General features: G+C 63.8%; 50 protein-coding genes and 1 other RNA gene (2 of these 51 running past the window's edge). 34 read left to right on the plus strand and 17 right to left on the minus strand.

The window, feature by feature from the left end; genetic code table 11:
* The 3 genes from C7I85_RS00490 to C7I85_RS00500 form a co-directional block, all read right to left on the minus strand.
* A protein-coding gene (locus tag C7I85_RS00490; RefSeq protein ID WP_106722000.1) for a DMT family transporter crosses the window boundary here: on the minus strand, positions 1–502 show its 5' portion. The gene continues 458 nt to the left of window position 1, outside the view; only the first 502 of its 960 coding nucleotides appear in the window; the start codon lies at positions 500–502; the stop codon falls past the left edge of the window.
* A 70-nt stretch (positions 503–572) separates the two neighbouring features.
* On the minus strand, positions 573–1,466 hold the full coding sequence (locus tag C7I85_RS00495) for a LysR family transcriptional regulator (protein ID WP_106722001.1): 894 nt from the start codon (positions 1,464–1,466) through the stop codon (positions 573–575).
* Positions 1,467–1,509: 43 nt separating this feature from the next.
* Positions 1,510–2,484: a YeiH family protein gene (locus C7I85_RS00500; protein ID WP_181257065.1), complete on the minus strand. Its 975-nt coding sequence runs from the start codon at positions 2,482–2,484 to the stop codon at positions 1,510–1,512.
* 284 nt (positions 2,485–2,768) lie between these two features.
* On the opposite strand from C7I85_RS00500, the gene C7I85_RS00505 reads away from it, so the two are divergent.
* Both C7I85_RS00505 and C7I85_RS00510 read left to right on the plus strand, forming a co-directional pair.
* Positions 2,769–3,989, plus strand: coding sequence for an alanine racemase (locus C7I85_RS00505; protein WP_106722002.1), 1,221 nt, complete (start codon positions 2,769–2,771; stop codon positions 3,987–3,989).
* Positions 3,990–4,069: 80 nt separating this feature from the next.
* Entirely contained in the window at positions 4,070–4,681 is a 612-nt protein-coding gene (locus C7I85_RS00510) for a winged helix DNA-binding protein (RefSeq protein ID WP_106722003.1), read from the plus strand.
* A 40-nt stretch (positions 4,682–4,721) separates the two neighbouring features.
* Here the strand turns inward: C7I85_RS00510 and C7I85_RS00515 are convergent, their stop codons facing one another.
* The 4 genes from C7I85_RS00515 to C7I85_RS00530 form a co-directional block, all read right to left on the minus strand.
* The gene (locus C7I85_RS00515) at positions 4,722–5,399 is read right to left on the minus strand and encodes a nitroreductase family protein (RefSeq protein WP_106722004.1); all 678 of its coding nucleotides are present in this window, start codon (positions 5,397–5,399) and stop codon (positions 4,722–4,724) included.
* Positions 5,400–5,467: 68 nt separating this feature from the next.
* Positions 5,468–6,787, minus strand: a complete 1,320-nt coding sequence (locus C7I85_RS00520) for a glucoamylase family protein (protein WP_106722005.1) — start codon at positions 6,785–6,787, stop codon at positions 5,468–5,470.
* A 104-nt stretch (positions 6,788–6,891) separates the two neighbouring features.
* The gene (locus C7I85_RS00525) at positions 6,892–8,070 is read right to left on the minus strand and encodes a lytic murein transglycosylase (protein ID WP_106722006.1); all 1,179 of its coding nucleotides are present in this window, start codon (positions 8,068–8,070) and stop codon (positions 6,892–6,894) included.
* Between the two features lie 275 nt (positions 8,071–8,345).
* Positions 8,346–9,161, minus strand: coding sequence for a glycoside hydrolase family 25 protein (locus C7I85_RS00530; protein WP_106722007.1), 816 nt, complete (start codon positions 9,159–9,161; stop codon positions 8,346–8,348).
* 224 nt (positions 9,162–9,385) lie between these two features.
* On the opposite strand from C7I85_RS00530, the gene C7I85_RS00535 reads away from it, so the two are divergent.
* Positions 9,386–10,774, plus strand: a complete 1,389-nt coding sequence (locus C7I85_RS00535; RefSeq protein WP_106722008.1) for a serine hydrolase domain-containing protein — start codon at positions 9,386–9,388, stop codon at positions 10,772–10,774.
* Positions 10,775–10,778: 4 nt separating this feature from the next.
* Here the strand turns inward: C7I85_RS00535 and C7I85_RS00540 are convergent, their stop codons facing one another.
* Genes C7I85_RS00540 through C7I85_RS00550 form a run of 3 tightly spaced genes read right to left on the minus strand, consistent with a single transcriptional unit; the run spans position 10,779 to position 16,415 of the window.
* Positions 10,779–11,426, minus strand: a complete 648-nt coding sequence (locus C7I85_RS00540) for a class I SAM-dependent methyltransferase (protein ID WP_106722009.1) — start codon at positions 11,424–11,426, stop codon at positions 10,779–10,781.
* Positions 11,427–11,436: 10 nt separating this feature from the next.
* On the minus strand, positions 11,437–12,729 hold the full coding sequence (locus C7I85_RS00545; protein ID WP_106722010.1) for a DUF3419 family protein: 1,293 nt from the start codon (positions 12,727–12,729) through the stop codon (positions 11,437–11,439).
* A gap of 50 nt (positions 12,730–12,779) precedes the next feature.
* Entirely contained in the window at positions 12,780–16,415 is a 3,636-nt protein-coding gene (locus C7I85_RS00550; RefSeq protein WP_106722560.1) for a hydantoinase B/oxoprolinase family protein, read from the minus strand.
* A 223-nt stretch (positions 16,416–16,638) separates the two neighbouring features.
* Between C7I85_RS00550 and C7I85_RS00555 the strand changes: the two genes are divergently transcribed.
* From C7I85_RS00555 to rnpB, 5 genes are all read left to right on the plus strand, one after another.
* Positions 16,639–16,842: a hypothetical protein gene (locus tag C7I85_RS00555; RefSeq protein WP_106722011.1), complete on the plus strand. Its 204-nt coding sequence runs from the start codon at positions 16,639–16,641 to the stop codon at positions 16,840–16,842.
* A 166-nt stretch (positions 16,843–17,008) separates the two neighbouring features.
* Positions 17,009–17,728, plus strand: coding sequence for a J domain-containing protein (locus C7I85_RS00560; protein WP_106722012.1), 720 nt, complete (start codon positions 17,009–17,011; stop codon positions 17,726–17,728).
* Positions 17,725–18,489, plus strand: a complete 765-nt coding sequence (locus C7I85_RS00565; protein ID WP_106722013.1) for an N-acetylmuramoyl-L-alanine amidase — start codon at positions 17,725–17,727, stop codon at positions 18,487–18,489. The genes C7I85_RS00560 and C7I85_RS00565 overlap by 4 nt, the downstream gene beginning before the upstream one ends.
* Before the next feature lie 186 nt (positions 18,490–18,675).
* The gene (locus C7I85_RS00570) at positions 18,676–19,434 is read left to right on the plus strand and encodes a lytic transglycosylase domain-containing protein (RefSeq protein WP_106722014.1); all 759 of its coding nucleotides are present in this window, start codon (positions 18,676–18,678) and stop codon (positions 19,432–19,434) included.
* An 88-nt stretch (positions 19,435–19,522) separates the two neighbouring features.
* An RNA gene (gene rnpB / locus C7I85_RS00575) (RNase P RNA component class A) lies at positions 19,523–19,920 on the plus strand.
* A gap of 148 nt (positions 19,921–20,068) precedes the next feature.
* Here the strand turns inward: rnpB and C7I85_RS00580 are convergent.
* Positions 20,069–21,184: a cystathionine gamma-lyase gene (locus C7I85_RS00580; RefSeq protein ID WP_106722015.1), complete on the minus strand. Its 1,116-nt coding sequence runs from the start codon at positions 21,182–21,184 to the stop codon at positions 20,069–20,071.
* Positions 21,185–21,585: 401 nt separating this feature from the next.
* Between C7I85_RS00580 and mraZ the strand changes: the two genes are divergently transcribed.
* The 22 genes from mraZ to C7I85_RS00690 all read left to right on the plus strand — a co-directional run bounded on the left by mraZ (position 21,586) and on the right by C7I85_RS00690 (position 47,943).
* On the plus strand, positions 21,586–22,050 hold the full coding sequence (mraZ, locus tag C7I85_RS00585; protein WP_106722016.1) for a division/cell wall cluster transcriptional repressor MraZ: 465 nt from the start codon (positions 21,586–21,588) through the stop codon (positions 22,048–22,050).
* Positions 22,047–23,063, plus strand: coding sequence for a 16S rRNA (cytosine(1402)-N(4))-methyltransferase RsmH (gene rsmH, locus C7I85_RS00590; protein ID WP_181257041.1), 1,017 nt, complete (start codon positions 22,047–22,049; stop codon positions 23,061–23,063). The genes mraZ and rsmH overlap by 4 nt, the downstream gene beginning before the upstream one ends.
* A 4-nt stretch (positions 23,064–23,067) precedes the next feature.
* Complete coding sequence (ftsL, locus tag C7I85_RS00595; protein WP_106722018.1) at positions 23,068–23,445, plus strand: cell division protein FtsL; 378 nt, start codon at positions 23,068–23,070, stop codon at positions 23,443–23,445.
* Positions 23,442–25,157, plus strand: a complete 1,716-nt coding sequence (locus C7I85_RS00600; protein ID WP_106722019.1) for a peptidoglycan D,D-transpeptidase FtsI family protein — start codon at positions 23,442–23,444, stop codon at positions 25,155–25,157. The genes ftsL and C7I85_RS00600 overlap by 4 nt, the downstream gene beginning before the upstream one ends.
* Before the next feature lie 54 nt (positions 25,158–25,211).
* Positions 25,212–26,666 carry a UDP-N-acetylmuramoyl-L-alanyl-D-glutamate--2,6-diaminopimelate ligase gene (locus tag C7I85_RS00605; RefSeq protein WP_106722020.1) on the plus strand — a complete coding sequence of 485 codons (1,455 nt, stop codon included), beginning with the start codon at positions 25,212–25,214 and terminating at the stop codon, positions 26,664–26,666.
* Positions 26,663–28,096, plus strand: a complete 1,434-nt coding sequence (locus C7I85_RS00610; RefSeq protein WP_106722021.1) for a UDP-N-acetylmuramoylalanyl-D-glutamyl-2,6-diaminopimelate--D-alanyl-D-alanine ligase — start codon at positions 26,663–26,665, stop codon at positions 28,094–28,096. Before C7I85_RS00605 ends, C7I85_RS00610 begins: the two co-directional genes overlap by 4 nt.
* Before the next feature lie 23 nt (positions 28,097–28,119).
* Positions 28,120–29,202 (plus strand): phospho-N-acetylmuramoyl-pentapeptide-transferase, encoded by a 1,083-nt coding sequence (gene mraY / locus C7I85_RS00615; RefSeq protein WP_106722022.1) that lies wholly within the window; start codon positions 28,120–28,122, stop codon positions 29,200–29,202.
* Between the two features lie 6 nt (positions 29,203–29,208).
* Positions 29,209–30,609, plus strand: a complete 1,401-nt coding sequence (murD, locus tag C7I85_RS00620) for a UDP-N-acetylmuramoyl-L-alanine--D-glutamate ligase (RefSeq protein ID WP_106722023.1) — start codon at positions 29,209–29,211, stop codon at positions 30,607–30,609.
* Positions 30,609–31,760 carry a putative lipid II flippase FtsW gene (ftsW, locus tag C7I85_RS00625; protein ID WP_106722024.1) on the plus strand — a complete coding sequence of 384 codons (1,152 nt, stop codon included), beginning with the start codon at positions 30,609–30,611 and terminating at the stop codon, positions 31,758–31,760. Before murD ends, ftsW begins: the two co-directional genes overlap by 1 nt.
* Position 31,761: 1 nt before the next feature.
* Positions 31,762–32,889, plus strand: coding sequence for an undecaprenyldiphospho-muramoylpentapeptide beta-N-acetylglucosaminyltransferase (gene murG, locus C7I85_RS00630; RefSeq protein WP_106722025.1), 1,128 nt, complete (start codon positions 31,762–31,764; stop codon positions 32,887–32,889).
* Positions 32,886–34,292 (plus strand): UDP-N-acetylmuramate--L-alanine ligase, encoded by a 1,407-nt coding sequence (gene murC / locus C7I85_RS00635; protein ID WP_106722026.1) that lies wholly within the window; start codon positions 32,886–32,888, stop codon positions 34,290–34,292. The genes murG and murC overlap by 4 nt, the downstream gene beginning before the upstream one ends.
* Positions 34,289–35,254 carry a UDP-N-acetylmuramate dehydrogenase gene (gene murB / locus C7I85_RS00640; RefSeq protein ID WP_106722027.1) on the plus strand — a complete coding sequence of 322 codons (966 nt, stop codon included), beginning with the start codon at positions 34,289–34,291 and terminating at the stop codon, positions 35,252–35,254. Before murC ends, murB begins: the two co-directional genes overlap by 4 nt.
* 323 nt (positions 35,255–35,577) lie before the next feature.
* Positions 35,578–36,504, plus strand: coding sequence for a D-alanine--D-alanine ligase (locus C7I85_RS00645; RefSeq protein ID WP_106722028.1), 927 nt, complete (start codon positions 35,578–35,580; stop codon positions 36,502–36,504).
* A complete protein-coding gene (locus C7I85_RS00650; RefSeq protein ID WP_428832795.1) occupies positions 36,492–37,430 on the plus strand; it encodes a cell division protein FtsQ/DivIB in 939 nt (312 codons plus the stop codon). Before C7I85_RS00645 ends, C7I85_RS00650 begins: the two co-directional genes overlap by 13 nt.
* Positions 37,427–38,737, plus strand: a complete 1,311-nt coding sequence (gene ftsA / locus C7I85_RS00655) for a cell division protein FtsA (RefSeq protein ID WP_106722030.1) — start codon at positions 37,427–37,429, stop codon at positions 38,735–38,737. Before C7I85_RS00650 ends, ftsA begins: the two co-directional genes overlap by 4 nt.
* A gap of 76 nt (positions 38,738–38,813) precedes the next feature.
* Positions 38,814–40,523 (plus strand): cell division protein FtsZ, encoded by a 1,710-nt coding sequence (gene ftsZ / locus C7I85_RS00660; RefSeq protein WP_106722031.1) that lies wholly within the window; start codon positions 38,814–38,816, stop codon positions 40,521–40,523.
* Positions 40,524–40,804: 281 nt separating this feature from the next.
* Complete coding sequence (lpxC, locus tag C7I85_RS00665) at positions 40,805–41,749, plus strand: UDP-3-O-acyl-N-acetylglucosamine deacetylase (protein ID WP_106722032.1); 945 nt, start codon at positions 40,805–40,807, stop codon at positions 41,747–41,749.
* 196 nt (positions 41,750–41,945) lie between these two features.
* Positions 41,946–42,812 (plus strand): outer membrane protein assembly factor BamD, encoded by an 867-nt coding sequence (locus C7I85_RS00670; RefSeq protein WP_106722033.1) that lies wholly within the window; start codon positions 41,946–41,948, stop codon positions 42,810–42,812.
* Positions 42,813–42,827: 15 nt separating this feature from the next.
* Positions 42,828–44,504, plus strand: a complete 1,677-nt coding sequence (gene recN / locus C7I85_RS00675) for a DNA repair protein RecN (RefSeq protein ID WP_106722034.1) — start codon at positions 42,828–42,830, stop codon at positions 44,502–44,504.
* A 124-nt stretch (positions 44,505–44,628) separates the two neighbouring features.
* Entirely contained in the window at positions 44,629–46,782 is a 2,154-nt protein-coding gene (ligA, locus tag C7I85_RS00680; protein ID WP_106722035.1) for an NAD-dependent DNA ligase LigA, read from the plus strand.
* A gap of 115 nt (positions 46,783–46,897) precedes the next feature.
* On the plus strand, positions 46,898–47,650 hold the full coding sequence (locus C7I85_RS00685; RefSeq protein ID WP_106722036.1) for an AzlC family ABC transporter permease: 753 nt from the start codon (positions 46,898–46,900) through the stop codon (positions 47,648–47,650).
* Complete coding sequence (locus C7I85_RS00690) at positions 47,647–47,943, plus strand: AzlD family protein (protein ID WP_106722037.1); 297 nt, start codon at positions 47,647–47,649, stop codon at positions 47,941–47,943. The genes C7I85_RS00685 and C7I85_RS00690 overlap by 4 nt, the downstream gene beginning before the upstream one ends.
* A 6-nt stretch (positions 47,944–47,949) precedes the next feature.
* On the opposite strand, the gene C7I85_RS00695 is transcribed toward C7I85_RS00690, so the two are convergent.
* From C7I85_RS00695 to C7I85_RS00705, 3 genes are all read right to left on the minus strand, one after another.
* Positions 47,950–49,779, minus strand: coding sequence for an aminopeptidase P family protein (locus C7I85_RS00695; protein ID WP_106722038.1), 1,830 nt, complete (start codon positions 49,777–49,779; stop codon positions 47,950–47,952).
* Positions 49,780–49,905: 126 nt separating this feature from the next.
* Positions 49,906–50,778: a 50S ribosomal protein L11 methyltransferase gene (locus C7I85_RS00700; protein WP_106722039.1), complete on the minus strand. Its 873-nt coding sequence runs from the start codon at positions 50,776–50,778 to the stop codon at positions 49,906–49,908.
* Between the two features lie 45 nt (positions 50,779–50,823).
* Positions 50,824–51,402 carry an SCO family protein gene (locus tag C7I85_RS00705; protein WP_106722040.1) on the minus strand — a complete coding sequence of 193 codons (579 nt, stop codon included), beginning with the start codon at positions 51,400–51,402 and terminating at the stop codon, positions 50,824–50,826.
* Between the two features lie 179 nt (positions 51,403–51,581).
* On the opposite strand from C7I85_RS00705, the gene C7I85_RS00710 reads away from it, so the two are divergent.
* From C7I85_RS00710 to C7I85_RS00720, 3 genes are all read left to right on the plus strand, one after another.
* The gene (locus tag C7I85_RS00710; RefSeq protein ID WP_106722041.1) at positions 51,582–52,061 is read left to right on the plus strand and encodes a CreA family protein; all 480 of its coding nucleotides are present in this window, start codon (positions 51,582–51,584) and stop codon (positions 52,059–52,061) included.
* 49 nt (positions 52,062–52,110) lie between these two features.
* Positions 52,111–52,746 carry a DapH/DapD/GlmU-related protein gene (locus C7I85_RS00715; protein WP_106722042.1) on the plus strand — a complete coding sequence of 212 codons (636 nt, stop codon included), beginning with the start codon at positions 52,111–52,113 and terminating at the stop codon, positions 52,744–52,746.
* Positions 52,747–53,079: 333 nt separating this feature from the next.
* Positions 53,080–53,361 carry a hypothetical protein gene (locus C7I85_RS00720; RefSeq protein ID WP_106722043.1) on the plus strand — a complete coding sequence of 94 codons (282 nt, stop codon included), beginning with the start codon at positions 53,080–53,082 and terminating at the stop codon, positions 53,359–53,361.
* Positions 53,362–53,416: 55 nt separating this feature from the next.
* On the opposite strand, the gene C7I85_RS00725 is transcribed toward C7I85_RS00720, so the two are convergent.
* Positions 53,417–53,824: a YciI family protein gene (locus C7I85_RS00725; RefSeq protein ID WP_106722044.1), complete on the minus strand. Its 408-nt coding sequence runs from the start codon at positions 53,822–53,824 to the stop codon at positions 53,417–53,419.
* 106 nt (positions 53,825–53,930) lie between these two features.
* Positions 53,931–56,447: an ATP-dependent helicase gene (locus C7I85_RS00730; RefSeq protein WP_106722045.1), complete on the minus strand. Its 2,517-nt coding sequence runs from the start codon at positions 56,445–56,447 to the stop codon at positions 53,931–53,933.
* Between the two features lie 162 nt (positions 56,448–56,609).
* Between C7I85_RS00730 and C7I85_RS00735 the strand changes: the two genes are divergently transcribed.
* Entirely contained in the window at positions 56,610–56,957 is a 348-nt protein-coding gene (locus tag C7I85_RS00735) for a hypothetical protein (protein WP_106722046.1), read from the plus strand.
* A gap of 61 nt (positions 56,958–57,018) precedes the next feature.
* On the opposite strand, the gene C7I85_RS00740 is transcribed toward C7I85_RS00735, so the two are convergent.
* Positions 57,019–57,024, minus strand: the end of a protein-coding gene (locus C7I85_RS00740) for a hypothetical protein (RefSeq protein ID WP_106722047.1). The gene runs 429 nt beyond the window's last position; only the last 6 of its 435 coding nucleotides appear in the window; its start codon lies off the right edge, out of view; it ends in the stop codon at positions 57,019–57,021.

Raw genomic sequence — 57,024 nt, forward strand, 5'->3', positions numbered from 1 at the left:
TCAGCGCCAGCTTTGCCCAGAGGGGCCCGCCCATGGCGTCAAGCAGGCTGGGGCCGATCATCACCGCGGTGCCGGCGATGCCGAGCACGATGCCGGCAAGCTTATTCGGCGTCAGCTTCTCGTCGTCGGTCAACAGGTTGGCGACGAGCAGTGTCCAGAACGGCGTGGTGGCGTTCAGCACCGAGGCCATCCCCGCGCCCAGCTCCGTCTGTCCGAGGAAGATCAGCGAGAAGGGGATGACGTTGTTGAGCAGCGCCAGGCCGAAGAAAGCGCCGAAATAGGGAAAAGCCAGGCGGAAGGAGGGGCCGCGGACGGCCAAATAGAGCTGCAGCGCAATTGCCGCGATCGCCACCCGGAAAAGCACCAGCACCAGCGGCTGGATTTCGGAAACGGCGATGCGCGCAAAGAAGAAGGAGCCGCCCCAGATCGCGCCGAGCAGCAGCAACTGGCCCCATTCCTTGGCGCCCATGGTCTTCTGCGCCGTGCCGGCCACCGTTGTCATAAAAAAGCTCTCCCGGATGCTTTTGTTGCCCGAATCTGTAGAGCGGCGGCCCCGATTCCGCCACCCGATTTCAGACGCTTCGGCTCGTTTCGTCGACCAGTGCCAAAAATTCGCGTTGAGCGTGGGTGAGATGCCGCTCCTTATGGCGGATGGCGAGGAAGCGCCGCTTCGGCAAGGCAAGCGGCATCTGCACCAGCCGGCCTGCGGCAACGGCCGCCTCGGTGACGAAGCGCGACATGACGGTGGCGCCTGCGCCGGCGATGACGGCGGTGCGCACGGCCTCGTTCGAGGCAAGTTCCAGCGCAACCTCCAGCTCGGCGGGTGCGATGCCGAAATCCTCGAGCACCTCTTCGAACATGGCCCGCGTGCCCGAGCCTGGCTCGCGCAGAACCCAGCGGGTTTGCGTGAGTTCGGTCGGGGCAAGCGCGGTGCGGGTGGCCCATGGGTGGCTCGCGCCGACCACCAGCGCCATCTCGTCTTCGGCGGCGGGGGTGACCGAGAGAGCAGGATCGTCGATCTCGCCCTCGACGAAACCGAGGTCTGAAAACCCGTCGCGCACGCTTGCGGCAACCTGCTCGGTGTTGCCGATGGTCAACCGCATGGAAATGCCCGGATATTGCGTCTGGAAGCGATGCATGAAGGGCGGCAGCCAGTAATTTGCCACTGTCTGGCTGGCTGCCAGGTGCAGAGAGCCGCGCTTCAGCCCGGCGAGATCGGCCAGCACGGCTTCCGCCGAAGCGGCGCGTGCCAGCACGGCGCGGGCCTCGTCAAGGAACAGCCGTCCCGCCTCGGTGAGCTCGATGCGGCGGCCGACGCGGTTGAAGAGTTTCGTCGCGTGCCGGGCTTCGAGTGCGGCCACCGCCGCGCTGGTGGCCGACTGGGTCAGGTTGAGGTCGCGGGCGGCGCGCGTGACATGCTCGCGCTCGGCCACGGCGACGAAGATGCGGAGTTGCTCCAGAGTCATGGGCGGGACCTTTCGAAGTTGGCCCCGCGCAGAGCGGCGGCTATCACCAGACCAGCTTGATCAGTGTCAGGCTGAAGCCGGCGATGAACAGGAAGGCAGCGAGGCCGAGCAGTAGCGGGCGCAGGCCCTTTGCCTTGAGCTTGCGGATGTCCGTCTCCAGCCCCATGGCTGCCAGCGCCATGCTGAGCATGAAGGTGGTGGCCATTATGATGACGCTCTTGGCCTCGGCGGGGATCGACACCACGCTGTTGACCACCACCAGCGCGATGAAGCCCAGCACGAACCACGGCACCGGCGCTTTCGCTGCGCTGTGGCCTTGGCCGGATTTTCTGGCGCGGCGCGTCGCCATGAAGCCAAGCGACAGCACGACGGGCGCAAGCAGCATGACGCGACTGAGCTTTGCCACCGTGCCGAATTCGCCTGCCGCCTGGCCGCCCTGGAAGGCCGCCGCGACCACCTGCGCGATCTCGTGGATCGAGGCTCCGGCCCACAGGCCATAAGCATGTGCGTCGAGCCCCAGCAGGGCCGGCAGCAACGGATAGGCAAACATGGCGATCGAGCCGAACACCGTCACGCAGGCAACTGCATAGGCCACGTCCTCGTCCGGCGCACGCGTCACCGTATCGGTAGCGATCACGGCGGAGGCGCCGCAGATCGAGGTGCCGGCCGCGATGAGTTCGGCAAGCTTCGGCTCTACGCCCATCGCCCGGCCGAGACGTACGGTGAAGATGAAGGTTGCAACCAGTGTTGCCACGATGATGGCGATGCCGGTGGCGCCGACTTCCACGACCTGAGCTGCCGTGAGCTGCAAGCCGAGCAGGATGATCGCGAGCCGCAGCACCCGGCGCAGCGAAAACACCACGCCCGCCTTGGCGCGTGCCGGCGTGCCGATCAGGTTGTGGAAGGCGATGCCGATGAGGATGGCGAGGATCATCGGGCTGAACACGGCGATGCCCGGTATCTGCCGAAGCGCAAATCCGGCCAGCGCGATCGTCGCCGTCAGCGCCAGACCTGGCAGCACCTGCAGCGTTCGCTCGCGCAGATCCGGCAACGGTTGCATTGGAACGAAGTCGGCCGGGGCGGCGATCGGGGAGGCGTTGGCCAAGCGGGTATCGGGATGCGCATTCATGGCTAAAGATCCGGTTCGTAACGGCCATTGTTTCGCGCACTCCAATCAATCGATCCAACGCATTGTATCGGAGATTTCGTTCGATAAAAGCGAATGATTGTGTCGGCTCGACCGCAATTCCCTTCGCGTGCCGTCTGTTCTAAGTTTCGCCGGTGTCTGCCTCAGGAGGACGCATGCAGCGATTCGACAATGCGAAAGCCGCCGCGCTTGCCCTGCGTCCCGACGACCCGGTCTATTGCTTCCGGCCCGAGGTGCTGAAGGCCGATGCCCGCCAGTTCATGGGCATGTTTCCCGGCAAGACCGCCTATGCGGTGAAGACCAATGGCGAGCAGCTGGTGCTGAAGACGCTGGTGGAGGCGGGCGTCACCGCCTTCGATGTGGCTTCGCCCGGCGAATTCGCGGCTGTGCGGGCTGTCTCGCCGGATGCCGAGATGCTCTACATGCATCCGGTCAAGGCGCAGTCCGACATTCGGCTGGCGCTGGAGAAATACGGCATTCGTATCATCGCGATCGATCATGAGGACGAGATCACCAAGCTGAGCCGCATCGTGCAGGCGCTCGACATCGATCCGGGGACGATAACGGTCTTCGTTCGCATCCAGACCAAGGGGCAGGCGGCCTACGAACTGTCGAAGAAGTTTGGTGCTGGCCCAGCCAATGCCGTCGAGCTTGGCCATCGGCTGCACCGCCACGGCTACAAGGTCGGGCTGTGCTTCCACGTCGGCAGCCAGATCGAGGACCCGGACGTTTATGAGCGCGCGTTGGCCTCGGCCGACTGGGTGCGCAACCGACTTGGCTTCGATATTGCGGGGCTCGATGTCGGTGGCGGCTTTCCGGCCGAATATGGTGAGGATCCCCGCCGCAAGAAGCGCGAAATGCCGTCGCTCGGCCAGATCATGTCGCGGCTACGCGGCGACCTGCGCGAATATGGCTTCGACGAGGTGCCGCTGGTTGCCGAGCCTGGTCGGGTCATCGTCGCGCGCGCCTTCTCGCTCATCGTGCGGGTGCTGCTGCGCAAGGGGCGCCGGCTCTACATCAATGACGGCATCTGGGCCTCGCTGTCCGATAGCTGGACGGGCAAGATCACGCTGCCGGCGCGGTTCATTGCCGACCCGGCCATCCGCTCGCGCAACGGCCTGGAACAGAACATCGTGCCGTTCAAGGTGTGCGGGGCGACCTGCGATTCCGTCGATATTCTCTCGCGCCCATTCTGGCTGCCGGAGACGATCGACACCGGCGACTGGATCGAGATCGGCCATATCGGCGCTTATTCGCTGTCGCTCCGGACGCGTTTCAATGGCTTTTACCCGGACACTTTCGTGGAGGTGACTACGCCTTTCGAGGAGGGCGAGGCGCCGCAAGGGCTGGCGAGCCTCGAAACCATGGCGGATTAGCCGATATAAGCGGCGTCTCCGCTCGCTCAAGGACGTGCCGCTATCTCGCCAAATGCGGTCATTTATGCTGTTGTCGGCTGATGGAAGATGATCGACTTGCCAGCGGTCGGCGCAAGCTGACCTTTCCGCTCTCCAAGGCCGGCGGCGCGCCGTTCGACCTCGAGATGCATTTGCCGTTCCGGCTGGCGGTGCTGGTGAACCTCTTGCAGGCGCAACGCGACCCGCAGGTGAAGGCGATGACAGATCTGGGACTGCGCGAACTGCGGGTGCTGCTCAATGTCGGCGCCTATATGCCGGTACGTGCGGCCGACATCGGCTACCAGACCCGGCTCGACCCCGGCACAATCAGCCGCGGCGTGGCGACGCTCGTCGAGCGCGGCTTTGTTGTCGCGTCGAGTGACCCGACCGACCAGCGCAGTTCACTGGTGGAGCTGACCGACAGCGGCCGCGAACTCTACGAGCAGGTGGCCGGCGTGCTCGGCCAGCGCGCCACCGAGATCGAAGAGGTGCTGGATCCGGGCGAGCGGGAGATGCTGTTCGACTTTCTCGCACGGCTGGAGGACAAAGCCGAAGAAGTGCTGGCGCGTCACGCGCTGGAGCGGCGCAGGAAGGGGCAGTCGCTCTCTGCCGACCAGCGCGAAATGCTGCGCTGGTATCGCCGCACAAGCGGCTCGAAGATGGAGGACGGGTAGGGGCAGGCGGTCGAGCCGCTGCCCCTCTCAACCACCCCCCTCAGATGAACGACGCGATCTGTTCCAGCGTCTTCTTCTTCAGCGCGTGCAGCGGCACGGTGGCGTCCTCTGCCGGATAGCCGACAACCAGGAGCATGAACGGCTTTTCGTGGTCGGGCCGGCTGCAGATGGTATTCAGGAAGTCCATGGGCTTGGGCGTATGCGTCAGCGTCACCAGCCCGCAGCTGTGCAGCGCGTTGATGAGGAAGCCGGTGGCGATGCCGACGGATTCAGCGATGTAGTAGTTCTTACGTTCCTCGCCGACCTCCGCGCCGCCGCGACGCTGGGCGAAGATGCCGATCAGCCAGGGCGCGATTTCGAGATAGGGTTTTTGCTCGTCGGTACCGAGCGGCGCCAGCGCGTCGAGCCAGGCTTCGCCGGCCTTGCGGTCGACATAGAAGGCGCGTTCCTCGATCTCGGCTTTCTCGCGGATTTCGCGCTTGGCGGCCGGATCGCTGATTGCCGAGAAAAACCAAGGCTGGTGGTTGGCCCCGCTTGGCGCGGTGCCGGCGGCCATGATGCAATTCTCGATGATTTCGCGCGGCACCGGGCGCGACGAGAAGCTGCGCACCGTGTGGCGTCGCTTGATCTCCTCGTAGAAGGAGTTGGCGCGCGCGATCATTTCGGACTGTTCCAGTTCGCGATAATCCGGCAGCGGCACGCTGTCATGGTCGCGCATGTCATTCTCCTCCAGAGCGATTTTGATGCTATTATTGTAATTACAATAAAATTATCGCGCAAGCGGTCCTAAAGCCAGCCGCCCGAAAAACCAGCCCGGTGCAGACCGTTCACCACGGGCTGGCAACGCCGCATGATGTCCCAGAGCAGACCGGTGCGATAATTCTCGATCATGAGCACTATCGGACCCTGGTCGATTCCGAAGTGATACGGCGACACCCACCAGCCCGTGGCGCTGTCTTTCACCGGAAACGTCCGGTTGAAGGAGGGCTTGAACCCGTAGAGGCGGGTCGCCCCCAGACGCAGCTGGACAAAATTCCGCGCCGTCGGGATGACGATTTCTGGTGCGAAGGGGAGCGAGGCCACTACCGCCCAGGGGGAGACCGTCCCGTCGTCCGGTCCGAATGGGGCGCCGCGGGCAAGATAGTCGAAGAACTTGCGTTTTACCCCGTTGATCGTGCGCGTGTGCCAGCCCGGGCCGTCGCTGGCGGTGAAACCCCAGCAATGTTCGCCGTAGCCGACGAACTCCATTGGATTGCGGATCGCATATTCCTGCTGCACGAATGTGGCGTGCCGGCTGTTCTGGAAGTAGTCGCTGCCGCGCTGCCGCATAAACTCGTCCCGGATGCCGTTGAAATCGATCCACATCTGCGACAGCTGGTGGGTGAAAAGCGGCCCCGAATAGAGCAGCTCGTGGCCATATATCTCCCTCCATTGGTAGGTGGAGGTGTAGGCGGCATAGCTTTCCGGCGGCAAAGGATGGGTCGGAGAGCCAAGACCAAGGATGTAGAGCAGAAGGCCCTCATCGTAGCCGCGCCAGCGGTATGGGATAAATCCGCTTTCCGGGCGCCAGCCATGGGTCAGTGTCGCCTCGCCGTCGCGAGCCCAGTTCCAGTCGGCGCGTTCGTAGAGCGCATTGGCGAGATGGCGGATTTCCGCCTCATCGGCAGTGTCCTGATCGAAATAGGCCGCGACCGTCAGGGCGCCTGCGAACAGGAACGCCGAGTCGATCGTCGACAACTCGCACTGCCAGACGCGGCGGCCGGTTTCCATGTCGAGGAAATGGTAGAAGAAGCCCTTGTAGCCGGAGGCGTCGGGCTCCGGGCCCTGCGGACATTCCATAAGGTAGCGCAGACGCCTGCGGGTGATCTTCGCGGCGAATGGCCTGTAGATGACACCGCGTTCGACGACCACCGGGATCGTCGACAGAGCCATCCCGATTGCCGCGATGCTCGACGGCGTTGCGGGGTTGGTATTGTCGCGAACCAGGCCGTTATCGGGATTGGTGACCTGCAGATAATAGAGCATGGTCGTGAACTGAAGCCGCGCCAGCTCTTCGTCGGTTACCGGCCGCTCCAGATTGACCTCGGTCTTCGGCATTTCGGTCATGGGTCAGCACCTCGCAACACACATCTAGATAGAGGGGAGATGAAACCCTTCTAGGAGATGCGGCTTGCGAGTGTGCCCGACCGGAAGGCCGATTGAAGGTTCGCTTAGAGCTTGGTCAGCAGTTCCGGGGTCGGCCAGCCGTCGACCGGTAAGCCGAGGCGGATCTGCTCCTGGCGGATCGCCTCGCGGGTATTGGTGCCCAGAACGCCGTCGATACCGCCGACATCGTAGCCCTTGTCATGCAGTTTCTGCTGTAGCTGCTTCATGGCTTCGCCGGTCAGCCCCTGCTCGGGGTTGCGCTTTTCGAAGGCCGGATCGCCGGCAAGGCGAGCGGCCAGATTGGCTGCGGTCAGCGTGTAGACGATCGACTGGTTCCACTGAAGGTAGATGTCAAAGTTGTCGTAGACGATGAAGGCTGGACCCTTGTGGCCCATGGGCAGCATTACGGCGGCTTTCGCGCCGGTGTCCTTGAGCGGGTTGCCGTCGCGATCCGTCACACCCCAGGCGATGAGCTGGGACATCGGAAGCTTGTTGGTGCGGCCGGTCTCCTCCCAGGGCATCTGGTCGGGCACGCGCACTTCCTGCAGCCAGGGCTCGCCGCGCTTCCAGCCGCGCGACTGGATCTTCTTGGCCGTGGTCATGATGACGTCGGGCACGCTGTTGCGCAGGTCGACGATGCCGTCGCCGTCGCCGTCCACGCCATTGTTCAAATAGTCGATGGGCAGGATCTGGGTCTGGCCAATTTCGCCGGCCCAGGCGCCCTTGACGTCGGCGGGCAGGACGCCGCGGTCGATCAGCGTGAGCAGCGGCACGATCTGCTTGCGGAAGAGTTCGGGCCGGCGGCAATCATGCGACAGCGTCACGAGAGCGTTCAGCGTGTGGAAGTCGCCCTGCACGGCGCCGAAATCAGTCTCCAGCGCCCAGAAGGCGGCAATCACCGGGCCGGGAACGCCATATTCCTGCTCGGCGCGAGCGAAGACGTCAGCATATTTCTTGAGGTTGGCCGCACCGTGCTTCAGGCGGTAGTCGGAAATCATGCGGGCGGAGAATTCGATGAAAGTCTGGCTGAACACGCCTTGGGCGCGGTCGCGCTGGAGGACCTTGGGGTCGATCTCTGCCTCGTCGAGCGCGGAAAGGCCCTTGTTGCCGACGCCGGCTGTGGCAGCCTCGGCATGCATGGCGCTCTTCCAGGCTTCGAAATCGCCGCCGCATTCCTGCGCCATGGCCGGCGAAGCAAAAAATGCCAACAGCGCCGCCGCCAGTGCCTTCTTGCGCACCACCATCTGACCTCTCCAAGCCCGTCCTGAAATTCGCATTATCGTCTGCCCGACCGAAATGGCAAAAAAACGGGCAGCCGGCCCATACCTCCGGTTGCGCGCGGATGGAAGCGGCTTTTGCTGCTCCAGGCCCCGTCTGACGGCGATTTGATCGCAAAAATGCGCTTATGCGGCAAAATGCCGGCGCGGCTCGGTTGAGATGCGATACAACCATATCGTGAGCTCATAAATTTGATCGAAGTGGTCTCACACCATTTCGACCAGATCTATGAGTCCAAGAGCTAACCCGCGTTTTCCCGCAGCCACTTCTTCCAGGCGGCCTCGTTGCCGTTGAAGACGTTGATGTCGGCATTGCCCTTGATGCCGGGGACGACGCCGGTGCCGGTATATTGCCAGAAGGCAAAGGGGTGGCTTCCGTAGCGCTCGCTCGGATGGCCGGCCACCGAGCGCAGCCAGTAGGGATATTCCCTGAAGCCCGCCAGCTGGTTGTCGTCGAAGAAGTCGATCGAGGTGTAGATGATCGGCTTCTTGCCGTAGTGCCTCTCGACGATCTCGAGGAACGTCTTCATCTCGCGGCGCACGGTCTCCGAGTCAGGCCTGAGCTTGCAGGTGGGCGACTGCGGGTTCCATTCCATGTCGAGCACCGGCGGCAGGGAATTGCGCTCGCGCGGCACGTTGCGGATGAACCAGGCCGCCTGTTCGGCGGCGGTGCGGCAGAAATAGTAGAAGTGATAGGCCGCGCGCGGTACGCCGGCTGCCTTGGTGGCCTTCCAGTGCTCGTCGAAATAGTCGTCGATGCGGTCGCCGCCTTCAGTTGCCTTGATGAAGGCAAACGAGATGCCGTTGGCCTTGGCCTGGGGCCAGTCGATCGAGCTCTGGTATTTCGACACGTCAGTGCCGTGGACAGGGTGCTCCCATGGCTTGCGGCCGGTCCAGTCGTGCGGCTTCACGTCGTCGAAGCGGGGATAGCGCAGCATCACCTCGCCCTGTGAGAGCGTCTGCGTGCCCGTGCGCCGGGAACTCGTCGGCGCGAGGTCGTCGACCGTGGTGCAGGCGCTGAGCACGCCAAGCAGGATGAGGGCCGCAAGACGGCGCATCGCTTCTCCCTTGAGCCGGTAGGCCGGCCCGTGATGCCGACAGGCGCGCGTCCCCGAACCGCGCGCAGATGATGATCTGGTGCCTCTCCCTCACGCTCGATGCCGTGGGGCAGAACCCTTTACGTCTTCGCTCAGCATGGTTGATTTTTGGTTGATGACGCTCTCGACAGGCCGGAAAATTTGCGGGACGAATGGCGGCGAGTCCACACCGGCGGGGAGACGGAATGCGCGTGATTCTGAAGATCGTGAAGTGGTTCGTAGGGCTTGTGCTGCTCGCGGCAGTCGCGCTCGGCATCTGGCTCTACGCCGCGCCGCCGGCACTCATCCGCGTTGCGGCGGGCTACACGGCCAAGATCGTCTGCTCCAATGTCTTCATCGCTGGCCGCGACCCCGAAGAGGTGCTGAAGGTCGACGTCCAGGCGCCCGGCCACCCGATCCTCAAATTGATGTCGGTCAAGGTCGACAGCGAGAAGGGCACGGTCTCGGCCGGGCTGCTGGGCCTGTTCGGCAGGGGGCTGGCGGTCGCGCGCGACAATGGCGGATGCGCCAACGTGCCGGATGGCGACATAAGGGAAGCAAAGCTCTTCTCGCAGGAGCCGCCTGCCGAAGGCACCAAGCCGGACGAATTGTGGCCGCAGGGCGAGCGCGTTGCGCCGTCGCAGAACCCTATCGTGTCGACAATCCTCGACGACGACGGCGCCACCGGTCCCGGCATGCGCGCTGTGGTGGTGGTCAAGGACGGCCGCATCATTGGCGAGCGCTATGGCGATGGCTTTACAGCCGCAACGCCGCTGCTCGGCTGGTCGATGACGAAGACCGTGAATGCCGCGCTCATCGGGACGCTGGTCAAGGACGGCAAGTTGTCCACTGACGCCACCAGCCTGTTCGAGGACTGGAAAGGCGACCGGCGCGAAAAGATCAGCCTTGCCGACCTGATGGCCATGTCGTCGGGCCTCGAATTCAACGAGGACTACGGCGACGTCACCGACGTCACGCGCATGCTCTACCTACGGTCCGACATGGCGGATTTTGCCATCGACAAGCCGCTCGTGGGCGAGATCGGCAAGGTGTGGAGCTATTCCAGCGGCACGGCGGTGATGTTGTCCCGCCTCTGGCAGAATGCCGTCGGCAACAAGGCGCTGGCGCTTGGATGGCCGCGCAAGGGGCTGTTCGATCCGCTGGGCATGACCAGTGCAATTATGGAAACCGATGCGAGCGGCACTTTCGTCGGTTCGTCCTATCTCTACGCCACCGCGCATGACTGGGCGCGTTTCGGCCAGTTCCTGACTGACGACGGCGTCTGGAACGGCACACCTCTGCTGCCGGCCGGCTTCGTGTCGTGGATGCGCGAGGCGGCGCCCGCCTCGAACGGCAAATATGGGCGCGGCCAGCTCTGGCTCGAAGGTCCGGACGGCGGCGACGAAGCAGACAACGCCAACGAAAAAGGTCTCGACCTGCCGGCAGACACGTTCTGGCTGCTCGGGCATGACGGCCAGTCCATTGCCGTCATCCCGTCGCAGAAGCTCGTCGTGGTGCGGCTCGGCCTGACGCCGGCCAAGCTCGGCTACAGGCCGCAGGCCATGGTGGCCGCGCTGGCCAAGGCGCTGGAGTAGGGGGCTACGCCCCCACCACCGCCTTGACGGCATAGCCGCGATAAAGCGTCTCGAAGAATACGCTCGAGGCGCGCTTGCCGGCCTCGACTTCCAGTTCCTGGCGCAGCGTTGCGCGCGGTTCGACATGGAATTTTGCCAGCCAGGCCCGCAGCATCGAGCGGAACCAGCGGGGCAGGCGCTCCTGCTGGCCGAAATCGACCACGTGCAGCGAGCCCTCGGGCTTCAGCACGGCCAGCGCCGCGCTGACGGTCTTTTCCCAGCCGGGGATCATAGACAGCGAGTAGGAGACAAACACCCGGTCGAATTTTTCGATGCCGAACAGCGCCTGCGCGTCGAAATCGCTGGCGTCGCCGCGCGCCAGCGTCACGCGGCCGGAAATGCCTTCGCGCGCAATTGCGGTCTTCGCGGTCTCCAGCATTTCGGCAGAAATATCCAGGCCATAGAAGTACGCATCCGGATAGCGCCGGGCGGCCAGCACGATGTTGCGCCCGGTGCCGCAACCCAGCTCCAGCACGCTGCCGCCGGCCGGCACGTTGAGCCCGTCGATCATGCGGTCGCGGCCCAGCAGATAATATTTGCGCGTCACATCGTAGATGTGGCGCTGATGCCGGTAGATGCTGTCCATCAGCCCGGAGTGATCCGTTCCGCTCATGGAAAACCTCTCAGTTCTTCACGTAAAGATGGAAGCCGCCATAGATGGCGGAATGATCGCGGGCCGAGAACTCGCGCGATTTTTCCGCCTCGTACCGCCACTGGTCGAGCAAGGCGATCGACAGGCGGCCAGGCAACAGGCTCGGCTCGGCGGCGGTGCGGAAGATGACGCGCGCGCCGGGTGCGGCGGTGCGGCTTATTTCGGTCCACAGCGCGTTCAACTGCTCGTCGCTCATCCAGTCCTGCGCGTCGAGCAGGATGAAGCGGTCGACCGAGCCAGCCGGCTTGCCGGCAAGAAGCTCGGTGAAATTCGCGTGGTGCACGCTCACGCGGTCGAGATTGTCTCGGATCGTGGCGTAGTTTTCCGCCTCGAGATAGGCGGGCAGGGCGGCCTCGCCGGGCTCTGGATAACGGCGCGCCAGCGCCTGCCAGGCGAAGTAGTTGTCCTTCAGCGCAAAGTGGCAGGTCAGCTTTTCCAGTCGCGCCGAAAGCACGCTCGCCATGGTGCCGTCGCCCGAGGTGATCAGCTTGTCATATTGTGCCGGCGGAATGCCGAGACCGAACAGCGACGACTTGCGCGAGGTGGCCCAGCGTACCAGCTTGCGGCGGAAAATCGGCTCCAGCTGTTCCTTGAAAAAGCGGCGCTGCTCGGCAATCGTGGTGGCCGACATCATCTCCGAAACATCCACGCCATAGAGGCGGGCCGTGCGGTGCCCGGCGGCGATGAACAGGCCGAGCAGACCCTTACGGTAGAAATTGTTGTCAAAGTCGGCGATGCGGCGCTTGCCGCGCCAGCTGCGCTTTTCCCAATAGGCGCGCGTCGTGCGGTCGAGATGCGGCGCGACGAAGCGGTCGTAGGCGGCGGAATTGTGCGGGTTGCCGGGGCTGCCGAAGAAGCGGAACAGGTCGGTCTGCGAGGGCAGGTGGGCAACTGCCGCGAGCTTCATGCGGTTCAGCGCGATATGGGCGGTGTTGAGGTCGACAGCGTCGATATGTGCCGGCGACCGGGTCAGGTAGGCCAGGATGTTGCAGCCGCCCGATGCGATGGTGACGACGCGGTGGCCTTCGCCGAGTTCCATCGCCTCCATGTCGACTTCCGGGTCTTCCCAGATCTGCGGATAGACGAGGCCGGAGAACAGCAAGGTGAAGAGGCGTTCCGATACCCCTTCCTTGGAAAGCGCGCGGTTGCGGTAGACTGCTTTTCCAAGGCGCTTGTTGCGGGCGAAACCGATTTCCGAGGACAGGTCGGCCATGGCAAGGAGATTCCCCGTTTGCGTTGGAGCAAGCGGGTAACGCAGCGGCATGACAGGCCGGTGACAGTTTGGTGGCGAAGCACAATCGCTCGCCGGACGCCTCACACCTTTCCAAAACCTCCTGGCGTCGGCGTCGTCACGATCACGGCTTCGCCGGCTTCCAGCACCGTCTGGTCGCAGGCCTTGAGCATCTCGATGCGCCCATCGCTGCGGCGCACCTTGGTCGAGCCGACCTGGCCGTCGCCGCCGCCCTCCAGCCCGCGCGGCGGGTGCGAGCGGTGGGACGAGAGGATGGCGCACTCCATTTTCTCCAGGAAGCGGATGGTGCGGCGCGTGCCATCGCCGGCTTGCCACTTGCCCTTGCCCCCCGATCCCTCACGGATATGGAAATCTTCCAGCAGCACCGGGAACCGCAGTTCGAGGATCTCCGGGTCGGTCAGGCGGGAATTGGTCATATGCGTGTGCACGCCAGACGTGCCGTCAAATCCGCGGCCGTTGTTCATCCTGCCGGCCGGCGAGCCGGAACAGATGGTTTCATAATACTGGTACTTCTTGTTCCCGAAGGTGAGGTTGTTCATCGTACCCTGCGCATTGGCCAGCGCGCCCATGGCGCCGAACAGAGCGTTGGTCACATGCTGCGAGGTCTCGACATTGCCCGCCACCACGGCGGCCGGGTAGCTGGGCTTGAGCATGCAGCCTTCGGGGATAACGATGTTGACCGGCCTGAGGCAGCCGGCATTCATCGGGATCTGGTCCTCGACCATGACGCGGAAGGCATAGAGCACGGCCGCGCGGGTCACGGGCTCGGGGGCGTTGAAGTTGTTCTTCATCACCGGAGACGTGCCGGTGAAATCAACCGTCGCCTCGCGCTTGTCGCGATCGACGGTGATCTTCACCTTGATCACCTGACCCGTATCGGTCGGGTATTCGTACCCTGCGCTGTCGGGCAGGCGGTCGAGCACGCGGCGCACGCTTTCGGCGGCGTTGTCCTGCACATGGCCCATATAGGCCTCGACCACGTCGAGCCCGAAATGCCCCATCATCTTACGCAGTTCGGCCACGCCCTTTTCGTTGGCGGCGATCTGAGCCTTCAGGTCGGCGACATTCTGCTGCGGGTTGCGGGCCGGGTAGGGGTGGTCGGTCAGGAGCTGCAACAACGCCGCTTCGCGGAACCGTCCACGCTCCACGAGGCGAAAATTGTCGAACAGAACGCCTTCCTCGTCGACCGTGGTGGCCAGCGGCGTCATAGAGCCCGGTGCCGTGCCGCCGACATCGGCGTGGTGGCCGCGCGAGGCCGCGTAGAACAGGATCTCCTTGCCCGCATCATCAAATACCGGCGTCACCACTGTGATGTCGGGCAAATGCGTGCCGCCATTATAAGGAGCGTTGAGCGCGAAGACGTCGCCGGGATGGATGTCGCCCTGGTTGAGGCGAATGATCGTTTCCACCGAGCGGTCCATGGAGCCCAGATGCACCGGCATGTGCGGGGCGTTGGCGACCAGCGCACCGGTGCGGTCGAAGACTGCGCAGGAGAAGTCCAGCCGCTCCTTGATGTTGACCGAATAGGCTGTGTTCTGCAGCGTCACGCCCATCTGCTCGGCGATGGACATGAAGAGGTTGTTGAAGACCTCGAGCATGACCGGGTCGGCCTCGGTGCCGAGGGCTGCCTTGCGGCGCTTCTTCTCCGTACGGCGCATCAGCACGTGGTCCTTGGCGGTGATCTCGGCCTGCCAACCGGGCTCGACCACGATGGTCTGGTGGCTTTCGATGATCAGCGCCGGCCCGGCGACCTTGCTGCCGAGCGATAGCGCCTCGCGGCGGAACACGCCGGCATCGTGCCAAGCGCCTTCGCTGTAGAGCCGGCGCGTTTCGCCCGGCTTCGGCGCGAGGCCGGCGAGGGGGCGATCGCGCTCGTCGCGGCCGCGACCGCTGGTGTCGGTGCCTTCGACGCCGACGGCTTCGACGATCATCGGCTTGTTGCCGTAGATGAAGCCGAACTGAGCCTTGTGCGCGGCCTCGAAGTCGGCGATCGCCTGCGAAACCGAGCCTGCCTCGAAGTTGACCGGGAGCGCGGTGTCGGTGCCGTCATAGCGCACCTGCAGCACCGGGCGCGAGGCGACATCGGCTTCTGCAATGCCCTGGCTGGCGAGTTCGGCGAGCACATCTCGGCGCAACGTGGCGATCAGATCGTTGATCGCATCGAGCGAAGCTTCCGCCAGCGGCTTCAAGAGCGCCTGCTGACGCGAGGCGAAGACCGCCGAGAGCCCGATTCCGTAGGCGGAAAGGAGGCCGGAGAAGGGATGGATCAGCACTGCTTCCATGCCCAGAGCATCGGCCACCAGGCAGGCATGTTGCCCGCCGGCGCCGCCGAAGCAGTTGAGCAGATATTCTGTGACGTCGTAGCCGCGCTGGACGGAGATCTTCTTGATGGCGTTGGCCATGTTCTCAACCGCAATGGTGATGAAACCTTCGGCCACCGCCTCGGGGCTGCGGCCGTTGCTGATTTCGGCGGCCAGCGCCGCGAATTTTTCGCGCACACTGTCGATATCGAGCGGCTGGTCCTGGTTAGGGCCGAAGATCGCGGGGAAGAAGTCGGGCTGCAGCTTGCCGAGCATGACATTGGCGTCGGTGACCGCGAGCGGCCCGCCGCGGCGATAGCAGGCGGGGCCGGGATTGGCGCCGGCCGAATCCGGCCCGGCGCGGAAGCGCCCGGCCTCGAAATGCAGGACGGAGCCGCCGCCGGCGGCGACGGTGTGGATGCGCATCATCGGTGCGCGCACGCGTACGCCGGCCACTTCGGTGTCGAAGGCGCGTTCATATTCGCCGTCAAAGTGGGCAACGTCGGTGGAGGTGCCGCCCATGTCGAAGCCGATCACCTTGTCGAAGCCGGCAAGCTTGGCCGTCTCCACCATGCCGACCACGCCGCCCGCCGGGCCGGACAGCAGCGCGTCCTTGCCCTGGAACATGTCGGCGGCGGTGAGCCCGCCCGACGACATCATGAACATGAGGCGGGGAGAACTGGCCTCCGCCGCTTTGTCCATTCCCAGCTCCCTCGCCACCTGGCTCACATAGCGCGACAGGATCGGCGAGAGATATGCATCGACCACCGTCGTATCGCCGCGGCCGACGAGCTTCACCAGCGGCGAGACCTCGTGGCTGACCGAGACCTGGCCGAAGCCCAGCGCGCGGCAGTACTTTGCCATCGCCTGCTCATGCTCGGGGAATTTCCACGCATGCATGAAGACGATGGCGACCGCGTCGATGCCGTCCTGCTTCGCCTGCTCGATCTCAGGCTGGATCGACGCCATGTCGAGCAGGCGCTCGACGCAGCCATTGGCGCGCACGCGTTCATCGACTTCGATGACGCGCTCGTAGAGTTGTTCGGGAAGGATGATTTCCTTGGCAAAAATGTCCGGCCGGGCCTGGTAAGCAATGCGCACCGCATCGCGGAACCCCTTGGTGATGAGCAAAAGCACCCGGTCGCCCTTGCGCTCCAGCAGCGCATTGGTGGCAACGGTCGTGCCCATCTTGATGTCGCCGATGCGTTCCGAGGGGATCGGCTCGCCGGCCCTGACGCCGAGCAGGTCGCGGATGCCCTGGATCGCGGCGTCACAATAGGCTTCAGGATTTTCGGACAGGAGTTTTCTGGGGTGCAGCCCACCCTCGGGATCACGGCCGATTATGTCGGTGAAGGTGCCCCCGCGATCGATCCAGAAATCCCATTTCTTCGTGCTCATCATTCCCTCGGGTCGGTTGGTCCTGGGGTTATTGCAGCGATGTCGCCGGAACATCAATGCTCGATGCGAAAGTCATGATCTTACCTCCGCACGGCTCGGCAAAAAGCTGTCCTGACGAAATGTTTCCTTGTGTCAGCGTAAGTGACGCAACCGTTTCCCGCCTTTCCCGTTCTTGCGATGACTTGCCCGGTTCGCCGGGCACTGGCTGTGAAGGAGATTTGTAATGAGGAAGGTTATTCTCGCGTCCGTTTCCGCTGTCGCTCTGTTCGGCATCGCCGCATGCAGCGAGAGCAGCGACAAGACGACGACGCAGAGCACCAAGCCGGCAACCACAGAAAAGTCGACGCCTCCGGCAGCCGCACCGAGCACCACAACGCCTCCAGCCGGCGGCCAGGAGCAGCCCAAGCCGGCAGCCCCGGCGCAGTGATTTAGTGCCAGTCGAGTACGTGTAATCTGAGTACGCGTGATCTGAGTAAAACCATGCCACGGGAAAAGGCCGGTCGCGATCGGCCTTTTCCCGCGTGCCGTTAAAGCGCAAATCCTGCTAGCAATGGGCCTCGCATAAAGCCGGATTTCCCCTTAAAGAAGTGGCCATGTCGATTTGGGATCGCATAGGCGACTTCGTCATCCGCATTTCCAATTCCGCTAAGGCCGGTGTTTCCGACCTCGTGGAAGCCTTGCGCACGGTGTTCGAAGGCGATGCCGAACTGCGGCGCCGCGTTGCCTTCTCGGTGGCGATGATCGCGCTTTCGGCCAAGATGGCCAAGGCTGACGGGGTCGTCACCCAGGACGAGATCCATGCCTTCCGCGAGATTTTTTCGGTCCCGCCGGAAGAAGCGCGCAACGTGGCGCGGCTCTATGACATCGCCAAGCAGGACGTCGCCGGTTTTGAAATCTATGCGGAGCGCATGGCCAGGCTCTGCGGCACCGGGCACAAGAATTGCGCGATGCTGGAGGACATTCTCGACGGCCTGTTCCACATCGCCAAGGCGGACGGCGTTCTGCATGAGCGCGAGAGCTACTTTCTCAAGCGCGTGTCCGAGATATTCGAGATCTCGGACGAGCATTACCAGACCATCCTCGCGCGGCACCTCGATCTTGGCGAAACCGATCCCTACCGTGTGCTCGGCATCGAGCGCGGTCGTCCCTTTGCCGACGTGCGCGCGCACTATCGCCGCCTTATCGCGCATCATCATCCCGACCGCCTGATTGCGCGCGGCCTGCCGGAAGAGTTCGTCCGGATTGCCACGACGCGGGTTGCCGCGATCAACGCCGCCTATGAGCTGATCGAAAAGTCGGCGCGCGCGGCATGAGCGGCTTCTCGCCTGACTTTGCCGGTGCTGAGGTTCGCGTCTCCCCGAATTTCACGCAGCGCCGGGGCACCGATAGGCCCGACATGGTTATCCTTCATTACACGGGTATGCCGACGGGCGCGGAGGCAGAGGCCTGGCTGTGCGATCCCGCCAGCGAGGTCTCGTCGCATTATCTCGTCCACGAGGACGGACGCGTCGTGCAGATGGTGCGCGAGAGCGACCGCGCCTGGCATGCAGGCAAGAGCTCCTGGCGCGGCATTACCGACGTGAATTCGTGGTCGGTGGGCATCGAAATCGTCAATCCGGGGCACACGCTGGGCTATACGGCCTTCCCGAAGTGCCAGATTGAGGCCGTAATTGCGCTCTGCGGTAACATAATCGTGCGTCACGGCATCGTTCCGGAAAGAATTTTAGCACATTCTGATGTGGCACCCGGTCGCAAAGTTGACCCCGGCGAAAAGTTCCCTTGGCGAGCTTTGGCGCGGGGCGGCGTTGGCCATTTCGTCGAGCCGGCGCACGTGAAAAACGGGCCGGTATTGCGGCCAGGCGACAACGGCGCCGAAGTCGAGAAACTTCAGTCGATGCTTTCGCTCTATGGCTATGGCGTTGAAATAACGGGAAGTTTCGATCGCGAGACGGAAATCGTCGTCGCTGCGTTCCAGCGCCATTTCCGTCCGCGCAAGGTGGACGGCGTTGCCGATCCCTCGACGATCGAGACGCTCCGTCGTCTCCTTTTGGCGCTTCGCCACAAGCCGGCCTAGGCGCGCCGGATCGCGGTATCAAATTACATACTGTTACTTAATGTGATTTAAGTGGCCTTCATTGCCGCCCAATCGCTTGGCAAATCCCTCCCCGTGTGACGGCAAGCTATTCAATAGATGGCTGGCTGTTGAGTAAGGGTAGCTGCATGAAGACCCTTCATGCGGCCAATAAAAGACAAGGTACACATGAAACGAATGACCGCGATGGCGGCAGCCATTGCTGCCGCGTTCACCAGCTTTGCCGCAAACGCGCAGCCCCTCGTGTCGAAGGACTCCGATTCAGCTGACAATGCTTCTGTCGTATCTGCGGTTGACGGAAACAACTCCCTGCCAGGCGTGTGGGGATCCAACAATTCGCTCGACCTTACCGCTGCCCATGGGATGAGGGCTAAGAAGGGCAAGGCCGCGCGTGTGAAGCACTCGAAGCACAGCCGCCACCATGCCAGCCTCGGTGGCAAGCACCGCGTCAAGGTGGCCCTGAACACCCGCGGCGGTGGTCTCCCGGGCGTTGATCCCGTGCGCACCGGCTCGATCGCCCAGAACGCTGCTGCTGCCACGCCGCAGCTCGCCAAGGCGCAGTACAGCACGATCGTTTCCCGCTATGCCGCCGCCTATGGCGTTCCGGCGGAACTCGCTCATGCCGTTATCAAGGTGGAGAGCAACTACCGCGCCAATGCTCGCGGCGGTGCCGGTGAAATCGGCCTGATGCAGATCAAGCCCGCCACCGCCCGCATGATGGGCTACAGCGGCGGCGCCAGCGGCCTGTTCAACCCCGAGACCAACATCAAGTACGGCATGAAGTATCTGGCCCAGGCCCACTCGCTCAGCGGTGGCACCACTTGCGGCACGATCCTGAAGTACAATGCCGGCCACGGCGCCAAGCGCATGAACCCGGTTTCGGCAGCTTACTGCAGCAAGGTCAAGCAGCAGCTCGCGATGAACTAAAGCGAGCTTGGGGGACAATTCTCATCAAGCTCGGTCCAGCCGGCAGTTTTCGTTTGCGTTTTGATGCGCGAATGACTTTATACGCATGCCAGCTGGCCGGGCGGCCGCACCCGCAAGAGTCGAAAGACCGCGGGTGAGGAAAGTCCGGGCTCCATGGAAACACGGTGCCGGATAACGTCCGGCGGGGGTGACCCCAGGGATAGTGCCACAGAAAGCAAACCGCCGCGGATTCCGCGGTAAGGGTGAAAGGGTGGGGTAAGAGCCCACCGCGCGACTGGCGACAGGAGCGGCACGGTAAACCCCACCGGGAGCAAAACCGAATAGGGATGACATGAGGGGCGACCCTCAGGGCTGTTTCTGGCTTCGTCATCCGGGTAGGTTGCGTGAGGCGCATGGCAACATGCGCCCAAGATGAATGGCCGCCACGTTCTTGTGCCGCAAGGCACAAGGGCCATACAGAACCCGGCTTACAGGCCGGCTGGCACACCTTTTTTTCCCAAAATCCCGGCATATGCCGGGTGTTGCGGGTCGGGTTGAGCGGCGGTCATCCTGACGGATGCCCTTGATCCGCTCTATTTCATTGTTTAGCCGCATTTGTGCGACGCCAAGCGATCCCGCTTGGCTGCAAAATGCTCTAGCCGCCGACCCGATCGAGCGACGCTTCTATCGCCGCCCAAAGTTTCTCAACCGGCTCGCAGCCTACCGCAATGCGCACGAAGCCCGGTGCCACGGCGTCGCCGCGCTTGTTGCGCCGCTCGGCGGATGTGTGGACGCTGCCGAAGGAAGTTGCGGCCTGCATCAGCGGGCAGCCATTGATGAAATCCTCCGCCTTGTCTGCCGTCGCCAGCACGAGGCTGACCAGGAAGCCGAAACGCTCCATCTGGGCGCGCGCGAGATTGTGCGAGGGGTCGTCCTCTAGGCCCGGATACCGCACCATCTGAACCGCCGGATGCTGCTTCAGCCGCCGGGCGATGGTTTCGGCCGACGAGCACATGCGATCGAAGCGCACCTCGAGCGTTTCGAGGCCACGATGCACGAGCCAGGCGTCGAATGGGCTCGGAATGCTGCCGGACATTGTCCGCCAGTCGTGCACGGCGGCCATGATTTCCTCGTCGCGGCTGGCGACGTGGCCGAACAGCGCGTCGGAATGGCCGTTGGGCGCCTTGGTGTCGGCGGCGACGACGATGTCGGCCCCGAGTTCCAGCGGGCGCTGGCCATAGGGCGTCATGGTGGTGTTGTCGACAACCACGATCGCGCCCGCCGCATGCGCAGCAGCCGCTACCGCCGCGATGTCACAGATATCGAGGTTAGGATTCGACGGGCTTTCGACGAAGACCAATTGGTAGCCTTCGAAGCCGCCATCCAAAAAGGTCGCGGTCGGCCGCGTGTCGATGCTTATGCCGAGCTTGGTGAGGAAGCGGTCCGCCAGAATGCGCGTGGTGTGATAGCCGTCCGCCGGCAGCAGGATGCGGTCGCCGGTTTTGAGCAGCGCGAACATCACCGCGGCAATCGCCGCCATGCCGGAAGGAAATGCCAGGCTCCTGGCGTCTTCGAGATGCGTCAGCATCTCCTCGACTGCATCCCAAGTCGGGTTCGAAAACCGCCCATATTGATGCACGCCAGTCGAATCGCCGGGCGTGTGGAAGGTCGCGGCCGAGACGAGGGGGAGGGGAACGGGATCGCCGGGTTCGAGGGTCCTGCCGCGGAGGTGGACGAGCGAGGCGGCGCGCGACTTCATGGATTGGGTCATTGTTTGCTGGCTTTCGGCGATTTTTTGCGGACCGACGCAAGCTATTCCGGCAAGGCGCGCGGCACAAGGATGGGCACCTCGGGTAACCGCTTCTAAACGTTTCGTTAGTCTTAATGGAGGATAAAGACGGCAATGCCGCCAATGTTGCCGCAAGCGACGGATAGGCGGGAGTTGTGCAGCCTGTTCCCGTTGACGCCCATATTGGCCCATGTTATCCCACTCGGACAATCAAGACTTCGTTTCGGTCCTGGGTGAAGCGTCCCCCAAATGCGCAGCCAATCCGGCTGTGTGGGGCGGCATTTTTGCATTCGAAAACAAGGGATTCGTGGCGAAGGCGCAGCCTTGTTGCCCAGCGACGGGCATGGCGGCTGGCGACGCGACGGAGGCGGCACAACCAAGCGATGGACCGGTTTCTGTCAAATGCGGTGAACAGGATCGACGCCAAGGGCCGCGTCTCGGTTCCCGCACATTTCCGTACGGTTTTGCAGAAGCGCGGCTACGGCGATCTCTATGCGCTTCGGGCGCTGGAGTGCGCGGCGCTGGACGTGGGCGGTCTCGATCTCCTCGACCGCTACGAGCAGCGCATTGCCCAGGAGGACCCCTTCCTGCGGACGGCGGACGACATGTCTTTCTTCTGTCATGGGGACGGAATGTTCCTGAAGATGGATCAGGATGGCCGCATTACCGTTACCGATTTCATGCGCGAGCACACGGGCATCTCCTCGGAGGTGGCTTTCGTGGGGCGTGGCACCTTTTTCCAGATGTGGGAGCCGGAAAGGCTGCGCACTCATGGAGCAGAGGTGCGGGCACGACTTTTGAAGCTTCGGCAGGGGACAGGAACGAAGAAAGCAGGAGAAGTGGAGTGATGGCAGACAGCGGCGAAGACGATCATGCCGTTGGCGGACCTGTCCGCCATATTCCGGTTCTTCTGGATGAAGTGATTGCGGCCTTGGCCCCCAAGGCGGGCGAGACCATCATCGACGGCACCTTCGGCGCCGGTGGCTACACGCGCGCCATATTGGCGGCGGGCGCGAATGTCGTTGCCATCGACCGCGACCCCGACGCTATTTCGGCCGGCCGGGAGTTGGAAAGCCAGTCTGGCGGTCGTCTTCGGCTCGTCCAGGCACCGTTTTCCAGCATCGATGCCCACGCGGAGCAAATCGATGGCGTGGTGCTCGACATTGGCGTCTCGTCCATGCAGCTCGACCAGGCCGAGCGCGGCTTTTCGTTCCGTTCCGATGGCCCGCTCGACATGCGCATGGCACAGCAGGGCGTCAGCGCGGCCGATGTCGTCAACCGGTTCAAGGCCGGGGATTTGGCGCGCATCTTCGGATTCCTGGGCGAGGAGCGCCATGCCGGCCGCATCGCACGCATGATCGAGAAGCGCCGCGCTTCGCAGCCCTTCGAGCGCACGCGCGATCTGGCCGAAGCGATCGCCGACACCGTCGGGCGCAATCCCAAGGACAAGATCCATCCGGCGACGCGCGTGTTCCAAGCGCTGCGCATTTACGTCAACGACGAACTCGGCGAACTGGCGCGCGCCCTGTTTGCGGCCGAGCGGGCGCTGAAGCCCGGTGGCCGGCTGGTCGTGGTGACGTTCCATTCGCTCGAGGATCGCATCGTCAAGCGCTTCATCGCCGACCGCTCGGGCACGGCCGCCGGCTCGCGCTATCTGCCTGAAACGCAAGTGAAATCGGCGACATTCGAGAAATCGGGTGGGGCTGTGGGGCCGACCGAACGCGAGACCGAGGCCAATCCGCGCGCCCGTTCGGCCAAGCTGCGCGCTGCGATCCGCACCGAGGCGCCGCCCCGCGCGCCCGATCTGTCGATCTTCGGCCTGCCGAAGCTTCCTGAAGTCCGGTCAGCCGGGGAAAGGTAGGAACATGTTCCGCACCAGCGATATCCTTCTCATCGCCGTGATGGTTTCGGCCGCCGCCTTTACCTACAAGACCAAGCATGAAGCCGAGGAACAGCTCATTGCGGTGCGCAAGATCGAGCAGCAGATCCGCTTCGAAGAGGATTCGATCGACCTGCTCAAGGCCGACTGGAGCCTGCTGACCCAGCCGGCGCGGCTGCAGAAGCTGGCGGAAACCTATCAGAACGAGCTGCAGCTGGCGCCGGTCGAGGCGCGGCAGATCGTCGGCCTCAACGATCTGCCGACAAAGCCCGTCGACGTCCAGGATACGTCCAGCAAGCGGCTTGGCGGTGTGGCCGACAGCGGCGGCACCGACAAGGTTGTGACGGGGGCGGTGGTTAGATGATGAAGCTTTGGCGCAAACGTCTTTCCAAGGCCGAGGCTTCCACCGCGTCCATCGTCGTCGACGGCGCCCGCAAGGCGACCGGCGGCCGCACGAAGAACCGCGTGGTCATGACAATGACGGTGTTCTTCGGCATCTATGCCACGATCACCGGCCGCCTCATCTATCTCGGCATGCTGCAGCCCGACGAGAGCGGCGGCCCCGCTACGCGCGTGACTGCGTCGCGCCCGGACATCGTCGATCGCAACGGCGAGGTGCTGGCCACCGACATCAAGACCTTGTCGCTCTTTGCCGAGCCGCGGCGGATCGTCGACGCTGACGAAGTGATCGAGAAGCTGTCCACGGTCCTGCCCGACATCGATGTCGAGCAGACCTATAAGCGGCTCAAGAGCGGTGCCGGCTTCGTCTGGCTGAAACGCCAGCTGAGCCCCAGGCAACAGGCCGACATCATGCAGCTCGGCCTTCCCGGTATCGGTTTCCGCACCGAAAAGCGGCGCTTCTATCCCGGCGGCCCCACCGCCGCGCACATTCTCGGCCTGACCAATATCGACAATCAGGGCATTGCCGGGATGGAGAAATATATCGACGACCAGGGCCTTGCCGATCTGCAGGCTTCTGGTCTGGCCGACGCCAAGGACCTCAGGCCGGTGCGGTTGTCGATCGATCTTCGCGTCCAGCACATCGTCCGCGACGAAGTCGCCAAGGCGCTCGACAAATATCAGGCGATCGCCGCCGGCGCCGTGGTGCTCAACGTCAAGACCGGCGAGGTGCTGGCTATGGCGTCGGTGCCGGATTTCGACCCCAACAACCCCTACAATGCGCTCGACAAGGATCACCTGAACCGCATGTCGGCGGGCGTCTACGAAATGGGCTCGACCATCAAGAGCTTCACCACGGCAATGGCGCTCGATTCCGGCAAGGTGACGCTCAACAGCACTTTCGACGCCACGCGGCCCATCACCATCGGCCGCCAGACCATCCGTGACTTTCACGGCAAGGGCAGGGTGCTGAGCGTGCCGGAGGTCTTCATCTATTCGTCCAACATCGGCTCGGCTCGCGAGGCGGACGTGGTGGGCATCGAAGGGCACCGCGAATTCCTGAAACGCATCGGCCTGCTCGACCGCCTGCAGACCGAGCTGCCGGAAGTGGCGCGGCCGACCGAGCCCAAGGTTTGGAAGAAGGTGCACTCGATCACCATCTCCTTCGGCCACGGCATGTCGACCACCCCGCTGCAGACGGCGGTGGGCGCGGCGGCGCTGATGAATGGCGGCTATCTGATGAACCCCACCTTCTTGCCGCGGACCGAGCAGGACGCGATGGCGTCGGCCAAGCAGGTCGTCAACACCAAGACCAGCCAGGACATGCGCTATCTCTACCTGCTCAATGCCGAGAAGGGCTCGGGCAAGCGCGCCGAGGTGCCCGGTTATCGCGTCGGCGGCAAGACGGGTACGGCCGAGAAGGTGGTCAACGGTCGTTATGCGTCGAATGTTCGCTTCAATGCCTTCCTGGCGGCTTTCCCGATGGACGATCCGCAATATGTGGTGCTCAGCATCGTTGACGAACCCAAGCCGGAGAAGCCGGGCATGCCTGCCACCGCGGGTCTCAATGCGGCGCCGGTCGTCGCCAACATCATCAGGCGCTCTGCTTCATTTCTTGGCGTGAAGCCAGAATTCGGCCATGAAAGTGAAGCTACGGTGGCATCATCCTACGATTGATTCTCAAGGCGCGCCGGTAAAGCGCGCCATTTTGTTTGTGACGAATGGACTTCGATGAAACTTGAAAATCTAGCCGGTATCCTGCCTCTGGACGCGACTGTTCCCGGGAATCTGGAGACGGGCGGAGTGTCTTCGGATTCACGCCGCATCAAGCCGGGCGACCTCTTCGTCGCTGTGCACGGCACCAAGACCGATGGCGCCTCCTACGCCGCCGACGCCGTGGCGCGCGGCGCGGCTGCCATCATCGCCGCAAAGGGCGCCGTTATCGGCTCGCATGCCGTCCCTGTCATTTCGGTCGAAGACCCGCGGCACGCGCTAGCGATGATCGCGGCGCAGTTTGCCGGCCGCCAGCCCGAAACCATGGTTGCCGTGACCGGCACCAGCGGCAAGACCTCGGTCGCCGCCTTCACGCGCCAGATCTGGGAGCAGGCAGGCAATGCCGCGGCCAGCATCGGCACCACCGGCGTGGTTGCGCCGGGCCGCAATGAATATGGCTCGCTGACGACGCCCGATCCGGTCGAGTTGCATCGGCTTTTGGCCGAGCTTGCCGACGCTGGCGTGACGCATGCCTCGATGGAAGCATCCAGCCACGGCCTCGACCAGCGCCGCCTCGACGGCGTGCGGCTGGCCGCCGGTGCCTTCACTAATCTCGGCCGCGACCACATGGATTATCATCCGACGGTCGAGGAGTATCACCGCGCAAAGCTCAGGCTGTTCAATACGCTGCTGCCCAAGGGCGCGCCTGCGGTGGTCTTTGCCGACGACGAATGGTCGGAGCCGACCGTGAAAGCCGCCCGCGCCGCCGGCCTGAACGTGCTCACCGTCGGCCGTCACGGCGACTTCCTGCAGCTCAAGCGCGTCGAGCATGAGCGTTTCCGCCAGCGCGCCGAAATCGAGGTGGGCGGAGTGATCTACGAGATCGATCTGCCGCTCGCGGGCGATTTCCAGATCTACAATGCGCTGGTTGCCGCTGGCCTTGCGATTGCGACAGGCACGCCCGCCGACAAGGCGCTTCCGGCGCTCGAAAAGCTGAAGGGTGCGCCCGGTCGCCTCGACCTGGTTGGCACCACCCATGAAGGCGCGCCGGTCTATGTCGACTACGCCCACAAGCCCGATGCGCTGGAAAACGTGCTGGCCTCGGTGCGGCCGTTCACGACCGGTCGCGTGATCGTGGTGTTCGGCTGCGGCGGCGATCGCGACCGTGGCAAGCGCCCGATCATGGGCGAGATCGCGACGCGGCTGGCCGATGTGGCCATCGTTACCGACGACAATCCGCGCTCGGAAGTGCCCGAGACCATCCGCTCGGCGATCATGGCGGCCGCGCCTGGGGCCATCGAGATCGGCGACCGTCGCCAGGCCATTCGCGAGGCAGTGGCCATGATGCATGCCGGCGATACGCTGATCATTGCCGGCAAGGGGCATGAGGAAGGCCAGACGGTCGGCTCCGAAACCCTTCCGTTCTCGGATCACGAGGAGGTGCGTAACGCCCTCAAGGAGCATGCCGGATGAGCTTGCTGTGGACCTCCGAGGCTCTCGTCGATCCCATGGGCGGTCGCCCGCTCGGCCAGCTGCCAGCCGGCATAACGGGCATTTCCATCGACAGCCGTACGCTGAAGCCGGGTGAGGCCTTCTTCGCAATCAAAGGCGAGGCCATGGATGGCCACGACTTCGCGACCGCCGCAGTGAAGGCCGGCGCCGGGGTTCTGGTGGTTGCCGAAGGAAAGCTGCCCGCACTCGGCCGGCTGACGGCGCCGATGATCGTTGTGCCGGATGTCCTGGCCGCGCTCGAAAAGCTCGGCATTGCTGCCCGTACGCGCAGCGATGCAAGGATCATCGCGGTCACCGGGTCGGTCGGCAAGACCAGCACGAAGGAGGCACTGCGCCACGGCCTTTCGGCGGTCGGCAAGGTCCATGCTTCGGCCATGTCCTTCAACAATCACTGGGGCGTGCCGCTGACGCTCGCCCGCATGCCCGCCGATTGCGATTATGCCGTCTTCGAAATCGGCATGAACCATGAGAACGAGATCCGCCCGCTGGTTAAGATGGTTCGCCCGCATGTGGCGATCGTCACCTCGATTGCGCCGGCCCATCTCGGCCATTTCAGCAGCATGGACGACATTGCGCGGGCAAAAGCTGAGATATTCGAAGGTGTTGAGCCCGGCGGCACCGCACTCCTCAACCGCGACGATGCCCGCTTCGAGCTGCTTGCAAAGCTGGCGCGTGACGTCGGCGTCGAACACATCGTCGGTTATGGCGAAGACGCCGGAGCCGATGTCAGGCTCACCAATTTCGTGCTTCACGCCGACCACTCGATCATGACGGCGAATGTTGCGGGCGAGGAAGTGGCCGCCGAGATCGGCGCGCCCGGTCGCCACATCGTGCAGAACGTGCTGGCGGTGCTGGGCGCCGCGAAGCTTGTTGGCGCCGACCTTGCCGAGGTGGCGCTGGCGATGACCAGCCTGATCCCCGAGCGTGGACGCGGGCGGCGGCACACGCTGCGCCATCCCAACGGCATCTTCACGCTGATCGACGAAAGCTACAACGCCAATCCCGCTTCGATGCGGGCCGCGATGGCACTTCTGGAATCGACGCCGGTCAAGTCCGGCGCGCGGCGCATTGCCGTGCTGGGCGACATGCTGGAGCTCGGCGAGCATTCGGAGCGGCTGCACAAGGATCTGGCCGGGCTGTTCAGTGGCGCGAGCGCGGACCTTGTGTTCCTCGCCGGGGCAGAAATGCGGGCTCTCGCCGAAATTCTGCCAGATGACTTCCATACTGAGCACCGGGCAAACGGCGACGAGCTGAAGCTTGTCCTCATGCACGCTATCCGGCCGGGCGATGTCGTCATGGTCAAGTCGTCCAAGAGCATCGGGTTCGCGAAGCTGGTCGACGCGCTGATAGAACGGTTTCCGGAGGCCTCCGGAAACGCCAAAGAAACCTGACGATGGTCCTGGAACGAATTTAGATGCTAACCCTGCTCGTCAACTTTTCCGACCATCTCACGGTCTTCAACGTCTTCCGCTACATCACCTTCCGTACCGGCGGAGCGTTGATCACTGCTGCTCTGATTGTCTTCATCTTTGGGCCGATGATCATCGACTCGCTGCGCATCCGGCAGGGCAAGGGCCAGCCGATCCGCGCAGACGGGCCGCAGACCCACTTCAAGAAGGCCGGCACGCCGACCATGGGCGGCCTGATGATCCTCTGTGGCATCATCGGGTCGTCGCTGCTGTGGGCGAACATCACCAGCATCTATGTCTGGGTCGTCCTTCTGGTCACGCTCGGCTTCGGCGCCATCGGCTTCTATGACGACTATCTCAAGGTCACCAAGCAGTCGCATCTCGGCTTCTCAGGCAAGGCGCGCCTTGGCCTCGAGTTCCTCATTGCCGCTGTTGCCGGCTGGGCGATCATGCATGCCGGCCAGGCGCCGTTCTCGTCGTCGCTGACCTTCCCCTTCATCAAGGATTTCCTGATCAATCTCGGCTGGTTCTTCATTCCCTTCGCCTGCTTCGTCATCGTCGGCGCCGGCAATGCGGTGAACCTGACCGACGGTCTGGACGGCCTTGCCATCGTGCCGATCATGATCGCCGCCGCGTCCTTCGGCGTCATCGCCTACCTGTCGGGTAACGCTGTGTTCGCAGAATATCTGCAGATTCACTTCGTGCCCGGCACTGGCGAATTGGCCGTCATCCTCGGCGCCGTCATCGGCGCCGGCCTTGGCTTCCTCTGGTTCAATGCGCCGCCTGCCGCAATCTTCATGGGCGACACCGGCTCGCTCGCGCTGGGCGGCCTCATCGGCACCGTTGCCGTCGCCACCAAGCACGAGATCGTGCTCGCCATCATTGGCGGCCTGTTCGTCATGGAAGCGCTGTCGGTCATCATCCAGGTCGGCTTCTTCAAGATGACCGGCCGGCGCGTGTTCCTGATGGCGCCGATCCACCACCATTTTGAAAAGCTCGGCTGGACCGAAAGCCAGGTGGTGATCCGCTTCTGGATCATCGCGGTCATTCTGGCGCTCATCGGCCTGTCGACCCTCAAGCTTCGGTAAACCTATATGATACCAGCGCGCTCCTTCGCCGGCCGTCGCGTAGCACTTTTCGGGCTCGGCGGTTCGGGCATCGCGACCGCGCGCGCCCTGATCGAGGGCGGCGCGGAAGTGCTTGCATGGGACGACAATCCAGAAAGCGTTGCCAAGGCGATAGCCGAAGGCATCGGTACCGGCGATCTGCGTCAGACCGACTGGGGTGGCTTTGCCTCCTTCGTGCTGTCGCCCGGCGTGCCGCTCACCCATCCCAAGCCGCATTGGTCGGTGGAACTTGCGCGCGGCGCGGGCGTCGAGGTGATCGGCGACATCGAGCTTTTCGCGCGCGAGCGCACGGCGAGCGCCCCCGATGCTCCGTTCATCGCCATCACCGGCACCAACGGCAAGTCGACGACCACGGCGCTGACCGCGCATATTATCAAGGCATCCGGCCGCGATGCGCAGATGGGCGGCAATATCGGCCGCGCGGTCATGACGCTCGATCCGCCGCGCAGCGACCGCAACTATGTGGTCGAGTGCTCGTCCTATCAGATCGACCTCGCACCCTCGATCAACCCGACCGCAGGCGTGCTGCTCAACCTGACGCCGGACCATCTCGACCGCCACGGCACGATGCAGCACTACGCATCGATCAAGGAACGCCTGGTGGCGGGCAGCGAGACGGCCATTATCGGCATCGACGACATCTATTGCGCCCAGATCGCTGACCGCCTCGAAAAGGCCGGCAAGGACGTCGTGCGCATTTCCAAGCGCCTGCCGCTGACTGACGGCTACTTCGCCGACGGCACGGACCTGATGGAGGCCGTGCATGGCCGCTACAGCCGCATCGGTTTCCTCGAGGGCATCGGTTCGCTGCGCGGCCAGCACAATGCGCAGAATGCGCTCGCGGCCGTCGTGGCCTGCCTCAAGGTCGGGCTCGACCTCGGCGAGATCCAGTCTGGCCTTGAGAGCTTCCCGGGTCTGGCGCACCGCATGGAGCAGGTCGGCCGCAAGGACCATGTGCTCTTCGTCAACGACTCCAAGGCAACCAATGCCGACGCCTCCGCGCCGGCCTTGTCGAGCTTCCCGCGCATCTACTGGATCGCCGGCGGCCTGCCCAAGGAAGGCGGCATCGAGCCGCTGCGCAGCTTCTTTCCCCGTATTGCCAAGGCCTATCTGATCGGCGAAGCTGCACCTGCCTTTTCGGCGACGCTCGGCGAGGCCGTGCCTTACGAGATTTCTGGCACGCTGGCCGCTGCCGTCGAACATGCCGCGCATGATGCGGCGCTTGACGATGCCGGCGAAGCGGTTGTGTTGCTTTCGCCTGCCTGTGCGAGTTTCGATCAGTTCAAGAATTTCGAGGTTCGCGGCGACGCCTTCCGTGCGGCGGTCGCTGCGATCGACAAGGTCAAGCCGATCGGGGGGACACGATAATGGCAAGCCGTCTCGATAGAAGCCCTGTCGCCATATGGTGGCGGACGATCGACCGCTGGTTCCTGGCCGCGTTCCTGACGCTGATGGGACTGGGCATCGTGCTCTCCTTCGCCGCCAGCCCGGCGGTTGCCGAGCGCATCGGTCTCGACAGCTTCCATTTCGCGACGCGCCAGATCTTCTTCACCCTTCCGGCCCTGTGCGTGATGCTCGCCGTCTCCTTCCTCGAGGCGCGCGAGGTGCGGCGCATGGCGCTGATCATGCTTTGCATCGCGCTGGTGCTGATGGTGGCTGTTCTCTATGTCGGCGTCGAGGTTAAGGGCGCGCGGCGCTGGGTTTCCTTTGCCGGCGTCTCCGTCCAGCCCTCCGAATTCCTCAAGCCCGCTTTCGTTATCGTCTGCGCCTGGCTCTTCGCCGAGCATCAGCGCCAGCCCGATATCCCCGGCAACCTCATGGCAATGGGACTGCTGGGCGTCGTTCTGGCGCTTCTGGTGGCGCAGCCCGACCTTGGCCAAACCATGCTGTCCCTCGGTACCTGGGGCGTGATGTTCTTCATGGCGGGCATGCCGTGGCTGTGGATCATCGTGCTCGGTGCGCTGGGCGCTGGTGGAGCGTTGGCTGCCTATACCGTCTTTCCGCACGTCGCCGGCCGTATCGACCGCTTCCTGACCGGCGAGGGCGACACCTTCCAGGTCGACATGGGCCGCGAGGCCGTCATCAATGGCGGCTGGTTCGGCGTCGGGCCGGGTGAGGGCACCGTCAAACGCGTCATTCCCGACAGCCACGCCGATTTCGTGTTCGCGGTGGCGGGCGAGGAGTTCGGCATCATCATGTGCTTCCTCATCATGTTCCTGTTCGCCTTCATTGTCCTGCGCGGCCTGAACATCGCGCTCAAGGAGCATGACGACTTCACGCGATACGCCGTGGCCGGGCTGGTGGTCGTCTTCGGCCTCCAGTCGGTCATCAATATGGGCGTCAATCTCCAATTGCTGCCGGCCAAGGGCATGACGCTGCCCTTCATCTCCTATGGCGGCTCGTCGCAGATCGCGATCGCCATCTCCATGGGCATGGTCCTGGCATTGACGCGCAAGCGGCCCGAACGGCGCAAGTCGCCCGGCTATCCGCTTGCCAAGCACGCATTGGCGGCCGAGTGACATGACCAAGGGGACAGTTCTTCTCGCCGCCGGCGGCACCGGCGGCCACCTCTTTCCTGCCGAAGCGCTGGCGCATGAGCTGACTGATCGCGGCTGGGAGGTCCATCTCGCGACCGACGATCGCGCCGGGCGCTTTGCTGGCAGTTTTCCGGCAAAGGCGATCCACCCGATCGCTTCGGCCACGTTCGGCTCGCGTAATCCCCTTAAGATGGCCGGCGCCTTCTGGACGATCTGGCAGGGCGTGCGCCAGTCTTCCGCACTGATCCGCCAGCTCAAGCCAGCCGCTGTGGTCGGCTTCGGCGGCTATCCGACGCTGCCGCCGCTCTATGCCGCGACGCGCCGGGGCGTGCCGACGCTAATCCATGAACAGAACGCGGTGATGGGGCGGGCCAACAAGGCGCTTGCCGGGCGCGTGACCGCGATTGCAGGCGGCTTCCTGGACGGAAAGTCGAGCTCCTACGGCAGCAAGATCATCGTGACCGGCAACCCGGTCAGGCCCGCGGTGCTGGAAGCCGCGCGCATCCCCTATGCCGCGTCCGGCCCCGGCGAGCCGTTCCGCCTGCTGGTGTTCGGCGGCAGCCAGGGCGCGCAGTTCTTTTCCGATGCGGTGCCGCCGGCCATCGCCGCCTTGCCCGAACCCTTGCGCAGGCGGCTGAGTGTCGTGCAGCAGGCGCGCGCCGAGGACGCTAACCGCGTGACGGCCGCTTACGCCGAACTCGGCATCGAGGCGCAGGTGCAGCCCTTCTTCAAGGACATGGCGGCCAAGATCGGCGCCGCTCATCTCGTTATCGCCCGCTCGGGCGCGTCGACGGTTTCGGAAGTGGCCGTGATCGGCCGGCCGGCACTTCTTGTGCCTTATCCCTATGCGCTCGACCATGACCAGGCGGCCAACGCCACCACCCTTGCCGAATTGGGTGGGGCGGAGGTGCACCCCCAAGCGATGCTGTCGGTCGAGAGCCTGTCGGCGCTGATCGGCCGGTGTTTGATGGACCCGGACCGGCTGGCAACCATGGCCGAAGCCGCCAAGGCGGCGGGAAAGCCCGATGCCGTACGGTTGCTTGCGGACATGACAGAGGCTATTGCGGCGCGGAAACCTATAAAGACACTGAAGGAAGGGATGCGGCCATGAAGATGCGGCAGACGATCGGGCTTGTGCATTTCATCGGCATCGGCGGCATCGGCATGAGCGGTATCGCTGAAGTCCTGCACAATCTTGGCTACAAGGTGCAGGGCTCGGACCAGGCCGATGGCGCCAATGTGCAGCGCCTGCGCGAGAAAGGCATCGAGTGCTTCGTGGGCCACCGCGCCGAAAACCTCGGCGACGCTGAGGTTGTCGTGGTGTCGACCGCGATCAAGAAGTCGAACCCTGAGTTGATCGCTGCGCGTGAAAAGTTGCTGCCGGTCGTGCGGCGCGCCGAAATGCTGGCCGAGCTGATGCGCTTCCGCCAGGCTATCGCCATCGGCGGCACGCATGGCAAGACCACCACGACCTCGATGGTCGCGACGCTGCTGGAAGCCGGCGGCCTCGATCCCACCGTCATCAATGGCGGCATCATCAATGCCTATGGCACCAATGCGCGCATGGGCGAGGGCGAGTGGATGGTGGTGGAGGCCGACGAGAGCGACGGCACCTTCCTGAAGCTGCCGGCCGACATCGCCGTCGTCACCAATATCGACCCCGAGCATCTCGACCACTATGGCTCCTTCGACAAGGTGCGCGAGGCGTTCCGGCAGTTCGTCGAGAACGTGCCGTTCTACGGATTCGGCGTGATGTGCACGGACCATCCGGAGGTGCAGGCGCTGGTGTCGCGCATCGAGGACCGCCGCGTCATCACCTATGGCGAGAACGCGCAGGCCGACGTGCGCTTCACCCGCCACCGCATGGAGGGGGCTTCCTCCATCTTCGACGTGGTCATCCGCAACCGCAAGACTGGCGGGCAGACCGTGATTTCCGACCTGCGGCTTCCGATGCCCGGCCGCCACAACATGTCGAACGCGACGGCGGCTATTGCCGTGGCGCACGAGCTTGGCCTGTCGGCCGACGCCATCAGGAAGGGCCTGTCCTCGTTCGGCGGCGTCAAGCGTCGCTTCACCCCCACCGGCAGCTGGAACGGCGTCAGCGTGTTCGATGACTACGGCCACCATCCGGTCGAGATCAAAGCGGTGCTTAGGGCCGCTCGTGACGCCTGTCAGGGGCGCGTCATCGCCATTGCCCAGCCGCACCGCTACACGCGCCTGCACGACCTGTTCGGCGATTTCTCGGCCTGCTTCAACGATGCCGATACTGTCATGATCGCGCCCGTTTATGCGGCGGGCGAGGATCCCGTCGATGGCGTCACCTCCGAAGCACTGGTGTCGCGCATCCGCGCCGGCGGCCATCGCGATGCGCGCTACATCGAGGGGCCGGCAGCGATTGCCCCGATCGTGCGCGAGCTTGCCAAACCGGGCGATTTTGTCGTCTTCTTGGGCGCAGGCAACATTACGCAGTGGGCCTATGCTTTGCCGAAGGAGCTGGCCGGGGAGGCTGCATGACGAAGGGAGAGGCGCTTCTCGCCAAGCTGGGCGACAAGCTTTCCGGGGTGCGGGGTCGCATCACGCCGGATGCCGAGATGGAAAAGATCACCTGGTTCCGCGCGGGTGGCACGGCCGATGCGCTGTTCCAGCCGGCGGATGAGGAAGACCTTGCCGCCTTCCTGCGCGCGGTTCCGGAAGAGATCCCGCTGACGATCGTCGGCATCGGCTCGAACCTGCTCGTTCGCGAGGGCGGCCTTCGCGGCTTCGTCGTCAGGCTGTCGGCCAAGGGGTTCGGCGAGGCCGAGGTTGTCTCGCCGACGCAGATCAGGGCGGGCGCTGCCACTCCCGACAAGCGCGTTGCGGCGGTGGCGCTGGAGGCCGGCATTGGCGGCTTCCACTTCTATCACGGCATTCCAGGCGGCATCGGCGGGGCGCTGCGCATGAATGCGGGCGCCAACGGCGTCGAAACCCGCGACCGGGTCGTCGAAGTGCGCGCGCTGGACCGGCAGGGCAACCTGCACGTCCTGTCTAACGCCGACATGGGCTATTCCTATCGCCATTCCTCGGCGCCGGCCGGCCTCATCTTCACCTCCGCCCTTTTCGAGGGCTATCCGGAGGATCGCGAGAAGATCCGCGCGGAGATGGAAGCGGTGCAGCACCATCGCGAGACGGTGCAGCCGATCCGCGAGAAGACCGGTGGCTCCACCTTCAAGAACCCGGATGGCACTTCCGCCTGGAAGGAGATCGACAAGGCCGGATGTCGCGGATTGATGATCGGCGGCGCGCAGATGTCGCCGATGCACTGCAATTTCATGATCAATACCGGCAACGCGACCGGCTACGACCTCGAACATCTCGGCGAGACCGTTCGCGCAAGGGTGCTCGAAAATTCCGGCATCAAGCTGCACTGGGAAATCAAGCGTATCGGCGATTTCAGGCCGGGGCGCGAGGTGCAGGAATTTCTGGGCCAGCTGCTCTAGGCTTCTGCTCCAGCGCCGCTCTCGCTGGCGCCAAAACCCTCCATCGCACACTGTTCGTCACCTGCCATTTTTGTGGCAGGTGACTTCGTCGTTTCGCGTGCGCCGGGCAGTCGGCGCTATTTCGATAAAATTTGAATCATATTGAATCCTAAGGGCTTGCCACAGAATCAACTCTCTGATTCTTTGGGGGAAAGCGTTTCCTGATTTGAGTCGTTCGAGCGCGGCTGACGCGTTTTCCGTCTGGAGGGGTGGCCTGCCGGAAGACTCGGACTCGTTTCAGAAAATGCCCTGGTTTGAAGCCCGGTCGAAGGGACTGTGGGGATATGACTTTAAAGCATGTGGCCGTGTTGATGGGTGGGTTTTCCTCCGAGCGGCCTGTGTCTCTTTCGTCCGGTAATGCCTGCGCCGATGCGCTCGAGCAGGTCGGCTATCGCGTCACCCGCGTCGATGTCAGACGCGATGTTGCTGCGGTTCTTTCCGAGCTTAATCCGGATGTCGCATTTAATGCACTGCATGGTCCGTTCGGCGAGGACGGCACGATCCAGGGCATCCTCGAATATCTCCAGATTCCCTACACCCATTCGGGCGTTCTCGCCTCGGCGCTGGCGATGAACAAGGAGAAGGCCAAGAAGATCGTCGAGGCTGTCGGGGTGCCGGTGGCGCCGGCGCGCGTCATGAACCGCTTCGACATCGGCAATCAGCATCCGATGAAGCCGCCCTATGTCGTCAAGCCGGTGAATGAGGGATCAAGCTTCGGCGTGGTGATCGTGAAGGAGGACCAGTCGCATCCGCCCCAGATCATCGGTTCATCGGAGTGGCGCTATGGTGAATCGGTCATGGTGGAGCGCTACATCCATGGCCGCGAGCTGACCTGCGCGGTCATGGGCGATGTGGCGCTCGGGGTCTGTGAGATCATTCCGACCGGCCACGCCTTCTACGATTACGATTCAAAATACGTTCCGGGCGGATCAAAGCACGAATGCCCGGCGAAAGTTTCACCGAATATTAACCAAAAAATACAGACACTGGCGCTCAAGGCTCATCAAGCAATTGGGTGTCGGGGCGTCTCCCGGTCGGACTTCCGCTACGACGATCGCTATTCCGAAAATGGCGAGATCATCTGGCTCGAAGTGAACACCCAGCCGGGTATGACGCCGACTTCGCTAGTGCCGGAAATTGCTGCGCAAGCAGGACATTCATTTGGTGAACTTTTGAGTTGGATGGTGGAGGACGCTTCGTGTTTGCGTTGAGGTCTGATCGGAGAAGAAGGATGGGAGCGGGCCGACGCCGTCCGCTCGGCGCATTCTTTTTGGCCGAAGGCTTCGTGCTGCCGCGCTGGCTGCGTAAGCCCGTGCGTGTCCTTGCGCGCCTGTTCAAGGGCGACTTCACCGCGCCGCGCTATGCGTCCACCATTTCCTCTGCGGCTTTCCTTGCCGCAAGCGTGATTTACGGTGCCTATGAGGGTGGCCATATGCCCACCGTCGTGCAGGCCATCACTGCGCGCAGCGGCTTTGCCGTGGATCAGATCAAGGTGGTCGGTCATCGCGAAACGTCCGAGATCGACGTTCTCGACAAGCTGGAGCTCGATGGCTGGACCTCGCTGATCGGTTTCGATGCCGAGAAGGCGCGCGAGCGCATCACCGAGCTGCCCTGGGTGCAGGTCGCTTCCGTTCGCAAAGTTTATCCCAATACGCTCGAAGTGAAGATCGAGGAGCGCAAGCCCTTCGCCATCTGGCAGCGTGGCAGCGAACTGTCCGTCGTCGAGGAGGATGGAAGGGTCATCGCTCCGTTCGCCGGTGGCCGACAGGCTGCACTGCCGCTGGTCGTCGGCTACGGCGCTGCCCAGGATGCCTCGGCCTTCCTTGCCAAGGTTCGGCAATACCCCGAGTTGGCTTCGCGGGTGAAGGGTTACATTCGCGTTTCCGAGCGGCGCTGGGATCTCTGGCTGGAAAACGGCGTGACCGTGAAGCTGCCCGAGGATGCGGTGGATGCCGCACTCGCCGATCTGGTGAAGATGGATCACGACATGGGGCTGCTGTCGCGCGACATCGCCGCGGTCGACATGCGCATCACCGATCGCCTTGTCGTTCAGTTGACGCCCGAAGCGGCGCTTCGTCGCGAGGCTGCGCTGAAGGATGCGAAGGGCAACAAGAAGAAGCCGGAGACGAGAATATGAGTCTGCTCGGCGGTCGAAAGGATAGCCAGTCGCGTCGGTCCGGCATCGTCACCGTTCTCGATGTCGGCTCGAGCAAGGTCTGCTGCATCGTCGCAAAGCTGAAGCCGGCGGCGGAAAGCCAGCTGCTCAAGGGGCGCACGCATCAGGCCAAGGTGATCGGCATTGGTCATCAGAAGTCCCAGGGCGTGAAGTCCGGCGTGGTCGTCGATCTCGATCGCGCCGAACATGCAGTGCGCCTTGCGGTCGACGCGGCAGAGCGTATGGCTGGCCTGACCGTGGATTCACTGATCGTCAACCTGACGGCCGGCCGCCTGAAGAGCCAGATATTCTCCGCCACGATCAATCTTGGTGGTCACGAAGCCTCCTCCGGTGACATCAAGCGCGTCCTGGCTGCCGGTGCCAAGCAAGCGCTGCGCGCCGAGCGCGAGGTGGTGCATGCGCTGCCTGTCGCCTTTTCGCTGGATGCCGAGCGTGGCGTGCGCGATCCGAGCGGCATGGTCGGCGAGACGCTGGGCGTAGACATGCATGTGCTGACCGGCGATGCCGCGCCGCTGCGTAATCTCGAGCTCTGCATCAATCGCTCGCATTTGTCGGTCGAGCGGATGGTCGCGACGCCTTACGCTGCCGGTCTTGCGGCGCTGGTCGACGACGAGCTCGAAATGGGTGCCGCCTGCATCGACATGGGCGGCGGCACGACGACGATTTCCGTGTTTGCCGACGGCAAGTTCGTTCACGCCGATGCCATTCCGGTCGGTGGCAACCACGTCACCATGGATCTGGCCAAGGGCCTTTCGACCCGGCTGGAAGATGCCGAGCGGCTCAAGGTCATGCACGGCTCGGCCCTGCCGGGCAGCTTCGATGACCGCGATCTGGTCACCATCCAGCCGATCGGCGCCGACGAAACTGAAGTTCCGCTCCAGGTTCCCCGCTCGGTGATGACGCGCATCATCCGCGCCCGAATCGAGGAAACGCTGGAGATCCTGCGCGACCGCCTGAACAAGTCGGGCTACGGCGCGGCTGTCGGCAAGCGCGTGGTTCTGACGGGCGGCGCCAGTCAGCTTGCCGGCCTGCCGGAATCAGCGCGGCGCATTCTGGGGCGCAATGTACGGATCGGCCGTCCGCTCGGTGTTGCGGGCTTGCCGGAAGCAGCCAAGGGACCCGCATTTGCGACGGCGGTCGGTCTGCTGATTTATCCGCAAGTCGCAAGCTTCGAGATAAGTCAGGCGAATAGTATCGCAGGGATTCGCATGACTGGGACGGGCGGGAAACTGCATCGCATGAGTCAGTGGTTGAGAGACAGTTTCTAGAGTTTGACGGGGGCAACCCCTTGGACATTGGCGGCCGCAGCGGCGCAGCGGTGGGAAAGGCAAAAGGACGAGGACTATGACGATCAATCTGCAGAAGCCGGACATTACCGAGCTCAAGCCCCGCATCACCGTGTTCGGTGTTGGCGGCGGTGGTGGCAATGCCGTCAACAACATGATCACCGCCGGCCTTCGCGGCGTCGAATTCGTCGTGGCGAACACCGACGCGCAGGCGCTCACCATGACCAAGGCCAGCCGCCTGATCCAGCTCGGTGCGAACATCACCGAGGGCCTGGGCGCCGGCTCGCAGCCCGAGGTCGGTCGCGCCGCCGCCGAGGAGTGCATCGACGAGATCATCGACCATCTGTCGAACACCCACATGTGCTTCGTCACCGCCGGCATGGGCGGCGGCACGGGCACGGGTGCCGCTCCCGTTGTCGCCCGCGCCGCCCGCGAAAAGGGAATCCTCACGGTTGGCGTCGTCACCAAGCCGTTCCACTTCGAAGGCCAGCGCCGCATGAAGACGGCCGACCTGGGCATCGAAGAGTTGCAGAAGTGCGTCGACACCCTAATCGTCATCCCGAACCAGAATCTCTTCCGCCTTGCCAACGACAAGACCACCTTCGCCGACGCCTTCGCGATGGCCGACCAGGTGCTGTATTCGGGCGTCGCCTGCATCACCGACCTGATGGTCAAGGAAGGCCTGATCAATCTCGACTTCGCCGACGTCCGCTCGGTCATGCGCGAGATGGGCAAGGCCATGATGGGCACGGGCGAAGCTTCGGGCGAGGGCCGCGCCATGGCCGCTGCCGAAGCCGCGATCGCCAACCCGCTGCTCGACGAAACCTCGATGAAGGGCGCCAAAGGCCTGCTGATCTCCATCACCGGCGGTCGCGACCTGACCCTGTTCGAAGTCGACGAAGCCGCTACCCGCATCCGCGAGGAAGTCGATCCGGACGCGAACATCATCCTGGGCGCGACCTTCGACGAGGAACTGGAAGGCGTCATCCGCGTGTCGGTCGTTGCGACCGGCATCGACAAGGCCTCGGCCGACATTTCCACCGCGCCGATCGCCATCCGCGCACCTGTGAAGCCGGCTGCTCGCCCCGCCGGCATCCCGGAAGCCCGCCCGGCCGCCATGGCTCCGGTTCAGGAAGCTCCGCGCATGGAACCGCGCACGGCTGATCAGATCGCCGACGCGATCCGTATGGCCGAAGCAAGCGCTGCGGCCCCTGCAATGGCCGCGCCGCGCCCGGCTCAGGCTCCGGTGGCGGAAGATTTCCGCCCGCAGAGCAAGCTTTTCCAGGCTCCGACCCAGCAGGTGCAGCAGCCGCATCCGGTCATGCAGCAGCCGCAGCCTCAACCGGTGATGGCTCCCATGCCCGCGCCCGTCCAGCAGCGTGAAATGCCGCAGCCTGTTGCCGCCGCGCCGCGCATGCCCCGCGTCGAGGATTTCCCGCCGATGGTGCAGGCCGAGGTCGAGGCCAAGACCCGTCCGGCTCCCCAGCAGCATGAGGACCGCGGTCCGATGGGCCTGCTGAAGCGCCTGACCAACGGTCTCACCCGCCGCGAGGAAGAGCCTGCTCGCCTGCAGCCGGCTCAGCCGCGCGAGCCGAAGCTGCGTCAGCAGGCGCCGGAACTGCGCCGCGCCGGCAGCCAGGATCCGTCGCTCTACGCGCCGCGCCGTGGCCAGCTCGACGACCATGGCCGCCTGACGCCTCAGGCTCGTGCACAGCATGAGGACGATCAGCTGGAAATCCCGGCGTTCCTGCGTCGCCAGGCCAACTGATCCGTTAACGAGATGTAACGAACCCAAACAGGCGGGCATTTCGATGCTCGCCTGTTTGTTTTTGAAAGTTCAATAAAAACAGCAGGTTGAATAGCAGGTGCAATATTGCGCCGGCATTACACAGAGTAAGAATCCGTGATTTGGACTCTCCTGCCTGGGCTACTATTTTCCGGCCATCGTTGAAGTCGGCCGTCCAGAATCAGTGGGGGGACGGATTCTTAGCCGGCGATGACAACAGATGCCGCGCCCGGAGGGGTTGGCGGACATGGGCTAACGGGCACATGGGGATTCACTTGTACGACTATCAGACGACGCTGAAGTCGCGCGCAACGCTCTCGGGCGTTGGTGTGCATAGCGGCAAACCGGTTTCCCTGACTTTCTTGCCCGCCGACGCTGACACCGGCATCGTTTTCCATCTGACGAGCGCGGGCGGTCGCGAACTGCGCGCCCTGGCATCCGAAGTCGGTTCCACGGATCTCTGCACGCTGCTCGGCGACCCGGCCGGTGCCCACATCGGTACGATCGAGCACGTCATGGGTGCATTGATCGGAACGGGCATCGACAATCTGGTCATCGAGGTGGACGGCAATGAAGTGCCGATTCTCGATGGCAGCGCCATCCAGTTCGTCGAAGCCATCGAGCAGGCGGGAATCGAGACGCTGAGCGCCAAGCGCCGCTATATCCGCGTCCTCAAGCCGGTTCGCGTCGAATCAGGCGCCTCCTGGGCGGAGTTTCACCCTCATGCCGGCACTCGTTTCGAAGTCGAGATCGATTTCGCGAGCGAGGCGATCGGGCGCCAGTCCCTGGCGGTCGACCTCACTGCGGAAACGTTCCGGAACGAGATCGCGCGTGCACGCACCTTCGGCTTCATGAAGGATGTCGAGCCGCTCTGGGCTGCCGGTTACGCGCTGGGCTCCTCGCTCGAGAACTCCGTAGTGATCGGCGACGACGGCCGCGTCATTAATATGGAAGGCCTGCGCTACCCCAACGAATTCGTGCGCCACAAGATGCTCGACGCCATGGGCGATCTCGCACTTGCCGGTGCCCGCTTCATCGGTTGCTTCCGTTCCTATCGCGGCGGCCATCGCCTCAATGCAGCGGCACTGCGTCGTCTGCTGACGGATAATTCGGCCTTCGAAATCGTCGAGGCTACTCGTCGCGAGCGCGGCCGGTCGGCGGAGATGATCGCAGTCAATGCGCCGGTCTACGCGCCTTGGGTGCTCTGAGACAGGTCCAGGTGTGGCACGGATGTGCCACTCGGCCGCTTCCGTGATGCGCTCCATAGGTTGAATGCGACCTGGACGTGGACATGCCACAAAAATGCACGAATAGCTGGCGATAGCGTTGCCGTTCGGGGGCAGTTGTGATCTATGACTGCGCGGGCCATTGAGTATAATTACGCCGAGAGGGCAGAATCTGATCATGGTTTTTGAGCGAGCTGCACAGTCGACCAGGTCGGCGCGCACTGCCATTTTGGCGCTTTCGGTGTTTTCTGCACCGCTTTTCCTTTCGGCCTGTACGTCTTCCGGAAAGGATCTCGACCTGTCCACCTATGTGGAGCAGACCGAGCCCGCAGATGTTCTTTACAACCAGGCGCTGGCAAATATGAATGCCGGCCGCCTGAAGGAAGCCAGCGCCAAATTCGACGCCATCGATCGCCAGCATCCTTATTCGGAATTTGCACGTAGATCGCTGGTGATGGGCGCCTTCGCCAACTACCGGCAGGGCAACTATGACGACGCCATCAACTCGGCCAAGCGCTATCTGGCGCTCTATCCGTCGACGCCCGATGCGGCCTATGCGCAGTACATCGTCGGCCTCTGCTATTTCCGCCAGATTCGCGATGTGACGCAGGACCAGAAGGAATCGCGGCGCGCCATCGAGGCGATGCAGGAAGTGGTCACCCGCTGGCCCGATTCCGAATATGTCGACGACGCCAAGACGAAGATCCGCATGGCGCGCGACCAGCTCGCCGGCAAGGAAATGCAGGTAGGCCGCTACTATCTCGAGCGGCGCGAATACATCGCCGCCGTCAAGCGCTTCCGCTACGTGGTCGAGAACTATTCCAACACGCGCCACATCGAGGAGGCGCTCGCGCGCCTCACCGAGTCGTACTACGCGATGGGCCTCACCTCCGAGGCGCAGACCGCGGCGGCCGTTCTGGGGCAGAACTATCCCGACAGCCAGTGGTACAAGGACTCCTATAAGCTTCTGCAGTCCGGCGGGTTGGAGCCGCGTGAGAACGCGGGCTCCTGGATATCCAAGGCCGGAAAGCTCATCACCGGCTGATCGAAGCGGGCGTCGATGCTATCGAGGCTGTCGATCCGCGATATCGTTCTCATCGAGAAGCTGGACATTGATTTTGCGTCCGGCCTCTCGGTGCTTACCGGCGAAACCGGCGCGGGCAAGTCCATCCTTCTAGATTCGCTGTCCCTGGCGCTGGGCGCCCGGGGCGATGCCTCGCTCGTGCGCCACGGCGCGACCCAGGGGCAGGTGACGGCCGTCTTCGACGTGCCGCGCAACCATCCGGCCCGCCAGATACTCACGGACAATGCGCTCGACGATGATGGCGACATCATCCTGAGGCGCGTCCAGACCGCCGACGGTCGCACGCGCGTCTTCGTCAACGACCAGCCCTCAAGCGTCACTCTGATGCGCGACATTGGCCGTGCGCTGGTCGAGATCCACGGTCAGCACGACGACCGCGCTCTGGTCGATGCCGGCGCCCATCGCGACGTGCTCGATTCCTTTGGCGGCCATCTCGGCGTGGTGCGGGCCTGCGCGGAAGCCTGGCGGCGCTGGCGCGATAGCGAACAGGAATTGTCGCGTCACCGGGCGCGCGTCGAGGCAGCGGCTCGCGAGGCCGACTATCTGCGCGCTGCCGTGGCCGAGCTGTCGCAGCTCGATCCGCAGCCGGGCGAGGAGGCGGAACTGGCCGAGGTGCGCACGGCAATGATGCGCGCCGAGAAGATCGCCGGCGAGATCCAGGACGCGCAGGACGTGCTTTCCGGGTCCAACTCGCCCTTGCCACAGCTTTCCAGCCTGCTCAGGCGCCTGCAGCGCAAGGCGGCCGAGGTGCCGGGGCTGCTCGACGATGTCGTGACCTCGCTGGACGAGGCGATGCTTTCTCTTGATGCCGCGCAGTCGGGTGTTGATGCTGCTCTGCGCGCCACCGAATACGACCCGAAGCGGTTGGAAAAGGCCGAGGAGCGTCTGTTTGCGCTACGCGCGGCTTCCCGCAAGCACAATGTGCAGGTCGACGATCTTGCCCGTCTGCGCGACACCATGGCCGCCGATCTCACCGATCTCGATGCCGGCGAAGAGCGGCTGCAGATCCTGGTCAAGCAGGCAGCAGCAACGCGGGATGCCTATGACAGCGTTGCGGCGCATCTTTCAGAACTTCGCAAGGCAACGGCCGTCGGCCTGCGCAACGCGGTGATGGCGGAACTCCCGGCGCTGAAGCTCGAGCGGGCCGAGTTCATTGTCGAGATGGGCACCGAGCCGGACAACCGGCAGGCAGAGGGCATCGATCTCATCGAGTTCTGGGTGCGCACCAATCCGGGCACCAAGCCTGGCCCGATGATGAAGATTGCCTCTGGCGGCGAGCTCTCGCGCTTCCTGCTCGCACTCAAGGTGGCGCTGGCGGATCGCGGCTCGGCACCGACGCTCGTGTTCGACGAAATCGACACCGGCGTGGGCGGTGCGGTGGCCGATGCCATCGGCCAGAGGCTGTCGCGCCTGTCCAACAAGGTGCAGGTTCTGTCGGTGACGCACGCGCCGCAGGTGGCCGCGCGAGCGAGCACGCATTTCCTCATCGCCAAGTCCGGCAGCGCCGAGCAGGTCTCGACCAGCATCCGCGAGATGGATTGGACGGCGCGCCAGGAAGAGATCGCCCGAATGCTGGCCGGCGCGACCATCACCGAGGAAGCGCGCGCAGCGGCCGAGCGCCTGTTGCGCGAGAACGCAGAAGCCGTCTCCTGATCGCGCCCAGCGCGGCTTGTCAGGACGATTTCCGGTTCCAATCTCTTTTCGCTGAATGCCTGCTGCCCTGACATTGCATGTTGGGGTAGTGTAGCGGCCTTTCAGCCAGCCGGATTCGCCTATTATGTCCGAGATCATCAGACCCGTCGAAGAATTGACTGAGGCAGAGGCCGCCGCCGAGCTTGCGCGGCTTGCCGCAACAATCGCCGAGAATGACCGGCTCTATCACCTCGAGGATGCGCCGAAGATTTCGGACGCCGAATACGACGCGATGCGCCTGCGCAATGCCGCGATCGAGGCGCGCTTTCCGGAGCTGGTGCGCTCGGATTCGCCTTCGCTCAGGGTTGGCGCGGCGCCTTCCGCCACCTTCACCCAGGTTGTTCATGCGGTGCCGATGCTGTCGCTCGACAACGTCTTCACCGATGAGGACGTGGTGGATTTCATCGCCAGCGTGCGGCGCTTCCTGGCATGGCCAGCTGACCGGGAAATCATCTTCACAGCCGAGCCCAAGATCGACGGCCTGTCGATGTCGCTTCGCTATGAAAACCGCCGGCTGGTGACGGCGGCCACGCGTGGCGACGGCACCACGGGCGAGAACGTGACCGCCAACATCCGCACCATCAAGGAAATCCCGCAGCAGCTGCCGAAGGATGCGCCCGATGTGGTGGAGGTGCGCGGTGAGGTCTATATGCGCCGCGACGACTTTTTCGCGCTCAACCAGCGCATGGCCGAAACCGGCCAGGTTTTCGCCAATCCGCGCAATTCGGCGGCCGGCAGCCTTCGCCAGAAGGACCCGGAGGTCACGCGCTCGCGACCGCTGAAATTCTTTGCCTATGCCTGGGGCGAGACGAGCGAACCGCTGGGCGAAACCCAATACGATGTGGTGCAGCGCTTCGGCGACTGGGGCTTTCCCATCAATAGTTTGATGGACCGCTGCCGGTCGCTCGAGGATATTTTGGCGCACTATCGTGCCATCGAAGCGCAGCGTTCCGAACTGCCTTATGACATCGACGGCGTCGTCTACAAGGTCGACCGGCTGGACCTGCAGGCGCGGCTCGGCTTCCGTTCGCGCAGCCCGCGCTGGGCGACTGCGCACAAATTCGCAGCCGAGAAGGCGACAACCGTTCTGACCGGCATCGACATCCAGGTCGGCCGTACCGGTGCGCTGACGCCGGTGGCGCGGCTGCACCCGGTAACCGTGGGCGGGGTGGTGGTGACCAACGCTACGCTCCACAACGAGGATTACATCCGCGGCATCGGCAACAACGGCCAGCCGATCCGCGACGGGCGCGACATCCGCGTTGGCGATACGGTGCTCGTCCAGCGCGCTGGCGACGTCATTCCGCAGATCCTCGACGTGATCCTGGAAAAGCGCCCGGCCGACGCGGTTCCCTACGTCTTCCCGGACCGCTGCCCGGCCTGCGGCAGCCACGCCGTACGCGAAGAAGGGGAGGCGGTGCGCCGTTGCACTGGCGGCCTGATCTGCCCGGCGCAGGCGGTCGAACGGCTGCGCCATTTCGTGTCGCGTAATGCCTTGGACATCGAAGGGCTCGGCGAGAAACAGATCGAGTTCTTCTTCAACGCCGAAGACCCGGCGCTGCGCGTCCGCGCGCCTGCCGATATCTTCACGTTGAAGGCGCGGCAGGAGAAATCGCTGACCAAGCTGGAGAACATCGACGGCTTTGGCGCCGTCTCCGTGCGAAAGCTCTTCGCAGCTATCGACGACCGGCGCGAAGTGGAGTTTTCCCGCTTCCTCTTCGGGCTGGGTATCCGGCACATCGGCGAAACCAACGCGAAGCGTCTCGCCCGGCATTTCCTGAGCTTTTCCGCCCTGCGAACAGCAGCCGAAAGCGCCGTCATGCCGCAGGGCAAGGGCGATATCGGCAACGCGGCCTGGCAGGAGATCAATGGCATCAACGGCATCGGTGACGTCGTCGCCGAGGCGGTGGTCGAGTTCTTCGCAGAAGACCATAACCGCGAAGCCGTGGACGCGCTGCTGAAGGAAGTCACGCCGCTCGACGAGCAGCCGGTCGGCGAGGTTTCGTCGCCTGTTGCCGGCAAGACGGTGGTCTTCACCGGCTCGCTCGAAAAGATGTCGCGTGATGAGGCCAAGGCGATGGCCGAGAAGCTCGGTGCCAAGGTGGCCGGTTCGGTGTCGAAGAAGACCGATCTCGTCGTGGCGGGGCCGGGCGCAGGCTCCAAGCTGAAGCAGGCCACCGAACTCGGCATCGAGGTGATCGACGAGGACGCCTGGTTCGAGCGCGTGGCGAAGGCCTAGAGCAACTCCGTCGCTCCAGGCGCGGTTCAGTTTCACTGATGACTGGCTCAACCGTTTTCATATGACAGATATGCCAGCGCTACCTACATAGGGACCTTCTCGAGGAATGGCCCCTATGTCGATAGAAGCAGTTACGCGAAGATCCCAATCCGGCGCGTTCTGGCGCGGTGCGCGGCTGAGCCTGCCCGTGATCATCGCATCCGGTCCATTTTCGATGCTTTTCGGAGCCATCGCGGTCGATAACGGCTTTTCGGTCTTCGACGCGTTTTTCATGAGTGCCACCGTCTATGGCGGTGCGAGCCAGATGGTGGGCATCGAACTGTTCGGCCACCAGGTTGCGCCGTGGCTCATCGTGCTGTCGATCTTCGCGGTGAACTTCCGCCACGTGCTCTATTCTGCCGCTGTCGGCCGCCACCTCGCTCACTGGCCGGTGCTGCAGCAGGCGGCTGCCTATTTCCTGCTCACCGACCCGCAATATGCACTGACCGAAAGCGAGGGGCAGAAGGGCAAGGTGTCCTTCACCTGGTACATGGGCGCGGCGCTGTCGGTCTATGTGTCGTGGATCATCCTGACGGCTCTCGGCGCCTTCTTCGGCAAGCTCATTCCCGACACCAAGGCGCTGGGTATCGACTTCCTGCTGCCGATCTATTTCCTCGGCCTGGTGATGGATTTCCGCAAGCGCCCGCTCTGGCTGCCTATCGTTGCCGTCAGTGCGGTGGCCTCCATCCTTGCCTATAAGTTCGTCGGCTCGCCCTGGCACGTCTCGTTGGGCGCGCTGGCGGGCATCGCGCTCGCCGTCATCCTGCCGCCGCACCACAGCGGCGTTGTGCCGATCGAAGACGAGACGGAGATGGAGAAGCTGCCATGAGCACCACGTTCTGGATCACCATCGCCGCTGCGATCGCCACCTATCTCACCCGCGTCGGTGGGCATCTGGTGATTTCCCGCTTCGAGCGCATTCATCCGCGCGTGGAGGCCGGGCTGAACGCCGTGCCGGCTGCGGTGTTGACCACGCTCGTCGCGCCTGCCGTGCTCGGTGCGGGGCCGGCGGAATGGGCCGCGCTGATTGTCGCCGCGCTCGTTGCGCTGCGCGGCGGCCTGCTTTCCATGTTCCTGGCGGGGGCGGCGGTGCTCATCGTCGCCCGGCAATTCACGGTCTGACCCGCTTTACCCGATCGGCGCGGCGGCGTTCTCCAGCCAGCTTAGCGTTTCGCCGTCGACCATCGGGCCGATCTCGGACAGAACGCGCTCGTGATAGGTGTTGAGCCATTCGAGTTCTTCGGCTGAAAGCAGGTCTGCATCCACCAGCCGCCGATCGATCGGCGCCAGCGTCAGCGTCTCGAAGCCATGCACCGGCAGGTCGCCGCCCTCGATGGATTCGGCAGGCGTGACTATGATCAGGTTCTCGATCCGGATGCCGTAGTGGCCTTCCTTGTAGTAGCCCGGCTCGTTGGACAGGATCATGCCTTCCCGCAGCTTTTCGATGCCGGTCTTGGCGATGCGCTGCGGACCCTCATGGACGGCCAGATAAGAGCCAACGCCGTGGCCGGTGCCGTGGGCGAAATCCAGCCCGCGCTGCCACAGCGCGATGCGCGCGAAAGCGTCGATGTCGCAGCCGCGCGTGCCAACCGGGAAGTGCAGCATGGAAATCGAGATCATACCCTTGAGGACGAGCGTGAAGCGCTCGCGCATTTCGTCCGTCGGCCGGCCGACGGCGACGGTGCGGGTGATATCGGTGGTGCCGTCCTGATATTGCGCGCCGGAGTCGAGCAGGAACAGCTCACCCTCCCGCAACGGCCGGTTGGTGGCGCGCGAGACGCGGTAGTGCATGATGGCGCCGTTCGGGCCGGCGCCGGAGATCGTATCGAAGGACACGTCGCGCAGCGGCATCTGCGTCTCTTCGCCGACGAGCCGCCGGCATTCTTCGAGCTGCGTCACCACCTTGATTTCGTCAAGCGTGCCCGGCTTCTGCGCGTCGAGCCAGCACAGTAGCTTCGCCACGGCCGCGCCGTCGCGGCGATGGGCCACGCGTGAACCCTGGATCTCGGCTTGGTTCTTCATGGCGCGGGGCAGGCGGGCCGGATCGGGCTCCAGCACCACCGTTCCGCCGTTTTCCTCGACCAGCGCGCGCAGCCTGTCGGCGGCGAGTGCGGGATCGAGCGCGATGCGGCCGCCCACCCGGGCAAGCTCGATCAGGTCGGTTTCAAGCGCAGTGGGATCGCGCAGATCGGCCAGCTGAGTCAGATAGGCCTCGACCTTGCGCGTGAGCTTGCGCTTGTCCATGAACAGGAGATGCCGGCCATTGGCCGACAGGATCGCAAAGCCGAGCGCCAGCGGCGTGTGCGGCACGTCGGCGCCGCGAATGTTGAATGCCCAGGCGATCGACGACGGATCGGTCAGCACGCAATGCGACGCGCCGTCCTTGGTGATGGCTGCGGCAAGCCGGGAAAGCTTGTCCTTGGCAAGCTCGCCGGCAAAGGCGATGGGCTGGAGTTCGATGTCGGCCAGCGGCGGGGCAGGCTGGTCGGCCCACAGCTCGTCGATTGGGTTGTCGGCGAGCGGTATAAGCGTCGCGCCGCTCTTGTCGGCCGCCTTCTTCAGCGCCGTCACGTCGCTGATCGTGTGCAGCCACGGGTCGAAGCCGATGCGCGCGCCCTTGCCGAGGTTTTCGCGGATCCAGGCGGGCGGCGGATTGTCGATCAGGCTTTCGATGGTGAAGATGCGGAGATCCACCTGCTCGCGCACCTGCAGCTGATAGCGTCCGTCGACGAAGATGTAGGCGCGCTCGGTGAGGATGAGCGCGACGCCGGCCGAACCGCTGAAGCCCGTCAGCCAGCGCAGGCGCTCGGAGCCGGGGGCGACATATTCGCCCTGATGCTGGTCGGAGCGCGGAACCAGGAAGCCGTCGAGCTCGCGCGCGGCGAGCCATTCGCGCAATTTTGCGACGCGCTCCGCGGCGGCGGTCGGATCGCTTGCCGAATCGAATGTCTGGAACATGGAGACGTGCCTTCCGGTTACGGGTGCTTCGGTCGGCAAACTAGTGCATCGGCCCGCAAAGTGGAATCCGCTTTCGCGGCCAATCCGATGCTCCAGCCATACGGCTCGCAGCCGTCAGTCGCCGCCTCAGCGCTTGAGGTGAAGCGTCGCCCAGCCTTCAAGATGGATCGTGCGGACATGGGCGAAACCCTGGGCGACATAAGCCGCCAACACCGCGTCGGCCTGCCGGTCGAGGATGCCCGAGAGCACGATGGAGCCGCCCGGAGCAAGGTTGTGCGCTACGTCCGGGGCAAGCTCCATCAGCGGCCCGGCAAGGATGTTGGCGATGATCAGGTCGAACGGGCCACGCGCGGCAAAGACGGGGTGGTCGAAGCCGGTCGCGGTTTCCGTTTCGATATGTTCCGACACGCCGTTGAGGTGCACATTGTCGGCCGCGACCTGGGTGGCCACAGGGTCGATGTCCGTGGCCAGCACGGGAATATGTGCAAGCTTGGCCACGGCGATGGCAAGCACGGCGCTGCCGGTGCCGAGATCCAGCGCATTGCGCGGATTTTTCTCGCGGATGACCTCTTCCAGCATTTCAAGGCAGCCCGAAGTGGTGCCGTGATGGCCGGTGCCGAAGGCAAGGCCGGCCTCGATCTCGATTGCAATTTCGCCGTCCCGTGCTTCGTCGCGGTCATGCGAGCCATGGACGATGAAACCGCCGGCGCGCACCGGCTTCAAGCCTTCGAGCGACTTTGCCACCCAGTCGATCTCGGGCACGTTCTCACGTCCGATTGCCTTGTCGAGAGAAAGTGCCGTCAGCACGTCGCGCATGCGGCGTTCGGCATCGTCCGCGTCGTCCTCGACATAGAGCGACACTTCCTGGATGTCGCGCTCCTCGTCCACTTCCAGGACGGCAATCGGGAAGCCGTCTTCCTCGAATTCGGCTTCGAGGGCGTCAAAGATGCGGGTCGCATCGGCGCGGCCGGCCGTCAGGTGGAGGCGTGTCTGGCTCATTGTGCTTCGCGATCCGATAATTGCAGTTGCCGGCTTTTGAACGTTTCAGCCCTTGGCCGCAAGACGTTTCAGCTTGGCAAGTGCGGTATCTCCGCTTTCGCCATAGGCGATGGTGCCAAAGAAATCGCCCTTCTTGTCGAGCAGCAGCACCGAGGCGGTGTGATCCATCGTGTAGTCGCCGCCGTCGAGCGGCACCTTGCGGGCGTAGATGCCGAAGGACTTGGCCATGGCCGCCACCTTGTCGGACTCGCCGGTGATGCCGGTGATGCGGTTCGAGACATTGGTGACATAGGTGTTCATGGCCTCGGGCGTGTCGCGCTCGGGATCGATCGAGACGAAATAGGCATTGATGTCCTTGCCCTCGTCGCCCAGCTTCTTCAGCCAGCCGTCGAGCTCGTAAAGGGTCGTCGGGCACACCTCGGGGCAGTGGGTGAAGCCGAAGAACACCGCCGAAGGATGGCCGCGAAAAGCCTGCTCGGTGATTGGCTGGCCGCGCTGGTCGGTCAGCGCGAAGGGATTGCCGTAAGGCTGACCACCATGGCGCGATTGGTACGATTGGAAGGTCAGCCAGCCGACAAAGGCCGCCGTCAGAACCAGTATGACGACGAGAATGGGGCGCATCATGATATCGGTTTTCCCTATTGCGGACGCGGCGTTAGCTGATCGTATGCCGCAAACATAGTCGTCCGATCGCGGCTGAAAAAGGGGCCACGTTGCCGCTGGGCGCTATCCTGGCTTGCAACCTTGCCGCTCCGTGCCCAACTTGTTGCCGACGACATCGCACAATCCTTCAGGAGGTTTTCATGCGTCTGGCGCTTTTGGGGGCGGCTTTTCTGCTTGGTGCAGTTGCTCCGGCGGCGGCCGACGAAGTGGGGCGCGTCGGCGTCGACTGGCTCGGCAACGACATCGTCGTCGAGGCGCTGAAGGACCCGAAGGTCGACGGCGTGACCTGCCATTTCTCCTATTTCGACCGGGGCGTCGTAGACAGGCTGCAGAAGGGCAATTGGTTCGAGAACCCGTCCAACTCCGCCATCTCCTGCAACCAGACCGGGCCGATCACCATCGGCAAGATCGATATGGGCGAAGGTGGCGAGGAAGTGTTCAAGCAGGGCATCAGCCTGTTCTGGAAGAAGCAGGTCGTGAATCGCATCTACGACAAGAAGAACGATACGCTGATCTATCTTTCGCATTCCCGACAGGTGCAGAACGGCTCGGCCAAGATGGCGATCAGTACCGTTCCGCTTTACAACCAGAACGTCGTCTGGACGAACGGCAAACCGTAATAGCCGCGTGGCGCTTGCGAGGCAGGGCAGGGCAGCGTAAAGCCCGGACATGGACCCCGCACTTCGCTTCAAGGATTCCGAGCCGCGCATCCATCCGACGGCAGAGCTGAAATCCTGCCACCTTGGCCGCTATGCCATCGTGGGCGAGCGCGTAATTCTGCGCGAGGTGACGGTAGGCGATTTTTCCTATTTCGAGCGGCATGCCGAGGCGATCTACACGACCATCGGCAAGTTCTGCTCGATCGCGGCCAACACGCGCATCAACGCGCTCGAACACCCGATCGAGCGCCTGACAACGCATAAGCTGACCTATCGTCCCAACGAATATTTCCGCTATCTCGGCGTCGACCAGGATTTTCGGGCGCGTCGGCAGGCCAAAGCGGTGAGCATCGGTAACGACGTATGGATCGGCCATGGTGCGGTGATCATGCCCGGCGTGACCATCGGCGACGGCGCGGTGGTGGGGGCAAATGCGGTGGTGACGCGCGACGTAGGCGCTTACGAAATCGTCGCCGGTGTGCCGGCGCGCAAGAAGCGGCTGCGCTTTGCCCCCGAGATCATCGCCCGCATCGAGGCGCTCGCCTGGTGGGACTGGCCGCTCGACAGGCTGGCCGATGCCATTCCCGATATGCAGGTCATGCCGATCGAAGCTTTTCTGGAGCGCTGGGAAAACAGCGCGGATTGAAGTCCGGCCTTTTCCTGGAGTTCGCCTGGGGCATCCGCTCCCATTCACGAAAAACCCCTCCCGCCTGCGGGGGAACAGGGCGGAAGGGGTCTGAGTTTACCGCTAGGAAGCGGGGGGACGCAGACTTTCGCCTGCACGAACAGGTTTATCTGCAAACTTCTAACTTATCGTATAGGTTGCATTCTACCTTGGGCTGCATGCGATTGCGTGTGATCGAGGACGCCGTTTCGAACCAGGACTACTGGCCCGCTTCCGCCGCATTTCCTAAAAAACGCACCGTCTTGCTTGACGCACGGAACAAGCGGCGCGATTTTTTCACCCCTAGGAGATGCGATGACCGACTGGCTGGAAATCCTGCGCAAGCAGACCGAGACCTGCTCCGCAATGCGCAAGGAGGTTCCCAAAATGCTCGCCAACCCCGACATCGTCGCGGAACAGGTGAAGGCGCTGTACCAGGCGCTGGAGGAGCAGGCCCAGTTCGTCGAGCAGCTGGCGCGCACGCTCGAGGACAACGATTATGATTTCGACGTGGTCAAGGCCGCGGAGGAACTGGAGGAATATTACGCGGACCTCGCAGCAGTGGCCGCCGAGAAGTTGAAGCGCCTGATGGGCTGACCCGTTTTCTCGTCAGCCCATACCGTATCATTCGGGGCACATCCGCGGAGGGGCGTTACTTGCGTCCCACTTCCAGTTCACGAAAGCGATCGATCTCCGGCCGGTCCCCAAAATCCTCGAGTTCGAACACGCGTCGGATTTCGATCTCGCCGCCGCCCATATGCGGTTCGGGGAAGCGGCCCGCCCATTCGCGCGCTTCCTCCTCCGATTTCACATTGATGATGGTGTAGCCCGCGATCAGTTCCTTGGTTTCGGTGAATGGGCCGTCGACCACGGTCTTCCTGCCGTCCGACCATTTGATGCGCCAGCCCGTCGAACTGGGATGCAAGCCATTGGCATCGACCAGAATGCCGGCCTGGGCAAGCTGCTCGTGATAGGCCACCATGGCCGACAAGAGCTCTTCGCCGGGCATCACGCCGGCTTCCGAGTCCTTGCTGGCCTTCACCACGATCATGAAACGCATTCTCAAACTCCATCGGTTCGCGCATCGACCATTCGGCGCGCCACGCCCGCATGACGAACGATAGTGGCCAAAGCCGACATTCGGGAGGGAGAATTATTCAGCGCCTTCAGACGGCCGTGACAAAACTGTCGATCACCCGCTTTTGGCCAGCCTTGTCGAAGTCGATGGTCAGCTTGTTGCCGTCGATTGCCGCGACATTGCCGTTGCCGAATTTCTGGTGGAACACGCGGTCGCCGACCTTGAAGGGCGAGGGGCTGTCGGCCACCGATTTCGCGACCAGCTCGCCCTCGATGGTGCGGCCCTTCACCGAGCCACGGCCGGCGCCATAGCCGGAATCGGTCTCGCCATAGCCGATGCGCTCGACATGGTGGCCGGAGCGAGAGCCCCAGTTGCGGTCGGTCGCTTCGTTGCGGTTTTGCTGCGCGCGCTGCCAGCCGGGCGTGGCATAGGTGTTGGAGAAGGACTTTTGGTCCGAACCGATGCTGTCGAAGCGCGAGGCGCCATAGGGGTTCTGGCGGCCGCCATAGCCGCCGCCACCGTAGCCGCCATAGGAATCACTGGCCTCGGCGACTTCCACATGCGCTTCCGGCAATTCGTCCAGGAAGCGTGACGGGATGGTCGACTGCCAAAGGCCGTGGATGCGGCGGTTGGAGACGAACCAGATATGCAGGTTCCGCTTGGCGCGGGTGAGGCCGACATAGGCAAGCCGGCGCTCTTCCTCCAGGCCGGAGCGTCCGCCTTCGTCGAGCGAGCGCTGGTGCGGGAACAGGCCTTCCTCCCAGCCGGGCAGGAACACGGTCTCGAACTCCAGGCCCTTGGCCGAGTGCAGCGTCATGATGGTGACGGCGTCGAGCTCCTCGTTCTGCTCGCTGTCCATGACCAGCGCGACGTGCTCCAGGAACGAGCGCAGCGACTCGTAGTCCTCCATGGAGCGGATCAGCTCCTTGAGGTTTTCGAGCCGGCCCGGCGCCTCGGCCGAGCGGTCGTTCTTCCACATGTCGGTGTAGCCGCTCTCCTCGAGGATGATCTCGGCGAGCTCGGTGTGCGACGTGTTGTCGAGCGCCTTCTGCCAGCGCTCGAAATTGGCGACGACTTCGCGCAGAGCCGCGCGCGGCTTGGGCTTCAGCTCGTCGCTCTCGGCAAGCTTTGCCGCCGCCTCCAGCATGGGAATGCGTAAGCCCCGCGCCGTGTCGTGGATCTGGCGAATGGCGGCTTCGCCAAGGCCGCGCTTGGGCACATTGACGATGCGCTCGAAGGCGAGGTCGTCGGCCGGCTGCGCGACGACGCGGAAATAAGCCATAGCGTCGCGGATTTCCTGGCGCTCGTAGAAACGCGGGCCGCCGACGACGCGGTAGTTGAGGCCGAGCGTGACGAAACGGTCCTCGAACTCGCGCATCTGGAACGAGGCGCGGACCAAAATGGCCATGTCGTTGAGCGCATGACCCTTGCGCTGCAGCTGCTCGATCTCCTCGCCGACGGCTCTGGCTTCCTCTTCCGAATCCCAGGCGGCGTGGACGTTCACCTTGGCGTCGTCCGGGTCGGCGATGTCGGTGAACAGCGTCTTGCCGAGCCGGCCTTCATTGTGCGCGATGAGATGCGATGCCGCGCCGAGAATATGGGCGGTGGAACGGTAGTTGCGCTCCAGCCGGATCACGACCGCGCCCGGAAAATCCTTCTCGAAGCGCAGGATGTTGTCCACTTCCGCGCCGCGCCAGCCATAGATCGACTGGTCGTCGTCACCCACGCAGCAGACATTTTTTTGTCCGGGCGCGCCGGTTTCCTGGGCCAGCAGGCGCAGCCACATATATTGCGCGGTGTTGGTGTCCTGATACTCGTCGACGAGGATGTATTTGAACCGGCGGTGATATTCCTTCAGCACGTCCGGATGCGCGCGGAAGATGCGGATCGGGTGGCAGAGCAGGTCGCCGAAGTCGCAGGCGTTCAGCGTCTGCAGCCGGTCTTGATAGGCCTTGTAAAGCTCACGGCCCTTGCCATTGGCGAATGAGCGGGCGTCGCCCTCGGGAATCTCGGCCGGGCCGAGGCCCTTGTTCTTCCAGGCGTCGATCATCATGGCGAACTGGCGCGGCGGCCAGCGCTTGTCGTCCAGCCCCTCGGCCTGGATGAGCTGCTTGATGAGACGGATGACGTCGTCTGTGTCGAGAATGGTGAAGTCCGAGCGCAGGCCGGCAAGCTCGGCATGGCGGCGCAGCATCTTCACGCCGATGGAGTGGAAGGTGCCAAGCCAGGGCATGCCTTCGATCGCTTCGCCCACCAGCAGGCCGATGCGCTGCTTCATCTCGCGCGCGGCCTTGTTGGTGAAGGTCACGGCCAGGATCTGGCTGGGGAAGGCGCGGCCGAGGCTGAGGATATGCGCGATGCGGGTGGTCAGCACGCGCGTCTTGCCGGTGCCAGCGCCCGCAAGCACCAGAACCGGACCTTCCGTGGTTTCGACGGCCTGCCGCTGCTCGGCGTTAAGGCCGTTCAGGTACGTCGGGGCAGAAGCCTGATGACGCGCGGCCATGGCGCGGGCGGCGATGCCACCGGGCGCAGGCGCGCCGGAAGGGCGCGGGGCGGGCGCACCGGGCTCGTCGAAGAAGGGGATGTCGTCTGGAAAGTCTGACATTTCCACCGAATGTAGTGATTCGGGGCCGAAAGGCCAGCAGTGTTGCCGTTTTGTGCCCATGGTTGGGCGTCTTGTCGGCCACCTAAGGCGGAGTCGCCCTTGATTGCCGAAGGGTTAGCTTCAGCGATACAGTCGCAAGATCGGTTTTGCTAGGGGCATTCGGTGCGGACGATCGACACGATCTTCGGGGTACTGCTGCTGATTGGTGCGATCCTCCACGGCTACGGCACCTTCGTCGGATACGCGGTGGGCTCGGAGGTGTTCGTATGGTCGCTCGCGGGTTCTCTGGCGGCCGGGCTTATCGCCGTGCTCAATATCCTGCGCAGCCGTCGGCCAGACGACCAAGCGCTCGCCTGGATATGCCTGGTTTCCAGCCTGTGCTGGGTGGGAGTGGCGTTGGCCTTCGGATCGGCGATCGGCAATGTCCGGGATCCGCGCGTGCTGTGGCATGCCATCGCCGCCTTGGTGCTGGCCGGCTTCAGCTTGCGGACGCTCATAGCGCACGCATAGCCCGGCCCCCGCAGGGAGGGGTGCGGACGATTCTTGATCCACACGACCGGGGGCGTGCGTACTACTG

It is taken from the genome of Pseudaminobacter soli (ex Li et al. 2025) (genome assembly GCF_003012705.1).
Taxonomy (GTDB): Bacteria; Pseudomonadota; Alphaproteobacteria; order Rhizobiales; family Rhizobiaceae; genus Pseudaminobacter; species Pseudaminobacter soli.

Bases quoted from the DNA above. Each gene is read 5' to 3' on its own strand.
- C7I85_RS00495 (WP_106722001.1), bottom strand. From the start codon at position 1,466: ATGACTCTGGAGCAACTCCGCATCTTCGTCGCCGTGGCCGAGCGCGAG.
- C7I85_RS00505 (WP_106722002.1), top strand. From the start codon at position 2,769: ATGCAGCGATTCGACAATGCGAAAGCCGCCGCGCTTGCCCTGCGTCCC.
- C7I85_RS00510 (WP_106722003.1), top strand. From the start codon at position 4,070: ATGGAAGATGATCGACTTGCCAGCGGTCGGCGCAAGCTGACCTTTCCG.
- C7I85_RS00515 (WP_106722004.1), bottom strand. From the start codon at position 5,399: ATGCGCGACCATGACAGCGTGCCGCTGCCGGATTATCGCGAACTGGAA.
- C7I85_RS00520 (WP_106722005.1), bottom strand. From the start codon at position 6,787: ATGACCGAAATGCCGAAGACCGAGGTCAATCTGGAGCGGCCGGTAACC.
- C7I85_RS00525 (WP_106722006.1), bottom strand. From the start codon at position 8,070: ATGGTGGTGCGCAAGAAGGCACTGGCGGCGGCGCTGTTGGCATTTTTT.
- C7I85_RS00530 (WP_106722007.1), bottom strand. From the start codon at position 9,161: ATGCGCCGTCTTGCGGCCCTCATCCTGCTTGGCGTGCTCAGCGCCTGC.
- C7I85_RS00535 (WP_106722008.1), top strand. From the start codon at position 9,386: ATGCGCGTGATTCTGAAGATCGTGAAGTGGTTCGTAGGGCTTGTGCTG.
- C7I85_RS00540 (WP_106722009.1), bottom strand. From the start codon at position 11,426: ATGAGCGGAACGGATCACTCCGGGCTGATGGACAGCATCTACCGGCAT.
- C7I85_RS00545 (WP_106722010.1), bottom strand. From the start codon at position 12,729: ATGCCGCTGCGTTACCCGCTTGCTCCAACGCAAACGGGGAATCTCCTT.
- C7I85_RS00550 (WP_106722560.1), bottom strand. From the start codon at position 16,415: ATGAGCACGAAGAAATGGGATTTCTGGATCGATCGCGGGGGCACCTTC.
- C7I85_RS00555 (WP_106722011.1), top strand. From the start codon at position 16,639: ATGAGGAAGGTTATTCTCGCGTCCGTTTCCGCTGTCGCTCTGTTCGGC.
- C7I85_RS00560 (WP_106722012.1), top strand. From the start codon at position 17,009: ATGTCGATTTGGGATCGCATAGGCGACTTCGTCATCCGCATTTCCAAT.
- C7I85_RS00565 (WP_106722013.1), top strand. From the start codon at position 17,725: ATGAGCGGCTTCTCGCCTGACTTTGCCGGTGCTGAGGTTCGCGTCTCC.
- C7I85_RS00570 (WP_106722014.1), top strand. From the start codon at position 18,676: ATGAAACGAATGACCGCGATGGCGGCAGCCATTGCTGCCGCGTTCACC.
- C7I85_RS00580 (WP_106722015.1), bottom strand. From the start codon at position 21,184: ATGACCCAATCCATGAAGTCGCGCGCCGCCTCGCTCGTCCACCTCCGC.
- mraZ (WP_106722016.1), top strand. From the start codon at position 21,586: ATGGACCGGTTTCTGTCAAATGCGGTGAACAGGATCGACGCCAAGGGC.
- ftsL (WP_106722018.1), top strand. From the start codon at position 23,068: ATGTTCCGCACCAGCGATATCCTTCTCATCGCCGTGATGGTTTCGGCC.
- C7I85_RS00600 (WP_106722019.1), top strand. From the start codon at position 23,442: ATGATGAAGCTTTGGCGCAAACGTCTTTCCAAGGCCGAGGCTTCCACC.
- C7I85_RS00605 (WP_106722020.1), top strand. From the start codon at position 25,212: ATGAAACTTGAAAATCTAGCCGGTATCCTGCCTCTGGACGCGACTGTT.
- C7I85_RS00610 (WP_106722021.1), top strand. From the start codon at position 26,663: ATGAGCTTGCTGTGGACCTCCGAGGCTCTCGTCGATCCCATGGGCGGT.
- mraY (WP_106722022.1), top strand. From the start codon at position 28,120: ATGCTAACCCTGCTCGTCAACTTTTCCGACCATCTCACGGTCTTCAAC.
- murD (WP_106722023.1), top strand. From the start codon at position 29,209: ATGATACCAGCGCGCTCCTTCGCCGGCCGTCGCGTAGCACTTTTCGGG.
- ftsW (WP_106722024.1), top strand. From the start codon at position 30,609: ATGGCAAGCCGTCTCGATAGAAGCCCTGTCGCCATATGGTGGCGGACG.
- murG (WP_106722025.1), top strand. From the start codon at position 31,762: ATGACCAAGGGGACAGTTCTTCTCGCCGCCGGCGGCACCGGCGGCCAC.
- murC (WP_106722026.1), top strand. From the start codon at position 32,886: ATGAAGATGCGGCAGACGATCGGGCTTGTGCATTTCATCGGCATCGGC.
- murB (WP_106722027.1), top strand. From the start codon at position 34,289: ATGACGAAGGGAGAGGCGCTTCTCGCCAAGCTGGGCGACAAGCTTTCC.
- C7I85_RS00645 (WP_106722028.1), top strand. From the start codon at position 35,578: ATGACTTTAAAGCATGTGGCCGTGTTGATGGGTGGGTTTTCCTCCGAG.
- ftsA (WP_106722030.1), top strand. From the start codon at position 37,427: ATGAGTCTGCTCGGCGGTCGAAAGGATAGCCAGTCGCGTCGGTCCGGC.
- ftsZ (WP_106722031.1), top strand. From the start codon at position 38,814: ATGACGATCAATCTGCAGAAGCCGGACATTACCGAGCTCAAGCCCCGC.
- lpxC (WP_106722032.1), top strand. From the start codon at position 40,805: ATGGGGATTCACTTGTACGACTATCAGACGACGCTGAAGTCGCGCGCA.
- C7I85_RS00670 (WP_106722033.1), top strand. From the start codon at position 41,946: ATGGTTTTTGAGCGAGCTGCACAGTCGACCAGGTCGGCGCGCACTGCC.
- recN (WP_106722034.1), top strand. From the start codon at position 42,828: ATGCTATCGAGGCTGTCGATCCGCGATATCGTTCTCATCGAGAAGCTG.
- ligA (WP_106722035.1), top strand. From the start codon at position 44,629: ATGTCCGAGATCATCAGACCCGTCGAAGAATTGACTGAGGCAGAGGCC.
- C7I85_RS00685 (WP_106722036.1), top strand. From the start codon at position 46,898: ATGTCGATAGAAGCAGTTACGCGAAGATCCCAATCCGGCGCGTTCTGG.
- C7I85_RS00690 (WP_106722037.1), top strand. From the start codon at position 47,647: ATGAGCACCACGTTCTGGATCACCATCGCCGCTGCGATCGCCACCTAT.
- C7I85_RS00695 (WP_106722038.1), bottom strand. From the start codon at position 49,779: ATGTTCCAGACATTCGATTCGGCAAGCGATCCGACCGCCGCCGCGGAG.
- C7I85_RS00700 (WP_106722039.1), bottom strand. From the start codon at position 50,778: ATGAGCCAGACACGCCTCCACCTGACGGCCGGCCGCGCCGATGCGACC.
- C7I85_RS00705 (WP_106722040.1), bottom strand. From the start codon at position 51,402: ATGATGCGCCCCATTCTCGTCGTCATACTGGTTCTGACGGCGGCCTTT.
- C7I85_RS00710 (WP_106722041.1), top strand. From the start codon at position 51,582: ATGCGTCTGGCGCTTTTGGGGGCGGCTTTTCTGCTTGGTGCAGTTGCT.
- C7I85_RS00715 (WP_106722042.1), top strand. From the start codon at position 52,111: ATGGACCCCGCACTTCGCTTCAAGGATTCCGAGCCGCGCATCCATCCG.
- C7I85_RS00720 (WP_106722043.1), top strand. From the start codon at position 53,080: ATGACCGACTGGCTGGAAATCCTGCGCAAGCAGACCGAGACCTGCTCC.
- C7I85_RS00725 (WP_106722044.1), bottom strand. From the start codon at position 53,824: ATGCGTTTCATGATCGTGGTGAAGGCCAGCAAGGACTCGGAAGCCGGC.
- C7I85_RS00730 (WP_106722045.1), bottom strand. From the start codon at position 56,447: ATGTCAGACTTTCCAGACGACATCCCCTTCTTCGACGAGCCCGGTGCG.